The following is a 56,024-nucleotide window of genomic DNA, read 5'->3' on the forward strand; positions in this document are numbered from 1 at the left end:
CGTCCGGTTTCGATGTCACTTAATGCAGTAACGGCACTTCATCAGCGGTTCACTTGCGTTCGCCTTCCTGATCCCCACCTGACGCCTGCAAGGCGCCTTTTCCACATCGCTCACCACGATCGCGTCAATGATCGAGGCGGTGACCTGGAAGCCGTCGTCGGGTCGGCCGGTGGCGCCGTGTTCGACGGCGTTGGCGCAGGCCTCGGTGAGGGCGACGCCGAGGTCGTCCGCGATCTGCGGGTCGACGCCCGCGGTCGCCATGGCACCGAGCAGGATGCGCCGGGCCAGCGGGACGCTGGCCGGGTCGCGCTTGAGGTGCAGAGTCCACCAGATGTCCACGGGAGGTCCCTCCTGGCTGCGGCTCCACATACAACTAGGTATCTCCGGGCGAATCGGCGGCGAACCGTGCCCGGGGGCGGCTACCGCCCGTTCGGCGGATGGACTGGCGACGGGGTCTGTGCCGAAGGGCGCACTGGGTGGGGTGCACGCCGCTGCCGAACGGGGCATTCATAGGGATTTCCCACCCTGCCCGTGTCGGCGGTGTACGCGATGAGATGATGTCCCGGCCATGACTGCCCTCCCCGCCGCCCCGTTCCGGGGCACCCCTGCACCGGCTCGGCCGGTGGGTGCCGCCTGGGACCTGCGGCTTGCCCGGGCGGTCCCGTTCGCGCTGGTCTGCACGCTGATAGCGGCGGCCGGGCACGCCCTGGCCGGTGGCGGGAACGTGCCGCCGACCGCGTTGGCGACGGGTTTCGCCGCGGTACTGGTGCTCGCGGTGGCGTGCGGCGGGCGGGAGCGTTCGCTGGCGGCCATCGCCGGGGCGCTCGGCGCGGGGCAGCTCGGACTGCACTGCCTCTTCCACGGCTTCGGCGGCTCCGGCATGCACCACGGCTCGATGTCGGTGCCGCAGGCGGCCGGTCGGCTGATCTGCAACGAGGCCCGCCCGGGCACGCTGATCGGCCTGCCCGCCGGCGCCTCCCCGGAGCAGCTGGTCTCCTCGGCGGGCCTGGATCCGCACGCGTACGCCGCCGTACCGGGGTGGCAGGGCGGCGTGCTGGGGATGACGCCGTCGATGCTGGCCGGGCACCTGGCCGCCGCGCTGGTGGCGGGCTGGTGGCTGCGGCGCGGCGAGGCGGCGCTGTGGCGGCTGGTGCGGGTGGCCGCTTCCGCGGCCCGGGAGCACTGGGCGGCGCCGTTGCGGTCGGCTCTGGTGCTGGTGGCCGCGCTGCTGCGCGGTCTGTTCGGCGTGGCCGGTCCGGCCCGCCGGTTCGGTGCGGGTGGCGGCGAGGACCGGCTGCCCGCGAGCGCGGTGCTGCGGCACAGCGTGGTGCGGCGCGGTCCGCCGTGCGGGGCCTTCGCGTACTGATCCGGTGTTCCGCCGTACCCGTTGAGCGGTGGCGGTCGAGCCGGTGAGGTGCGCGGTGTCCGGGCCGTTCCCGTCCGCCCACGGCGACGACGGCGGCCCCCGGCTCTGCCCTCACACGTCCGCAACGTGCGGCGCCGCCGAGGCACGGTTCCCCGTCGCCCGGTCCGGCCGGCCGCCGAGCTCCGATCGGAGACCCCCATCATGCGTTCCCTTCCCGTCCGCCGTACCGCCGCCGTCGCCCTGACCGCCGCCGCCTCCGTGGTGGCGCTGGCAGGTCCGGCCTTCGCGCACGTCACCGTCAACCCGGGCTCGGCCGCCCAGGGCGGCTACGCGACGGTCAACTTCCAGGTGCCGGACGAGAGCGACACGGCGAGCACGGTGAAGCTGGAGGTCAGCCTGCCGCTGGACCACCCGCTGGCCTCGGTCCGCACCATGCCGATGCCGGGCTGGACCGCGACCGTCGAGAAGTCCAAGCTCGACAAGCCGATCAAGGTGCACGGGAGCGACGTCAACGAGGCCGTCTCCAAGATCACCTGGACCGCCGACGCGAACACCAAGATCGCCCCCGGTCAGTTCGGGGAGTTCAAGCTGTCGCTCGGCCCGCTGCCGGCCGACGCCGACAGCATGGTCTTCAAGGCCCTGCAGACCTACGACAACGGAGACGTCGTCCGCTGGATCGACGAGGCCCAGGCCGGTCAGCCCGAGCCGGCCCACCCGGCGCCGACCCTGAAGCTCACCAAGGCCGCCTCCGGTGACGGCCACGGCGTCACCGCCTCCGCCTCCCCGGCGGCCGGCGCCCACGCGGACAGCTCGGACCAGGCCGCCTCCAGCGGCGACGCCAAGTCCGGCGACGGCACCGCCCGCACCCTCGGCGTGGTCGGCATCGTGGTCGGCGTGATCGGCACCGCCGTCGGTGTGCTCGGCCTGCGCCGCCGGAACGGCGGCTCCGCCTCCTGACCCCCGCCCCGGCGGGGCCGTGCCCGTACCCGTTGACCGGTACGGCCCCGCCGGTGGTCCCACCGCGCCCGATCGGATCCACCATGCCCCGCACCACCCGTACCGCCCGCACCACCCGCCTGGCCGGCGCGGCCGCCCTCGCCCTGGCCGCCGCGCTCACCCTCTCCGCCTGCGGCTCCTCCGGCGGCGGCTCGACCGCCGCGAAGGTCACCCAGCAGAAGGACGACAGCCCGTACCAGGGCACCAAGCTGGCCAAGAACTTCGAGAAGCCCGACCTCCAGCTGACCGACACCTCCGGCCAGCCGTACGACCTGCGGCAGCAGACCAACGGCAAGGCCACCCTGCTGTTCTTCGGCTACACCAGCTGCCCGGACGTCTGCCCGACCACCATGGGCGACATCGGCGTCGCGATGAAGGCGCTGTCCCCGGAGGACCGCAAGAAGATCAACGTCGTCTTCGTCTCCACCGATCCGCAGCGCGACACCCCCAAGGTGCTGCGCACCTGGCTGGACTCGATGGGCACCGACTTCATAGGCCTCACCGGTGACCTGTCGAAGGTGAAGACCGCCGCCAGGTCGCTCGGCATCATGATCGAGGACCCGGTGGTCAACGCGGACGGCACCGTCACCTCGACCCACGGCGCACAGGTGCTGGCCTTCCTCCCCTCGGACGACAAGGCCCATGTGCTCTACATGAGCGGTACCGAGGAGAAGACCTACGAGCACGACCTGCCGCTGCTCGCCAAGGGCGTGGCGGCATGAGTGAGCGCAGCGGGCTCACCGACAGGAGAGGGACGGCCGACCGCCGGTTCCGCCGCTCGGCCCTGGCCGGCGCGGTGCTGGCGGCGGTCCTCGGCGGCGGGGCGATACTCGCCGCCTGCGGGACCGGTGGCCAGGACGGCACCGCGGCCGCCGACACCGCTCCGGCGAAGCTGAGCGTGGCCGACTCCTACATCCCGCTGCCGCCGGCCGGCGGGATGGGCGCCGGCTACCTGACCGTGCGCAACGACGGCGGGCCGGACCAGCTGGTCAAGGTGTCCAGCCCGGCCGCCGGGTCGGTCACCATCCACCGCTCGACCGCGTCCACCATGGAGCAGGTGAGCAGCCTGGACGTGCCCGCGCACGGCGCGCTGCAGCTCGCCCGCGGCGGCACCCACCTGATGATCATGGATTGGCAGAAGGCCCCCGCCCTGGGCGACGAGCTGGAGCTCGACCTGACCTTCGCCAAGTCCGGCACCATCTCCGTCAAGGTGCCGGTCAAGGAGCTCACCTACCGTCCAGGCCAGAGTTAGGGGACCCGCCCAGCATGGAGAAGGCCGCCCACCCCCGGACCGCCCGTCCAGGGACCGCCCACCCCCGGACCGCCCGGCGCCGCCGCGCTGCCGGGCTCATCGGCATGCTCGGTGCGCTGCTCGCACTGATGCTCGCCGGCGCGGGCCCGGCCTCCGCGCACGCCACCCTGGACTCCACCGACCCGGCGCAGAACTCGGTGGTCGCCACCGCTCCGCAGGCGGTCACCCTGACCTTCAGCGAGACGGTCTCGCTGTCCGGCGACTCCGTCCGGGTGCTCGACCCGGCCGGCAAGCCCGTGGACACCGGCAACCCGGCGCACGCCGACGGCAAGGGCGACACCGCCCGGGTCGGCCTGAACAGCGGGCTCGCCAACGGCACCTACACCGTCGCCTGGCGGGCCGTCTCGGAGGACTCGCACCCCGTCGGCGGGGCCTTCACCTTCTCCATCGGCGCGCCCTCGGACACCTCGGTTTCCACCACCGCGCTGCAGGGCGCCGAGGCGGACGGCCTGGTCGCCGCCCTGTACGGGACCGGACGCACCGTCGCCTACGCGGCCTTCGCGCTGCTCGCCGGGGTCGCCGCCTTCGTGCTGGTCTGCTGGCCGGCCGGCGCCACCCGGCGGCCGGTGCAGCGGCTGCTGATGACCGGCTGGACGGCGCTGCTGGCCTCGACCGTCGCGGTGCTGATGCTGCGCGGCCCGTACGAGCGCGGCACGGGCGTCGGGCAGGCCCTCGACCTGTCGCTGGTGCGCACCACCCTGGACGAGCGGATCGGCACCGCGCTGGCCGCCCGGCTGCTGCTGCTCGCCGCGGCCGGGATCTTCCTGTCGCTGCTGGTCGGCCAGCTGGGGCAGCCGCCGAAGCCGGCCACCCCAGCCGCCGCGGCCCCCGCGGAGGACGAGGACGCCGACGCCGAGGCCGCCGAGCTGCGGGCGCTGGAGCAGCGGGCCGCCGAGCGGCCGCAGCGCGAGGCCCGGCTCGGCCTGGGCGTGGCCTGGCTGGTGCTGGCGGTGGCGCTCTCCGCGACCTGGGTCGGCGCCGACCACGCCTCGGTGGGCATCCAGGTCTGGCTGGCCCTGCCGCTCGGCATCCTGCACCTGATCGCGATGGCGCTCTGGCTGGGCGGCCTGGCCTCGCTGCTGGTCGCGCTGCGCGAGGGCGTCGGCGCCGAAGTGGTGGACCGCTTCTCCAAGATCGCCTTCGGCTCGGTGGCCGTACTGGCCGCCACCGGGATCTACCAGTCCTGGCGGGGCCTGGGCAGCTGGGGCGCGCTGACCGGCACCGAGTACGGGAAGCTGCTGCTGGTGAAGAGCGGCTGCGTGGTCGTGATGCTGGGCGTCGCCTGGATCTCCCGCAGCTGGCTGGCCCGGCTGCGCTCGGCCCCGGCAGAGGCCGCCGAGGTCGAGCGCGCCGAGGTGCCCGAGCCGGTCGGCGCCGCGGCGCGCAGCGAGGACCCGGTGCGGCAGGCGCAGCTGGACCGTCAGCGGGCGGCCACGGCGAGCGCGGGGCGCGAGCGCGGGCTGACCCCGACCCGGGCCGGGCTGCGCCGCTCGGTGCTCGTCGAGGCGCTGGTCGCGGTGGCGGTGCTGGTGGTGACCACGATGCTCACCAACTCCCCGCCCGGACGGGTGGCGGGCGAGATCAAGGCGGCCGGGACCACGGCGGGCGCGGGGAGCACCGCCCCCGCCGCCCCGCAGACCCAGCCGGGCCGCACGGTGGAGCTCAAGCTGCCGTACGACACCAAGGGCCGGACGCCGAACGCCAAGGGCACCGCGACCGTCACCCTCGACCCGGCCGGGACCGGCCCGAACGAGGTCAAGCTCGCGCTGGACGGCACGAACGGCAAGCCGGTGGACGTCCCCGAGGTGCAGCTCGCCTTCACCCTGCCGGACCGCGACCTCGGCCCGCTGCCGGTCGCGCTCACCCCGGCGGGCACCGGCCGCTGGAGCGGCACCGCGCAGCTGCCGCTGGCCGGCACCTGGGTGGTCTCGGTGCAGATCCGCTCCTCCGACATCGACCAGACCACCCCGACCCAGCAGTTCAAGATCGGGTGAGCGCGGTGGACGACTTGGTGGACGATGCGGTTGACGACTCGGTGGACGACACGGTGCGCGACACGGAGAAGGGCCCGGCGGGCTTCACCCGCCGGGCGCTGCTCGGCACGGCCGGCGCCGGACTGCTGGTCGGCGCCGGGGCCGGGGTGGCCGGGGCGGTCGCCTACGACCGCCCGGACGGCGACACAGCGGCGAACGGCGTCGCGGCGGGCGGCGGTGCGCTGGGCACCGGCCGGGTGCCGTTCCGCGGCGAGCACCAGGCGGGGATCCTCGAACCCCAGCAGGCCGGCGTCCGGCTGGCCGCCTTCGACCTGGCCGACGGCGCCGGCCGGGACGGGCTGCGCACCCTGCTGCAGCGCTGGACCAGGGCCGTCGACCGGCTGACCGCCGGGGAGCCGACCCAGGAGTTCGACAACCAGGTCGCGCTGGACGCCGGGCCCTGCTCGCTCACCGTCACCCTCGGCTTCGGCGCCGCGCTGTTCGACCGGGCCGGGCTGGCCGACCGCCGCCCGGCGGCCCTCGAACCGCTGCCCGCCTTCCCCGGCGACGCGCTCGACCCGGCCCGCGGCGGGGGCGACCTGTTCGTCCAGATCGGCGCCGACGACGCACTGGTGGCGGTGCACGCCCTGCGGACGCTGCAGAAGCTGGCCACCGGCACGGCGGCGCTGCGCTGGCAGTCGGCCGGCTTCGCCCGGACCCCGGGCGCGACCGCACGGCCGATGACCGGGCGCAACCTGATGGGCCAGATCGACGGCACCAACAACCCCAGGCCGGGCGAGGACGGCTTCGCCGCCAAGGTGTTCTGCACCGCCGGCGGGGACCAGCCGGCCTGGCTGGCCGGGGGCTCGTACCTGGTGTTCCGGCGGATCCGGATGCTGCTGGACCACTGGGAGGAGCTGCCGGTGGAGCGCCAGGAGCGGGTGATCGGGCGGCGCAAGTCCGACGGTTCGCCGCTGAGCGCACCGGCCGGGTCGGGCGAGGGCACCGCGGTGGACCTCTCCGCCCAGGGCCCGGACGGCGGACCGGCGATCCCCTCCGACGCCCACATCCGGGTCGCGGCCCCGGCGGGCAACGGCGGGGCGGCAATGCTGCGGCGCGGCTTCTCGTACCACGACGGGGCGCTGCCGGACGGCTCTCCGGACGCCGGGCTGCTCTTCCTCGCCTTCCAGGCCGACCCGCGCAAGGGCTTCACCCCGGTGCAGCGCAAGCTTTCGCGGGGGGACGGGCTGTCCCGCTTCCTGCGGCACGAGGCGAGCGGGCTGTACGCCGTCCCGCCGGGGGTGCCGGCCGGAGGCTACCTCGGCCAGCAGCTGCTGGAGGGGTGATCGGCAACCGCGGTCCCGGCCATCGGAACGCTTTCCTGCCGGGAGCGCGGAATCGTTATGGTGACTGCTTCGGCACCACCCCGCCCATGCACCACACCATCCGCAACGGAGGCGTCATGTCGGCCACCCGCTACACCTATCTCGGCCCGGCCGGCACCTTCACCGAGGCGGCGCTGCACACGCTGCCCGAGGCGGCGACCCGGGAGCTGGTGCCGCTGTCCTCGGTGGCGCTGGCGTTGGACGCGGTGCGCGGCGGGGAGGCCGCCGGGGCGTTCGTGCCGATCGAGAACTCGGTCGAGGGCGCGGTCACCGCGACCAACGACGAACTGGCCGCCGGCGCGCCGCTGATGATCTACCGCGAGGTGCTGCTGCCGATCACCTTCGCGCTGCTGGTGCGGCCGGGCACCGAGCTGTCCGGGGTGAAGACGGTGACCAGCCACCCGGTGGCCCAGCCGCAGGTGCGCAAGTGGCTGGCGGCCAACCTGCCGGACGCCACCTGGGAGTCGGCCGCCTCGAACGCGGACGGCGCCCGGCTGGTCGCCGAGGGCCGGTACGACGGGGCTTTCGCGGGCGAGTTCGCGGCGCCGATCTACGGGCTGGACCCGCTGGTCAAGGAGATCGCGGACTCCCACGGCGCGACCACCCGCTTCGTGCTGGTCGGCCGGCCGGGGCGGGTCTCCTCGCCGACCGGGGCGGACAAGACCTCGATGGTGGTCTGGCTGCCGGACGACCACCCGGGTGCGCTGCTGGAGCTGCTGCAGGAGTTCGCGGTGCGCGGGGTGAACCTGATGCGGATCGAGTCCCGGCCGACCGGGGAGGGGCTGGGCAACTACTGCTTCCTGATCGACTGCGAGGGGCACCTGTCGGAGCGGCGGGTGGCCGAGGCGATGATGGGCCTCAGGCGGATCTGCCCGCAGGTGCGGTTCCTCGGCTCCTATCCGCGCGCCGACCGGCAGGGGTCCAAGCACCGGCGGCCGGGGACCTCGGACGAGGATTTCGCGGCAGCGGCGGACTGGCTCTCCCGGGCGCTCGACGGACGCGCGGACATCTGAGCGTCGCCTCCCGTCTTTCCGGCCTTTTCCGACCGTTTTCGACTGTTACCGACCGGGCTGATCAAGTGCGGCGGGTGACCGCACCGTCATCCACAGGAACGTCCGGCTCCGGGGGCCGCTGTCCACAGGCCTCCCCGCTGTCCACACGCTGTCCACAGCCTGAAGTTATCCACAGGGCTGGGGACGAGTCGACAAACCGGTATAGCCATTGCGCAGAACAGGTCGGATCATCGGTTTGCGTCGCAGAGATGACTAATCGGACCAGAGTCACCCGCTTGCCTGCAAATCACCCGTGCGAGTGGTCCAATTCCCTCACCCGAGAAGGTTGATTGAGGTTTGAAACCTCAATTCCCTGCTTCCGTCGAGCGGAGGCCGATCCTCCCCCGCCATCCACAGCCCCGCCCCCGCGCCTGTGGATAACCCGCCCCGGACCCGGGCCCGATCCGGGCCCGGTGGATTCCCCACCGGAGTTATCCACAGGATCCGGTGAGTTATCCCCAGGGGAAAACCGGTACCGGTGGAGGAACGCCCGCCCGGTACGCTTGGCCCTGTGATTGACCTTCGCCTGCTCCGTGAGGACCCTGACCGAGTGCGCGCCTCGCAGCGCGTCCGTGGCGAGGACGTCGACGTGGTCGACGCCCTCCTCTCCGCCGACGAGCGGCGCCGGTCCTCGGGCAGCCGCTTCGACGAACTGCGCAACGAGCAGCGGGTGCTCGGCAAGCAGGTCGCCCAGGCCAAGGGCGAGGAGAAGACCGCCCTGCTGCAGCGCACCAAGGAACTGGCCGCCGAGGTCAAGGCCGCGGACGCCGAGCAGAGCGCGGCCAAGGAGGAGGCGGACCGCCTGCTCCGCTCCCTGGCGAACCTCATCGACCCGGCCGCCCCGGTCGGCGGCGAGGAGGACTTCGTCACCCTGGAGGAGATCGGCACCCCGCGCGACTTCGCCGCCGAGGGCTTCGAGCCCCGCGACCACGTCGAGCTCGGCCAGCTGCTGGGCGCGATCGACACCGAGCGCGGCGCCAAGGTCGCCGGTGCCCGCTCCTACTACCTGACCGGTCCCGGCGCGCTGCTGGAGCTCGCCCTGGTCAACATGGCGATCGCCCAGGCCACCGCGGCCGGCTTCATCCCGATGATCACCCCGGCCCTGGTCCGCCCGGCCGCCATGGACGGCACCGGCTTCCTCGGCCAGGCCGCCGAGAACGTGTACCACCTCCCCGAGGAGGACAAGTACCTCGTCGGCACCAGCGAGGTCCCGCTCGCGGCGTACCACATGGACGAGATCATCGAGGCCGACAAGCTGCCGCTGCGCTACGCCGGCTACTCGTCCTGCTTCCGCCGCGAGGCCGGCACCTACGGCAAGGACACCCGCGGCATCATCCGCGTCCACCAGTTCGAGAAGGTGGAGATGTTCGTCTTCACCACGCCCGAGGACGCCGAGAACGAGCACCGCCGCCTGCTCCAGTGGGAGAAGGACTTCCTCAACGCCCTGGAGCTGCCCTACCGGGTGATCGACGTCGCCTCCGGTGACCTCGGCTCCTCGGCCGCGCGCAAGTTCGACATCGAGGCCTGGATCCCCACCCAGGGCAAGTACCGCGAGGTCACCTCGACCTCCAACACCACCGAGTACCAGGCCCGCCGCCTGTCGATCCGGATGCGCGAGGAGGGCAAGACCCGCCCGCTCGCCACCCTGAACGGCACCCTGGTCGCCGTCCCGCGCACCATCGTGGCGATCCTCGAGAACCACCAGCAGGCCGACGGCTCGGTCGTCGTGCCCGAGGCGCTGCGGCCCTACCTCGGCGGGCGGACCGTCCTAGAGCCGGTCAAGTGACGTCGACCGCACACCCGATCGGTGGCGACCTGCCCTACCGGCTGGTCGCCACCGACCTCGACGGAACGCTGCTGACCAGCGCGGAGACCGTCTCCGAGCGCACCCGTGCCGCCCTGGCCGCGGCCACCGGCGCGGGCGCGCTGCACATCATCGTGACCGGGCGCTCGGCCGTCTGGGCCCGCCCGGTCTTCGACGAGATCGGCTACACCGGGATAGCGGTCTGCGGCCAGGGCGCCCAGGTCTACGACGCGGGCGCGCACAGGCTGCTCACCTCGCTCACCCTGGACCGCCGGCTCGCCGCCCTCGCGATCGAGAAGATCGAGGCCGAGACCGGCCCGCTGGCCGTCGCCTCCAACCAGGACGGCCTGGACGGGCAGGTGCTGGCCGGCCCCGGCTACGAGCTGCTGATCGGCTCCGACCTCCCGGTCGTCCGGGTCGGGCGCGGCGAACTGCTCGCCTCCCCGGTCGCCAAGCTCTACATCCAGCACCCCGGTCTGACCGACGACTCCCTCGCCGAGGCCGCCCGGCGCGCCGCGGGCGACCTGGTCGGCGTGGTGATGGCCGGGGCCGGCGTGGTCGAGCTGCTGCCGCTGGGCCTGTCCAAGGCCACCGGCCTGGCCGTCGCCGCCCGCCGCCTGGGCGTGCGCTCCGCCGACACCATCGCCTTCGGTGACATGCCCAACGACGTGCCGATGTTCGGCTGGGCGGCGCACGGCGTGGCCATGGCCGGCGCCCACGAGGAGCTGCTCGCCGTCGCGGACGAGGTGACCGCCGGCAACGACGAGGACGGCGTCGCCCTGGTCCTGGAGCGCCTCTTCCCCCGGGCCTGATCCCGGCCGACGACCGACGACGCACGGCCCCGGGGCAGTTGTAGGATGACCGGGCAAACCGGTTGTAGGATGACCGATGACCGACGAGTGGTGCACGAAGGGAGGCCCGGCATGAACGGCGACGGCAACGGCCTGCAGGCGGCCGGGCGGCGATCCCTGGTGGACACCACCATCGACCAGCTGCGCGAGCAACTCGCCGGCGGAGCCTGGCCGGTGGGATCGCAGATCCCCACCGAGCACGAACTCGCCGAGCGCCTGCAGGTCGGGCGGAACACCGTGCGGGAGGCGATCCGGGTGCTGGTGCACGCCGGAATGCTGGTCTCCCGGCAGGGCGAGGGCACCTTCGTACGGTCCACCAGCGACCCGGCGGCGGTGCTGCGCGGCGTCCAGCGCTCCGGCATCCGGGACGTCCTGGAGGTCCGCGCCGCACTGGAGACCGAGGGCGCCCGGCTGGCCGCCCTGCGGCACACCCCCGAGGACATCCGGCGGATGCGGGCCGCGCTGGCCCGCGAGGCCGAGATCTTCGCGACCCACCCCGAGCGGGCGGGCCGCGAGGCCACCGTCGAGCACGACCTGGAGTTCCACACCGCCGTCGTCGAGGCCGCGCACAACCCGGCGCTGGCCGAGGTGTACCGCTACTTCGGCGCCTCCGTGCGCGAGGCGATGACCGCCGCCTTCGGCGACCACGAAATGCCCGAGGCCGTCGTGGCCACCCACGAGGCGCTGGTCGACGCGATCGAGAGCGGCGACCCGGACCGTGCCGAGACGGCGTGTCGCGCGCTGCTCGCCGAGCCCACCGCGGCCGTCGAGCAGCTGCTCGCGGAAATCGCGGCCCGGAAGTAGGACGGCGCGAGCCCCGCCTCCGTCCGTTCCGCGACCGGCGTCCGTCCTCGTCGTCCGCGTCTCCCCTGATTCACGAAAGAACAGCACCCCCATGGCCGTCACCCGTGCCCCGCAGCCGGTTGCCACCACCCCTGCCCCGCTCCCCGTCCGCACCCGGCTCGCCCACCCGGCCCTGCTGCTGGCCGGCATCCTGCTGGTCGCGCTGAACATGCGCGCCTGCCTGGCCGCGGTCTCGCCGATGGTCGCCGAGATCCAGCGGACCTTCGGCCTGTCCTCCACCGCGAGCGGGCTGATCACCACCGTCCCGGTGCTGTTCCAGGGCGTCGGCGCGCCGCTCACCCCCCGGCTGACCCGCCGGTTCGGCGCCGAGCGCGTCGTCCTGGGCGCGGTGCTGGTGCTGGGCGCGGGCGTGCTGCTGCGGGTGCTGCCCTCCGTGTTCGCGCTGTACGCGGGCTGCGTGGTGATCGGCGTGGCCATCGCGGTGCTGAACGTGTCGATGCCGGGCCTGGTCAAGCGGGAGTTCCCGGACCGCGCGGCGACCATGACCGGCGTCTACTCGACCACCATGCTGGTCGGCGCGACCCTCGCCGCCGGCACCTCCGTCCCGCTGGAGCACGCGCTCGGCGGCGGCTGGCGGGCCTCGCTCGGCGCCTGGTCGCTGCTCGCGCTGGTCGCCGCGGTGGCCTGGCTGCCGCAGGTGCTGCGCTCCCGGCAGGAGAAGGCCGCGGTCGCCGCGGCCGCCCAGCCCGGCAAGCCGATCGAGAACCTGTGGAAGTCCCCGCTGGCCTGGCAGATCAGCCTGTTCATGGGCATCTCGTCGCTGCTGGTCTACACCCTGGTCGCCTGGATGCCCACCATCCTGGCCGACCACGGCATGGACCGCGGCCAGGCCGGCCTGGTCTTCGCCTTCTCCAACCTGGTGCAGGTGGCCGGCGCCTTCCTGGTGCCGCTGCTGGCCGGCCGGATGACCAGCCAGCGCGCGCTGGCCGTCACGATGGCCGCCCTGAACGGGCTCGGCATCGCCCTGCTGCTGGTAGCCCCGGTCTCCGGCGCCTGGGTGTCGGCGGCCATCCTCGGGGTGGCCCAGGGCGGTTCGCTGGGCCTAGGCCTGGCGTTCATCGTGCTGCGCACCGGCACCGCGGCCGGTGCCGCCCAGCTGGGCGGGATGTCCCAGGCGATCGGCTACCTGGTCGCCGCGGCCGGCCCGGTCGGCGCCGGTGCGCTGCACCAGCTGACCGGCGGCTGGGAGGCCACCCTGGTGCTGATGCTGGTGCTGGTCGCGGTGGTCGGCGCGGCGGGCCTCGGCGCGGGGCGCAACCGAACCCTCTGAGGCCGTTGCTCCTCGGCCGCGAGGGTCAGCGCGGTTACTCCTCGGCCGCGAGGGTCAGCCCGGCGAGCTTCACCGAGGCCAGCACGCTCGCCCCGACGGTGACCACCAGCAGCAGCGGGACGGCCGCCCCGAGCGAGACGTCGGCGCCGACCGCCGCGTCCCCGGCCACCGCCTCGGCGACCGCCCGGCCCCACTGCTGGACGCTCAGCGTCCGGGCGCCCTGGACGAAGTTGCCGATCAGCGATTCCCAGACCAGCGCGTACGCCAGCCCGGCCACCACCGCGTGCCGGGTGACCACGCCGAGCAGCAGGAACAGCGCGCTGTACGCGGCCCCGGCGACCAGCACGGCCACGGTGTATCCGAGGGCCACGCCGTCCCGGGTGCCGTACAGCAGCAGTCCGGCGAGCAGGGTCGGAACGGCGGCGAACACCCAGGTGGTGCCGATCGCGACGGCCAGCTTGGTGGTGACGATCTTCCAGCGCGGCAGCGGCTTGGCGAGCAGGTAGACGATCGACCCGTCGTCGATCTCGGTGGCGATCACACCGGTGCCGATCACCAGCCCGAGGATCGGGGTGAGGGTGCCGAGGTCCAGCTGACCGAGGATCTTGACGGTCAGGCCGTGTGCGTCGCCGTTCGACCGGCCGGCGATCGCCGAGACGATCAGCAGCAGGGCGGGCGCCACCAGCAGCAGGGCGCCGCGGCGGCGGCCGAGCAGGCCGCGCAGGGTCAGCCTGGCGACGGTCGGGTTCATGGTCGGTCGGCCCCTTCCTGGGTCCGGGTTTCGGTGGGGGTCGGGCCGGTCGTCACGCGGAGACCAGGTACGAGAAGACGCTCTCCAGCGACTCGTCCGCCGGGGACACGGTGTACAGCCGGATGCCGGCCTCCCGGGCGACCCGGGGCAGCAGGGTGGTGAAGCCCTGGAAGTTCACTGCCTCGATCCGCAGCGCCCGCTCCCGCTCGTCCACCTCGATGCCGGTGGTCGATCCGTCGGCGATCAGCGCGGCGGCGAGCCGTCGGTCGTCGCTGGAGCGGACCAGGTAGCGGTGCGGGCGGTCGGTCATCAGCCGCCGGATCCGCCGGAAGTCGCCCGAGGCGGCGTGCCGTCCGGCGACCACCACCTCGATGTGCCGGGCCAGTTGCTCGACCTCCTCCAGGATGTGGGAGGAGAACAGCACCGTCCGGCCGTCCGCTCCGAAGCGGCGCAGCAGTTCCATCAGCTGCAGCCGCTGGCGGGGGTCCATGCCGTTGAAGGGCTCGTCCAGCAGCAGCACGGCCGGGTCGTGGACGAGCGCCGAGGCCATCTTGACCCGCTGCTTCATGCCCTTGGAGTACGTCCCGGTGCGGCGGTCCTTCGCGTACGCCATCTCGACCAGGTCCAGGGCGCGCCGGGCGGCGGCGCCCGGCTGGGGCAGGCCGTGCAGTTCGGCGTTGGCGAGGACGAACTCCCAGCCGGTCAGGTGGTCGTACACGGACTCCCGTTCCGGGACCAGGCCGATCTGCCGGTACACCTGCTGGTTGCGCCAGATCGGCGCGCCGTCCAGGGTGACCGCCCCGCTGGAGGGGGCGAGGAAGCCGCTCATCATGTGGATGAGAGTGGACTTGCCCGCGCCGTTGGGGCCGAGCAGGCCGGTGACGCCGGGGCCGATCGACATCGTGATGTCGTTGACCGCGACCACGTTCCCGAACCAGCGGGAGACCTTGTCGATGGTGATGGTGGCCATGCCGCCCTCTCAGACGTCTCGCGGAAAACTGCGGTGGATCAGACGCGGCTGTAGCGGCGCAGCAGGAGCCGGTACGAGCCCGCCACCATCGCCACCGCGACCAGGGCGAACACCGCCGCGCCGAACGCGCCCGGGGCGTGCCGGCGGTCGAAGCCGGAACCGAGGTCGAACACCTCGTTGACCAGCGACTCCACCAGGCCGTTCGGTGAGATCAGGGCCGTCCACTGGGCGGCGTCCGAGCCGCCCGGGCTCGGGCCGCGCATGTCCACGACGACCGCCGCGACGGTCGAACTCACCACCAGGTAGCCCATGATGGCGGCCACCCCGAAGCCCCGGCGCGGGGTGGCCGCGGCGATCACCAGGGCCACCGAGGTCGGCACCAGGGCGTACAGCACGGCCGCCGCCAGGCCGTCGAGGAACTGGCCGGTGTTGTGCCCGAAGTCCATCCCGGCGAGCAGCGCCCCGGTGTACAGGACCAGCAGGGGCACTGCCATCAGCAGGAGTTGGGCGCAGGCCATGGCCGCGAACTTCGCCCGGACGTAGTCGGCGCGGGTGATCGGGCGGGAGAAGTAGAGCGGGACGGTGTGGTGGCGGAGGTCCCGGGAGAGCAGCACCGGCGCCTGGGAGGCGAGGAAGATCGACACCACCAGGCCGAGGTCGGAGAGGTAGCCGGCGTACTCGACCGGCAGCTCGTCCCGCTTCATGTACACCGCGACCGCGACGTAGATCACCGCCGGGACGGTGACCACGCCCAGCAGCAGCATCGGCAGCACCTTGGACCTGCCGGAGCGGCCGAGGCCGTACGCGGCGCGCAGGCTCTGGACGAAGAGCGAGCGGGTGGCGTGGGCGCGGCCCAGCCGGGGCCCGGTGTAGCCGCGGTAGCCGATGTCGTGGATGACGCCGGTGTCGGCGGCCCTGGCGTCAGGAGGCTGCGTCATCGTCCGTACCTCCCCTGGTGCTCGCGTCGTCGTGGGCGGTGAAGAGTTCGGCGACCCGGTGCCGGCGCTGCTCCAACCGGACCAGGCCGAGGCCGAGTTCGGCGACCGTGTCGCGGATGGTGTCGTAGGTGTCCTCGTCGGCCAACCGGACCAGCAGCAGGTGCGAGCCCTCCGGCTGGACGTCCAGCCCGGCCGCGGCGAGCCGGTCCCGCACCTCGGCGCCCGGTTCGGCGATCAGGTCCTCCGGGTGATCGGTGACCTCGACCGCGAGGACGGCCGTCGCCTCGGTGAAGGAGGCGGTGGAGGAGGAGCGCAGCAGCTTGCCGCCGTCGATCACCACCAGGTGGTCGCAGGTGCGTTCCAGCTCGCCGAGCAGGTGGGTGGTGACCAGCACCGAGATCCCGAAGTCGGAGTGGACCCGGCGGATCAGCCCCAGCATCTCGTCCCGGCCGGCCGGGTCGAGGCCGTTGGTCGGCTCGTCCAGCAGCACCAGTTTCGGGTCGTGCACCAATGCCTGGGCGAGCTTGACCCGCTGCTTCATGCCGGTCGAGTAGCCGCCCATCGGGCGGTACCGCTCCTCGTACAGGCCGACGTGCCGCAGGGTGTCCGCGGTGCGCTCGCGGGCGGCGGTGGCGGGCAGCCCCGCCATCCGGGCCATGTGCACCACGAACTCGGTCGCCGAGACGTCCGGCGGCAGGCAGTCGTGCTCCGGCATGTAGCCGACCCACTCACGGATCTCCGAGCCCCGGGTGGCGATGTCCAGGCCGAGCACCTCGCCGCGGCCGGAGGTCGCCGGGGCGAGCCCGAGCAGGATCTTGATCAGGGTGGACTTGCCCGCCCCGTTGGCCCCGACCAGTCCGACGACCCCGGGCTGCACCTCGACGGTCAGCTGGTCGAGCGCGGTGACCCGGGCGAACCTCTTGGTGAGGCCCTCGGTCTTGATGACAGCAGTGGACACGCCCTCAACGTAACGGCCGTGCGCCGCAAGGGGCATGAGCTGGAATGAGGAGGTCCTCTAGTGCCCCGGTATGACGCCGGGCCCGCTCCCCCTTAGGGGCTGCCGGGCCCGGCGTCACGTCACGTCCCGGGTCAGGAGCTCGGACGCTCCCACATCTCGGTGACCTTGCCGGAGGCGTCGACGGCGATCTTGTAGTCGCCGTTCGAGCAGGGGTAGAAGCCCTTCTGGTTCCCCGGCGTGGCGATGCACTCGTTGATGTGCTTCGCCAGGTCGGCCGCGTTGACGTCCTTCGGCGCGGCGACGACCGACCTGAGGTGGCCCTTGACGGTGGGCGAGAACTGCGCGGTCTTGTCGGCGCCCGTCGGCTCGTGGGCGACGTCGTCGACACCGCAGGCGTCCTTGGACTCCTTGTAGACCAGGGCCGTCGCGCTGGTGCCCTTCTGCACGATGACCCACTTCTGCCCGGCGGGCAGCGGGTCGCTGGTGCAGAAGCCCTCCGGGGCGCCGTCGGTGGGCTTGCCGCTCGGCGCGGGCTTGGCGGTGCCGGAGGCCGGGGCCCCGCTGGCGGGAGCCCCGGTGGCCGGCGCGGTGGCCGGGGCGGCGGTCGCACCGGCGGTGCCGGCGCCCTGGCCGGAGGAGTCGTCCGGGCCGCAGGCGGCGAGGCCGAAGGCGGCGGTGGCGACCAGGGCGGTGGCGAGCAGCCTCCTGGAAACAGACATGACGAAAGAACCCCCGTTTAACGCATGATCAGATAAAGGTGCGGCGGACAGATTAGCGCCTCCCGCCGACGTCCCCGCCCCGGACGGCACCCGGCCCGCCCCTCGCCGAAGGCCCGCTGAACCGGTCCGTCCGGTTATGGTCGGGGGCATGCGACTGAGCACCGTGATCCTTCCCATCCACCGGTGGGGCGAGGGGCAGAAGATCTGGCGGCGGGCCGAGGACCTCGGCTTCCACGCCGCGTACACGTACGACCACCTGTCCTGGCGCAGCTTCCGGGACGAGCCGTGGTTCGGGTCCGTGCCGACCCTCACCGCCGCCGCCTGCGCCACCGAGCGGATCAGGCTGGGGACGCTGGTGACCTCGCCGAACTTCCGGCACCCGGTGACGCTGGCGAAGGAGCTGATCACGCTGGACGACGTGTCCGGCGGGCGGGTCACGCTGGGCATCGGGGCCGGCGGGACGGGCTTCGACGCGACGGCGACGGGGCAGCAGGCGTGGTCGCCGAAGGAGCGGGCGGACCGGTTCGGGGAGTTCCTGCCGCTGCTGGACGAGCTGCTGCGCAGTGACGCGACCACGCGCGAGGGCACGTACTACTCGGCGGTCGAGGCGCGGAACGTCCCCGGCTGCGTGCAGACCCCGCGGGTGCCGTTCTACGTGGCCGCGACCGGGCCGCGCGGGCTGAGGCTGGCGGCGGAGTACGGGCAGGGCTGGGTGACGTACGGGGACCCGAAGGGGCCCGCGGACGTGCCGGTGGAGCAGGCGCCCGCGGTGATCGCCCAGCAGATCGCGAAGCTGACGGCGGCCTGCGAGGCGAAGGGCCGGGACGTGGCGACGCTGGAGAAGGTGCTGCTCCAGGGCTCGACGGCGGAGAAGCCGCTGCAGTCGGTGGACGCCTTCGTGGACTGGGCCGGGACGTACCGGGAGCTGGGGATCACCGAGCTGGTGATCCACTGGCCGGTGCCGGACTCGATCTTCGAGAACGACCTCGCCGTCTTCGAGCAGATCGCCACCGAGGGTCTCGCCCAGCTGGGCTGAGCCCGGCCGGGCCGGGCGTCACGGGTGCGGGCGGGTGCGCTGGGCAGGGAGGGCGGGGACCGGGTCCGGGGTGCGGCGGGCGAGCTCGGCGAGGGTGTGGAAGAGGACCTCGCCGAGCAGGACCGGCTCCCGGGAGACGGTCGGTGAGATCGGGGCGTCCATGGCCCGGGGATCCGGGACCCGGGGATCCGGGGACGGGAGGGTCGGGGGCGGCTCGTCACGGCACTGGCGAGTGGGCATGGCTCTTCCTGCCGACGGGGTGACCGGGAGGAGTCCTGCCCGCCGGGCCCGCAGCGACACCCCGGACGGGGACGGATCGGCCGGAAACGGCGCGCGAAGGGCCGGAACCCGTCCGTACGGTCATCACTGCTGCCCCGACCGGGGCGCCGCACGGGTGTTCAGCCGCGCGGCGGCGATGGGCGAAGATGGACCGGTGACCGAAGCCCGCACCGCCCCCCGCCTCATCGCCACCGACCTGGACGGCACCCTGCTGTGCTCCGGCGGTACCGTCAGCGACCGCACCGCCGCGGCCCTGGCGGCGGCCCAGGCGGCCGGGGTGCAGGTGGTGTTCGTGACCGGGCGGCCGCCGCGCTGGATGCAGCAGCTGAGCCCGCACATCGGCGGCCACGGGGTGGCGATCTGCTCCAACGGCGGCGCGATCGTGGACGTGCGGCGCGGCGGCGAGCTGATCGAGTGCTTCCCGATGCCGGCCGAGACCTCGCTGGCCGTGGTGGAGGCGCTGCGGGCCGAGCTGCCCGGCACCACGTTCGCCTTCGAGTACGCGGACGGCTGGGCCCGCGAGCCCGAGTACGAGGTGCTGATGTGGGGCGACGCGGAGGTCCGGGCGGTCGGCCCGGCCGAGCGGCTGCTGGCGGACGGCGGACCGGTGCGCGGCCTGTTCAAGCTGCTCGCCAAGCACCCGGACCTCGACCCGGACACCTTCCTCACCGAGGCCAGGACGGCGGCCGGGCACCTGGCCGAGATCACCCGCTCCTCGCCGATCTCGCTGCTGGAGATCAGCGCGCCCGGCGTCACCAAGGCCAGCACGCTGGCCCGTTGGTGCGCCGAGCACGGGATCGACCGCAGCGAGGTGGTGGCCTTCGGTGACATGCCGAACGACCTGGAGATGCTGGCCTGGGCGGGCACCTCGTACGCCGTCGCCAACGCCCACCCCCAGGTGCTGGCGTCGGTGGCGCAGCACACGGTGAGCAACGAGGACGACGGCGTCGCGGCGGTGGTGGAGGAGCTCCTCCGGCTGCTCTAGGGGGACGTCCTCCCTCGTTCGGCTTTCACCCGTCGGTGCGGGACCGCCTGCGGCCGGGCCCGCTCACAGCCGCGCGGTCCAGCGCACCACGGTCCCCTTCCGGTACGGACCACTCTCGTGCCAGGCTGCCCCGCCGAGCGCCTCCGCCCGCCGGGTCAGGTTGAGCAGTCCGCTGCGCCGGCCGCCCTGCGGGATGCCGACCCCGTCGTCGGTGACGCTGAGCAGCACGCCGGGCCTTCCGCCCCGGTCCAGGGACTCCGGGTCGCCGCCGACGGGCCGGCCCTTGTCGCCCAGGTGGACGGTGGCGTCGATCTCCACGCCGACCCGGGAGGCCCTGGCGTGCCGGGCCGTGTTGGAGAGCATCTCCCTCAGGGCGGCGAGGAGTTGGCGCCCGGTGTTCTCGCCGACCAGGCTCTCCACCGGCCCGACGAAGCTCACCGAGGGCTTGAAGCCGAGCGCCGCCGCGGCCTGGCTGGCCTCGCGCAGGACCCGGGTGCGCAGGGTGTCGGGGGCGTCGCCGTGGTTGTCGTGCTGGAGGGCGTAGATGGTGGTGCGGACCTCCTGGATGGTGGCGTCCAGTTCGTCCACCGCGTTGCCGATGCCGGCCTTCACCTCGGGGACGACGGCCCGGCGGGCCGCGCTCTCCAGCATCATCCCGGTGGCGAACAGCCGTTGGATCACCAGGTCGTGGAGGTCGCGGGCGATCCGGTCGCGGTCCTGGAAGACGGCCAGGCGCTGCTGGTCGCGCTGGCCCTCGGCGAGCCGCAGGGCGAGGGCGGCCTGCGAGGCGAAGGTCCCGGCGAGCTGCTTTTCGGAGTCGGTGAACGGCAGCGCGCCGCGCGGGCGCCAGACGCAGAGGCCGCCGAGCACCCGCCCGCGGGCGACCATCGGCACGGCCATGGACGGGCCGAAGCTGCGGGCGAGCCGCATCACCACGGTGGGGTCGCCGGACATGTCGTCCAGGTAGACGCTGTCCCCCTCCAGCAGCCGGGCGGCGAAGCTGTCCTTGGGCAGCAGCTCGCCGCGGACGAACTCGGCGGCCTCCCCGGAGGCGTGGGCGACCCGCATCTGGCAGTCCCCCTCGCCGACCGGGGCGGTGGGCAGCAGGATCATCCCGAGCGCGGCGTCCGCCAACTCCCGTACCTGCTCCGCCGCGACGGTCAGCGCGCCCTCGGCCTGCTCGGCGGCGAGCAGGGCGGTGGTGACGGCGGCGGCGCCGGCGATCCAGCGTTCTCGGCGGCGCCCCTCCTCGTACAGCCGGGAGTTCTCGATGGCCACACCGGCGGCCGCGGCGAGCGCGTGCACCACCTGCTCGTCCTCGGGGGTGAAGGCGCCGCCGCCCTTCTTCTCGGTGAGGTAGAGGTTGCCGAAGACCTCCTCGCGGACCCGGATCGGCACGCCCAGGAAGGTCCTCATCTGCGGGTGGTGCGACGGGAATCCGGAGGAGCGCGGGTCGGCGCCGAGTTCGGTCAGCCGCAGCGGTTCGGGGCGGTCGATGAGCGCGCCGAGGATGCCGCGGCCGGCGGGCAGTTCGCCGATCTCGGCGGCGGTCGCGTCGTCGATGCCGACGTGGATGAAGTCGGCCAGGCCGTCCCCGCCGGGGGCGATCACGCCGAGGGCCGCGTACCGGGCGTCGACGAGTTCGGCCGCGCCGGTGGCGATGCGGTGCAGGGTGGCGTGCAGGTCGAGCCCGGCGCCGATGGACACCACCGCCTCCAGCAGCCGCTGCATCCGGTCGGTGACCGCCGCGGCGGACTGCAGGCGTTCCGCGACCTCGGTGACGAGGGTGTCCAGCCCGAGCGAGGCGATCTCGGGCACCCGGTGGGGTGTCGGCTCGGGGGCGGCCTCGGGGAGGTCCGGCATGGGGTCCATGCAGAAAGCCTAGTTTGTACGGTTTTCAGCAGAAGGGCGGCGCAGCGTCACGCGCCCACCGGTTCCAGCAGGCCGTCCGCCTCCCGCTCCCGCCGCCACATCGCGTGCAGCCGGCCGTCCGGTTCGGCCACCAGCTCCGACCAGCGGCCGCGCTCGGCGACCCGCCCGCCGTCCAGCACCAGCACCTCGTCCACGGTGCCGTCGTCCAGCCCGGCCAGCCGGTGGGTGATCAGCACGGTGGTACGGCCCGCGGTCGCGGTCAGCAGGTCGGCGGTGAGCGCGTCGGCGGTGGGCAGGTCGAGGTGCTCGGCGGGCTCGTCCAGGACCAGGACGGGGAAGTCGGCGAGCAGCGCCCGGGCGAGGGCGAGGCGCTGGCGCTGGCCGCCGGAGAGGCGGGCGCCGTGCTCGCCGACCATGGTGTCCAGGCCCTCCGGCAGGGTGTCCGTCCAGTCCAGCAGCCGGGCGGCGGCGAGCGCGGCGCGCAGCTCGTCCTCGTCGGCGCCCGGTCGGGCGAGCCGCAGGTTCTCCCGCAGCGAGCTGTCGAAGACGTGGGCGTCCTGGGCGCAGAGGCCGATCACCCGGCGGACGTCCTCGCCCGCGAGCGCGCGGCTGTCCACAGCCTGTGGACGACCGGCGGCGAAGGTGACCGATCCGGCAACGGGCTCCAGGAAGCGCAGCAGCGCCTGGGCGAGCGTGGTCTTGCCGGAGCCGGAGGGGCCGACCACGGCGATCCGGCGGCCGGGCGCGAGGTCGAGGTCGAGGCCGGCCAGCGCGTCCTCGCTCTGCCCGGGGTGCCGTACGGTCAGCCCGCGCACCGCGACGGGCAGCGGCTGCTCGGGCAGCGCGAGCGGCTCGGCGGTGTCCGTGACGGGCTCCGGGGCCCGGAGCACCTCGTCCAGCCGGGCCCGGGCGGCGCGACTGCGCTGGCGGGCCCGGACGGCGAGCGGCATCCCGGTGACGGCCTCGAAGGCGGCCAGCGGGGTCAGCACCACGACGGCCAGGCAGACCGGCGCGAGCGAACCGCCGCGCACCCCCTGGATGCCGACGGCCGCCGCGCCCACCACCGTCAGCCCGGTGAGCAGCGCGATCAGGCCGGTGCCGAGCGCGGTGGTGGCGGCCGAGCGGGCGGCGAGCCCGGTCAGCGCGGCGTCGGCGGTGCGGACGGCGGCCAGCCGGCGGGGCAGCGCCCCGGCCACGGTGAGCTCGGCGGTGCCGGTGAAGGCGTCCACCACCGAGGTGGCCAGCTGCCCGCGGGCGGGGGCCTGGCGGCGCTCGGCGCCGGCCGACCAGCGGGCGGCCAGTGCGGGTACCAGCGCCCCGGCCAGCAGCAGTCCGAGGCCGAGCACCAGTCCGGCGGCGGGCAGGAAGGCGCCCATCGCGACCGTCGAGGCCAGCGAGACCACCGCGGCGACGGCGGCGGGCAGCCGCCAGCGCAGGTGGTGGTCCTGGATCGCGTCGACGTCGGCGACCAGCCGGGAGAGCAGGTCACCGCGCCGGAAGGCGGGCAGTCCGGCCGGGGCGAGCGCGGTCAGCCGGCGGTGGACGGCGGCCCGCAGGGTGCCGAGGGTGCGCAGCACGGCGTCGTGGGAGACCAGCCGTTCGGCGTAGCGGAACACGCTGCGGCCGATGCCGAAGGCCCGTACGGAGGTGACGGCCATCATCAGGTAGAGCACCGGAGGCATCTGGGAGGCCCGGGAGATGAGGTAGCCGGAGGTGGCCGTCAGGGCGACGGCACTGCCGAGGGCGAGCGCGCCGAGCAGGACGGACAGGGCCATCCGGGGGGCGGCGGGCTCGGCCTCGGGCTCCTCGGGCGCGGCCGGGGCGGGGGTCGGCCTCCCGCTGTGGGCCAGGGGGGAGACGGCAGTGACTCGCCCGCTCGCCGGGGCCTCGACGGCGGCGGGCCCGGCCAGGTGGACCCGCTGGTCCGCGACGGCCAGCAGGGCGGGCCGGTGGGCGACCACCAGCACCGTGCGCGCCGGGTCCTCGGCGAGGGTGCGGACGGCGTCCACGACGGCGGCCTCGGAGGCGCCGTCCAGGTTGGCGGTGGGTTCGTCGAGCAGCACCAGCGGCCGGTCGTCGGCGAGCAGGGCCCGGGCGAGCGCGAGGCGCTGGCGCTGTCCGGCGGAGAGTCCGGCGCCGTCCTCCCCCAGCTCGGCGTCCAGGTCTGTGACGAAGTCGAGCGCGTGGGCGGCCCGCAGCGCCGTCCACAGCTGCTCGTCCGGGGCCCCGGGCCGGTAGAGCCGCAGGTTGTCGGCGACCGTTCCGGCGAACAGGTGCGGGTGCTGGGGCACCCAGGCGATCTGGCGCCGCCAGCTGCCGGGTTCCAGCTCGGCCAGGTCGTGGGTGCGCCCGTCGGCGGCGGTGATCCGGACGGTGCCGGACTCGGGGGCGGTGAGGCCGAGCAGGACGGCCAGCAGGGTGGACTTGCCGGCGCCGCTGGGGCCGGTGAGGGCGGTGCTGGAGCCCGGGTGCAGGGTCAGCGCGGCGCCGTCCAGCGCGGGCAGGGCGCGGCCGGGGTGCCGTACGGTCAGGCCCTCGGCGGTGATCACGGCGCCGGTGAGGTCTGGGGCCGGCACCGTTCCGGCGGCCGGCAGGGGCGTCTCCAGTACCCGGAAGATCTCGTCGGCGGCCGTGAGCCCCTCGACGCTGGAGTGGTAGAGCGCGCCGACCTGGCGGATCGGGAAGTACACCTCGGGGGCGAGGATCAGGATCAGCAGCCCGGTCTCCAGGTCGAGCGAGCCGTCCACCAGCCGGAAGCCGATGGTGACCGCGACCAGCGCGACGGACACGGTGGAGAGCAGCTCCAGCGCGAAGGAGGAGATGAAGGCGATCCGCAGGGTGCGCAGGGTGGCCCGGCGGTAGTCGGCGGTGATCCGGGCGATGGTGGCGGCCTGGCTGCGGGCCCGGTTGAAGACCTTGAGGGTGGGCAGGCCCGCGACCACGTCGAGGAAGTGGTGGGAGAGCCGGGCCAGGGTGTTCCACTGCCGGTCCATCCGGGACCGGGTGGCCATCCCGATCAGCACCATGAACAGCGGGATCAGCGGCAGCGTCCCGGCGATGACCGCGGCCGAGGTGAGGTCGGCGCCGACGATCCGCAGCAGCACGATCACCGGGACGACCACGGCCAGGGCGAGCTGCGGCAGGTAGCGGGCGAAGTAGTCGTCCAGGGCGTCGATGCCCCGGGTGGCGAGGGTGGTGAGTTCGCCGGTGCGCCGGCCCGCCAGGTAGGACGGGCCGAGCGCGGTAGCGTGGTCGAGCAGCCGGCGGCGCAGGGTGGACTTCACCCGGGCGACGGACCGGTGCGCGGTGAGTTCGGTGAGCCAGCCGACCATCCCGCGGCCGACGGCGGTAAGGGCCAGCAGCGCCAGTGGGGTGGTCAGTTCGCCGAGGCCGGCGCCGCGCTGGAAGGCGCGGACCACGATCTCGGCGATCAGGCTCGCCTGGGCGACGACCAGGGCCGCGCCCGCCCCGCCGAGGATCACGGATCCGGCGAGGAAGGGACGGGTGGTGCGGGCGTACCCGAGGAGTCGGGGGTCGACCGGCTTCACGGCGTCAGGCCCGGTCGGCGGAGGCGGTCGGCGTGGCCGGAGTCGCCGGCGCCGCCGGAGCGGCCGGCCGGTGGGCGGCGGGGATGTGCTGCACCCCGATCCGCTTGCGGAACACCCAGTACGTCCAGCCCTGGTAGAGCAGCACCAGCGGGGTGAACACGGCGGCCACGACGGTCATCAGCTTCAGCGTGTACGGCGAGGAGGCCGCGTTGCCGACGGTCAGGCTCCACGCCGGGTTCAGCGTGGACGGCATGACGTTCGGGAACAGCGCCAGGAAGAGCATCGCGACCGCGGCCACGACGGTCGCCCCGGAGAGGACGAACGCCCAGCCCTCGCGGCCGAGTTGGTTGGCCACCAGGGCGCCGGCCAGGGCCAGCACGGCGACCACCAGGGCGACCAGGCTGCGGCCGTTGCCGCTGTCCGCCTGGGTCCAGAGCAGGAAGGCGAGGGCGAGCACGGCGGCCGCCAGGCCGGCCCGGAGGGCCGCTGCACGGGCCCGCTCGCGGATCTCGCCGACGGTCTTGAGGGCCGCGAAGACCGCGCCGTGGAAGGTGAACAGGGTGAGCGTCACCAGGCCGCCGAGCAGCGCGTACGGGTTGAGCAGGTCGGCGAGGCCGCCGACGTAGTTCTTCTGCGCGTCGATGTCCACGCCGCGGACGATGTTGGCGAAGGCCACGCCCCACAGGAAGGCGGGGACGAGGGAGGTCCAGAAGATGGCCTCCTCCCAGTTGCGCTGCCAGCGGGCGCCGTCCCGCTTGGCCCGGTACTCGAAGGCCACGCCGCGGACGATCAGGCAGACCAGGATGGCCAGCAGCGGGATGTAGAAGCCGCTGAAGAGGGTCGCGTACCAGTCCGGGAAGGCGGCGAAGGTGGCTCCCCCGGCGGTCAGCAGCCAGACCTCGTTGCCGTCCCAGACCGGGCCGATGGTGTTGATCAGCACCCGCCGCTCGGCGGTGTTCCGGGCGAGCGGCTTGGTGAGGATGCCGATCCCGAAGTCGAAGCCCTCCAGGAAGAAGTAGCCGATCCACAGCACCGCGATCAGCACGAACCAGACGTCGTGGAGTTGCATGACCCTGGGTCTCCTATCTGTGGGTCAGTTCCGCGGATCAGTACGCGAAGGCGAGCGGCTTGTCGGCGTCCTCGTCCGCGGACGGGCCGCGCAGCGACGGGTCCTGCGCCGGGGGCTGCTCGGTCACCACCGGACCGGCCTTGGCGTACTTGACCAGCAGCCGGACCTCGACGACGGCGAGGATCGCGTACAGCGTGGTGAAGGTGGCCAGGGCGCCGATCTGGGTGCCGACACCGACGTTGGGCGACACCGCGCCGGCGGTGGTCATCAGGCCGAAGACGGCCCAGGGCTGGCGACCCATCTCGGTGAAGATCCAGCCGAAGCTGTTGGCGATCAGCGGGAAGCCCATGGTCAGGATGCCGATCCGCCAGCTCCACTTGGTGAGCAGCGGGCTCAGCTCCCGCTTCGGGGTGAGCATCAGCCGGGGCACCTCGGTGTCACCGGTGCGGAACTCGGGGCGCAGCAGGAACTTCCTGCGGGTGGTCCAGAGGCCGATCAGGCCGGCCACGAAGGAGGTCATCCCGAAGCCGATCATGAACCGGAAGCCCCAGTAGGTCACGAAGACGTTCGGGATGTAGTCCTTGGGGTTGCCGCCGTGGGCGGCGGCCTCGGCGGCGGCGGTGTCGTTGATGCCGGGAACGGACGAGCTGAAGTCGCTGTGGGCGAGGAAGGACAGCACCCCGGGGACCTCCAGCGCGACCGAGTTGTGGCCCTTGCCGACGTCGCCGACCGCGAAGACCGAGAACGGCGCGGGCGACTGGGTGTCCCACAGCGCTTCGGCGGCGGCCATCTTCATCGGCTGCTGCTCGAACATGACCTTGCCGAGGGTGTCGCCGCTGAGCGCGGTGCCGGCGCCGAAGACGACGGCGAGCACCAGGCCGAGCCGCAGCGAGGTGCGCATCACGGCGGTCCTCTTCGGGTCGGCGTCCTCCGGGCGGCGCTTGGCCTTCCAGAGGTGGAAGGAGGCGATACCGACCATGAAGGCGGCGCCGGTGAGGAAGGCGGCGGTCAGGGTGTGGAAGACCACGGTGAGCGTGGTGTCCTGGAACAGCACCTTGGTGATGTCGGTGAGCCGCGCCTTCTCGGTGGCCTTGTCGATCGCGTAGCCGGCCGGGTGCTGCATCCAGGAGTTGGCGGCCAGGATGAAGTAGGAGGAGAGCACGGTGCCCAGCGAGACCATCCAGATGCAGGCGCAGTGGATCTTCTTCGGCAGCTTGTCCCAGCCGAAGATCCACAGGCCGATGAAGGTGGACTCGAAGAAGAAGGCGATCAGCGCCTCCATCGCGAGCGGGGCGCCGAAGACGTCACCGACGAAGCGGGAGTAGTCGGACCAGTTCATGCCGAACTGGAACTCCTGCACGATGCCGGTGACGACGCCCATCGCGATGTTGATGAGGAAGAGCTTTCCCCAGAACTTGGTCGCGTGGAAGTACTTCTCCTTGTTCGTGCGCACCCAGGCGGTCTCCAGCCCGGCCACGATCGCGGCCAGGCTGATGGTGAGCGGTACGAAGAGGAAGTGGTACACGGTGGTGATGCCGAATTGCCATCGCGCGATCGTCTCGTGAGCGATTGCCAGTTCCACGTCGCCCTCTCTCCGCCGGCCCTGCTCCCAGGGGTGTTTCGGACAAACTCCATCTCGGGTCGAGCACCGTCGCCGAACCATGCGGGCTTGTCCGCTTGTGAACGTGAACACGTTCACAAGCACAGTATCCACCATCCTTACGGGGGAACCACAGGTGGGGTGGCATTGACAGCGGGTGGCAGGGCGTGACGGTGCGCACAGTTTGCGGACCGGCCGCGGGGCGTGGCAACGAACGACCCCGCCGCACGGGGCCCCGCTCTTGTCCGAACCGGCGCTTGACAGCCGCACGCCCCGCTCGCTTCGGCGAGCGGGGCGTGGTAGCGCCCGTGGTTACGGGCGGCCGAGCAGCTGCGCCCCCGAGGTGGAGTCGGCGCGGGCGGTGAAGAACTCGGTGAAGCCGCGCAGGAACTCCTCCACCGTGATCCGCCCGTCCCCGTCCACGTCCAACTGGCGGAAACCGTGCGACAGCTCGGCCGGGTGGACGCGCGGGCCGCCGAACACCGCGCGGTACTCGTCGAACTCCAGGAAGCCGCTGCCGTCGGTGTCGGCCGCCACGAACACCGCCCGCAGCGCGGGCAGCAGGCCCTGCTCCAGGTACGCCTCGTCCCGGTCGAGGCCCGCCAGGGTGGCCGCCGTGAACTCCTCCCGGCTCACCTTCCCGTCCCCGTTGGCGTCCATCGCCGTGCGCAGCTGCTCCCACCAGCCGTCGAAGGCCCGGTACACCCGGGCCTCGGCCGCCTCGTCCAACTCCAGCTGCCAGCACACGTTGTGGGCCATCGCCCGCAGGTCGTGCACGGTGATGAAACCGTCCCCGGTCTGGTCCAGCACCTCCCGGAAGAACCGGTCCACCCGGGAGCCGCGGGCGTCCCCCCGCCCCGGGTGCAGCCGGCGCGGCGGCCGCTGCCGCTCGTCCGGAGAGCGGTAGCGCACCCGCTCCGGGAGGAGCGGGACGACGGCCCCGGCACCCCGGTGCAGCACCGCCGACAGCAGCGCCCCGCGCCGGGTCCGGACCAGCCCGAACCGCTCCCGCACCACCGGCGGCAGGTCCGCCACCGTCAGCTCCCGGATCACCCGGGCCACGGCCACCCGGACGACCCGCCAGCCGGCGTCCCCGAGGAACCGGAGCCGTCGGGGGCGGGGCGCCTCGCGCAGGATGTCGTCGAGCAGGTAGCGGGCCGACTCGGTGAACTCCAGCTTCTCCCGGGCGTACCGGCCGAAGTAGCCGGGCAACTCGGCGGCCGTCTTCGGGAGTTCCTCCTCCGGCAGCTCGAAGGAGGTGATCACCTCCCTGAACTCCTGGTACGAAAGCTCCAGTTGAGCGCTGTCGTACGGCTCGCCGCCGAGCCGCCGCATCGCCTCCACGCACTCGAACAGCGTCAGCAGCACCCACACCCTGGTCGCCGCGTCCCGCGCGTCGTACGGACGGCCGTCCGGCATCGTCCCGCGGATCCGCTTGTGCGCCCGGTTCAGCCGCTCGACCTCCCGGCGCAGGGCGTCCGCGTCCTGGTAGAACAGCCGTCGCCCGCTCCCCAGGGTGTGCTCGATCCGCCGCCAGGGGTGCGCCCGGTAGGTGGAGTGCTCCTGCATCCCGGCCGCCACCACCGGGTCCGCGGCCTGCAGCACCAGGAGCCGCCAGGCGACGAGGGCGACCCGCCACTCGGACAGGTCGCGCTTGAAGGAGACGGCCCGGTCAGGCACGGGGCTCCCCGGTGATCTCCGGGCCGATCACGAAGCCCTTGGCGGGACCCTCCGGGATCACGGCCTCCTTGCCGTACGGGATCCGCGTCGAGGAGGCGTAGACCCCGCGCTCGGGGTCAGGGCTGGTGAGGACGGTCACGGTGCCGCCGTCGTCGTAGTCGTCGATGATCACGTACACCGGGACGCCGGCGCGGGCGTACGCCCGGCGCTTGAGAACGTGGTCTCGTTTGCGCGCTTCGGCGCCCGGCGAGACGGTCTCGACCACCATCGGGACACCTGAGGCGAGCACCCCGACGCCCTCGGGGTGCTCGATTTCTTCGACGTCGTCCGGCGCCACGAAGACGTCCGGGATGAACACCTTGAGGTCGGCGATCACGTTGCCGTCCTGCGCAGGCCCGTAGCCGGAGCCCCTCAGATGGTCGTACAAGGCCCGGCCCAGCCGCCTGTTCACGCTGAAATGGCGGGTGCCGCCAGTGGGTGACAACGTGATCGTCCCCTCGATGATCTCCGCCCGGAAGCCCTCGGGTACATCCATGGACTTCCATGCCTGCCATAGTTGCTGGTCCAGGTTCACGACGGTCTCCTCGACAACGAGCGCGCTCACGAGACACCTCTTTCCCGTCCAGTGTGGTCAGCCCGCGCGATCCCGCACAAGCAACGGCAGCACGGTCGCACACGACCGGGGGCCGAGCGGGTGAACGGCTTCCGGTTCACCCGATCGAGGAGTTTCGGGCGGTATCCGTCAGCGCTGGCGGGGGAGTTCGACGCGGAAGGTGGCGCCGGCGCCCGGGGCGGTGTCCAGGGTGAGGGTGCCGCCGTGGGCCCGGGTGAGGGCGGTGGCGATGGCGAGGCCGAGTCCGCCGCCGCCACCGTTGTCGCGGCTGCGGGAGGCGTCGACCCGGTAGAAGCGGTCGAAGACGCGCTGGGCCTGCTCCTCGGTGAGGCCGGGTCCGGAGTCGGCGACCTCCAGCAGGCAGACCCCGTCGGCGCCGCCGCCGACGCCGATCCGGACGGGGGTGCCGGGCGGGGTGTGCTTGACGGCGTTGCCGACCAGGTTGGTGACCACCTGCCGCAGCCGGGCCTCGTCGCCGAGGACGGGCGCCGCGCCGGGTGCGCCGGTGCCCGCCGGGCCGGTGAGCGCGACGGGGCGGCTCGGGTCGAGGGCGGTGAGGTCGTGCAGGGCGTCGGCGGCGAGGGTGCGCAGGTCCATCGGGGCGAGGTCGAGCGGGCGTTCCTCGTCGAGCCGGGCGAGGACCAGCAGGTCCTCGACCAGGGCGCCCATCCGGACGGCCTCGCTCTCGATCCGGCTCATGGTGCGGGTGACGTCCGTCTCGGTGGGCAGCGCGCCCATCCGGTACAGCTCGGCGAAGCCGCGGATGCCGGCCAGCGGGGTGCGCAGCTCGTGCGAGGCGTCGGCGACGAAGCGCCGCATCCGGGCCTCGGACTCGGCGCGGGCGGCGAAGGCCGCCTCGATCTGGGTGAGCATGCCGTTGAGCGCGACCGAAAGCCGGCCGACCTCGGTGCCCGGGGAGAGCTCCGGCATGCGGTGGGAGAGTTCGCCGGCGGCGATCCGCTCGGCGCCGGCCTCGATCCGCCGCAGTGGCCGTAGTCCGGCCCGGACGGCGAAGAAGCCGAGCGCGGTGATCAGCAGCAGGACGCCGCCGCCGATGGCCAGGAAGGAGGTGCTCAGCCGGCCGGTGGTGGCGTCGATGTCCTCGCGGGAGACCGCGACCATGACGTAGGTCGGGCTGGAGGCCGGCGAGACGTACGCGCCTGCCCCGGGGGCCGGGGTGCGCGGGGCCTGGAGTGGCAGCACCAGCACCCGCCAGCTGTGGTGGCCGCGCTGGTCGGGCAGGTCGAAGGGGGTGTCCGGGGCGGTCTGGGTCGGGTCCAGCCCGGCCAGTTGCGGCGCCGGGTCGGTGTCGGAGACGGGCTGGCGCAGGACGGCCTGGACCTTGCCGTCCGAGGACAGCCACTGCACCAGGTACTGACTGGGCAGGCTGATCCGCCGCCCGGAGACGACCGGCTTCGCCGCGCCCGGCGCGGCCACCTGGACCGGGGCCTTGCGGGACAGCGGCTGCCCGTAGCGCTGGAGCTGCTCGTCCAACTGCTCCACCAGCTGGGCCCGTACGGTGCCGAGCACGAAGGTGTCGCTGACCGCGAGCCCGGTGGTGACCAGCGCGAGCGCGAGGACCAGCAGCCGGGCGCGCAGCGACAGCCGGGAGGTGAAGCGGTTGAACACGAGCGGTGCCGGTCAGCCCTGCGGGGGGCGGCGCAGCGCGTAGCCGATGCCCCGCACGGTGTGGATCAGCTTGGGGCCGTGCGCCGGGCCGGAGTCGAGCTTGCGGCGCAGGTAGGAGATGTAGGACTCGACGATGGAGAGGTCGCCGCCGAAGTCGTAGGCCCAGACGTGGTCGAGGATCTGCGCCTTGGACACCACCCGGCCGACGTTGGCCATCAGGTAGTGCAGCAGCTTGAACTCGGTCGGGGAGAGCGCCACGGGGGTGCCGGCCCGGGTGACCTCGTGCGCGACCGGGTCGAGGCTGAGGTCGGCGACGACCAGTCGGCCGTCCTCGGCGGGGCCGCCGGCCCGGCGCAGGATGGCGCGGATCCGGGCGATCAGCTCCTCCAGGCTGAAGGGCTTGGTGACGTAGTCGTCCGCGCCCGCGGCCAGGCCCTGGACCTTGTCGCCGACGCCGTCCTTGGCGGTGAGGAACAGCACCGGCAGGTGGTCGCCGGGGTGTCCGTGCGCGGGCCCGGCGATCTGGCCCCGGCTGGTGCGCTCGCGCAGCTTCTCGACGACGGTGAAGCCGTCGAGGTCGGGCAGCATCACGTCGAGGACCACCAGGTCCGGTCGCTCGGCGGCGATCAGTTCCAGGGCCTCGGTCCCGCTCGCGGCGGAGGCCACCCGGAAGCCGGAGAACCGCAGCGAGGCGGCGAGCAGTTCGCGGATGTTCGGCTCGTCGTCCACGACGAGGAGGAAAGCCTCGCCCTGGCCCCCGGCCATGGTGGAGCCGCCCGGTGTGGTGACAGTGCCTTGCACGGGGGTTTCGCCTCCCGGTCGGACGATGACGTTCAGCATGAGGCTAGCCCCCGGAGGCTATGCGGCATGGATGAATGTTGGATTAACACCTTATCGGTCGGTTTTTGGGCGACAAGCCCCCAGGGGTGGGGCTCGGTGGTGTGCGCACGGGTGTGCGCACGGGTGTACGGGCGTGCGGGAACGCCGAACGGCCGGGGAGCCGGCTCCCCGGCCGCAGGCGTCACGCCGCTCCGACGATCAGTGCTGGGCGAACTGGCCCGGCCGGTAGTCGCCGGCGGGCTGGCGGATCATGACGTTGCCGCGGTTGAAGGCGTTGATCAGCGCGATGACGCAGACCAGCGCCGCGAGCTGCTCCTCGTCGTAGTACTTCGCCGCGTTCTCCCACGCCTCGTCCGTCACGCCGCCGCCGTCGGCCAGCCGGCTGCCCTGCTCGGCCAGCTCCAGGGCGGCCCGCTCGGCCTCGGTGAAGACGGTGGCCTCGCGCCACGCCGCGACCAGGTTCAGCCGGGTCGCCTCCTCGCCCGCGTGCACGGCGTCCTTGAAGTGCATGTCGACGCAGTAGCCGCAGCCGTTGATCTGGCTGGCCCGCAGCCGCACCAGCTCCTGGGTCGCGTACGGGAGGGTCGAGTCCGCGATCTGCTGGCTCGCGGTGATGAGGTGCTTGAAGACCTTGCCCATGACCGGGCTGGCGAAGGCGTTCAGACGGGCTTCCATGGCGTGCTCCTCGTGTCTCGTACTTCTTCGGTGTTCGTCGGTCTTCGTCGGTGTTCTCGGTTGCGTCCTCTTGGACAAGGTGGCCGGGCGTCCTGTGACAGCCCCGGACGTGACCCGCGTCACCCCTGCCACGGGCGGAGCTTCTCCGGGTTGCGCACCGCCCAGATGTGGGTGATCCGTTCCCCGGCGATCCGGAAGGCGATCACGGTGTCGGTGACGCCGTCCTGCTGGACGACCAGACCGGGCAGGCCGCTGACCGTGCACTCCCGCAGCGTCCGGCCGGCGATGAGCCGGGCGGAGTCCGCGTACGCCCGGGCGATCCACTCGCTGCCCGTGAGCGGCTCCAGCAGGGCCCCGACCAGGCCGCCGCCGTCGGCGATCACGGTGGCCTCCGGGTCGAGGAGGTCCATCAACGACCTGACGTCCTTCGCCTCCCAGGCCCGCTTGAACTCCCGGACGATCCCGGCCTGCACGCCCGTCGGCGGCACCGGGGCCTGCGCCGCCCGGATCCGGCGGCGGGCCGAGGTGGCCAGCTGGCGGCAGGCCGCCGCCGAACGGCCGACGACCGCGGCCACCTCGGCGAACGGGTACTGGAAGACGTCGTGGAGGATGAACGCCACGCGCTCGGCCGGGGTCATCGACTCCAGGACGACGAGGAAGGCCATGTTGACCGACTCGTCCAGGGTGATCCGGTCCGCCGGGTCCGCGGCCGCGCCCTCGGGCCCCTCCCGGTGTTCGGGCAGCGGCTCGGGGAGCCACTCGCCCACGTAGCGCTCCCGCCGGGCCCGGGCCGAGCCGAGCTGGTTGAGGCAGATCCGGCTGGCGACCGTGGTCAGCCAGCCGCCGGGCGAGACGACGGCCTCCCGCTGCTCCGCGGGCATCGCGTACCAGCGGGCGTAGGTCTCCTGCACGACGTCCTCGGCATCGGCGAGGGAGCCGAGCAGCCGGTACGCCACGTTGATCAACTGGCGCCGCTCGCCCGTGATCACGCTCAGGTCCTGGTCCATGGTCCCCCTCCGGTCGGTCTCCTCTCCCTACGACAGGACAGCGGGCCGGAATGTGACGTCCGCCCCGCGCCTCACATTCCGGCGCACCGTCCTGTCGTAAGGAGCAGACGGAACCGAAAGACCGGGAGGAACCAACCGTGAACGACTTCCAGGCGATCGCCGATCTCGTCGAGATCCAGGCGCTGCAGGCCGAGTTCACCGACGCGGTGATGATGCGCGACGGCGACCGGCTCGCGAACCTGTTCACACCGGACGGCGCGCTGCGGATGCCCAACGTCCCGATCGAGCTGGTCGGCAGGGAGCAGATCACCGCCGGGCGCGAGGAGCTCCAGGCCCGGTGGGACTTCTTCGTGCAGAACACCCACCCGGGCTCGATCCGGATCGACGGCGACACCGCGACCGGACGCGCCCTCATGCACGAGATCGTCCGCCTGAAGGACGGCCTCGAGGGCCTCAACTACGCCATCTACCACGACCGCTACCGGCGGACGGTGGACGGCTGGCGGTTCGCCGAGCGGGTCTACGAGGTCCGGTACGTCGACACCAGCCCGCTGGGCGGCTCGGCGCCGCGCGATGCGCAGGACCGCACCGCCTTCACCGCCCCGGCGGACGCGGAGCGCCTGGCGCGGACGGCCGCGGCACTGGCGGCGCGGGGCTTCGCCGTCGAGGTCCTCGACGACGCCGCCGCCGCGCGCGTCCGCATCCGGGAGCTGATCCCGGTGGGCGCCGCGGTGTTCACCGCCGCCAGCGAGACGCTCCGGCTGTCCGGCATCGACGAGGACCTCAACACCGACGACCGCTACCGCTCCGTCAGGTCCCGGGTGCTGACGATGGACCGGACCACCGAGGCCGACGACATCCGGCGCCTGCTCGCCGCTCCCGACGTCGCCGTGGGCAGCGTCGCCGCGGTCACCGAGACCGGCTCGTTGGTGATCGCCTCGGCCAGCGGCAGCCAGCTCCCCGGCAACGCCGGTGGCGCCGGCCAGGCGATCTGGGTCGTCGGCGCCCAGAAGGTGGTGCCCGACCTGGCCTGCGCCCAGCGGCGGCTGGAGGATCACGTCCTCCCCCTGGAGGACACCCGTGCCCTGGCCGCCTACGGGCAGCCCAGCGCCGTCAACCAGGTCCTGGTCCTCAACGCGCCGACCCGCTTCTCGCGGGGCACCGTACTGCTGCTGCGCGAGGCCATCGGGTACTGACGCGTCTCAGGCGTCGGCGTCCGAGGGCTTCCCGGGCTTCGTGCGGAGCACCTGGCGCCCCTGCTCGGCGGCACGCGCGATGGTCTCGGAAATGAAGTCCAGGAAGCGGGCCGTGTTCTCCAGCCGGGTACCAGCCGGGGTGCCGGCGCCGAGGACGCCGACGCCCTGACGGGTGGTGTCGACGAGTTGCGCCGTGGTCTGGGCGCTGACCATCATCGACCGGTACCAGATGTCGTCGTCCAGGAAGTAGCGCTCGCGGCGGCGCTCGTCGCGCTCCCGGCGCACCATGCCCTGGCCGTCCAGGAACGCGATCGACTTGGAGACGGTCGCCGGGCTGACCTGGAGGTGTTCCACGAGTTCGGCGGCGGTGAGGCTGCCGTCGTCGGTGATGTAGAGGCAGGCCAGCACCCGCGCCGTCATCCTGGGCATGCCGGACTGCATCATGACGGTGGTGAGCACCTCCTCGAAGGCGCGCACCGCCTCGGCGTCGCGCCCGTAAGGCTGCGGGGTGGCGTCCGGCTCCTGGGCGGCGGGCTGTCGGCGGCGCTGGGCCCGGTGCCCGGTGGCGCGGTGGGCGAGGTCGGCGCGGTAGGCGGTGGGGCCGCCGTTGCGCATCACCTCCCGGGTGACGGTCGAGGTCGGCCGGTCGAGGCGCCTGGCGATCTCCGCGTAGGCGAGGCCGTCGGCCAGTCCCCGCGCGATCTGCTGGCGTTCCTGCTGGGTGAGTCTGCCGCCCGGCATCGCGGTCCCCTTCGTGCTCCGTGCTCGGTCCTCCGTAGCTTTCCATCATAGGAAAGCAGCACGGCGAACCGGGGGTTGACCTTGACCCAAGGTCAACGCTCACGCTGAAGGCATGAAGACGAACGCGAACGCGCGACAGCACACCGCCCGCCCCGCCCGCACCCGCATGCTGCCGGTCGAGGACACCGCCCTGGCGGTCACCGACACCGGGGGCGACGGCCGCCCGGTGCTCTACCTCAACGGCTCCTACTGCACCCGGAAGGACTGGCGCCGGGTCATCGCCGAACTCGGCGACGGCTACCGGCACATCACCTTCGACGAACGGGCCCGCGGCAAGTCCCGGAAGTCCGCCGACTACTCCTTCGAGGCCTGCCTGCGCGACATCGACGCCGTCCTCGCCGCCACCGGCGCCCGCAACCCGATCGTCGTCGGCTGGTCCTACGGCGCGGCCCTCGCCCTGCACTGGTCCACCCGCAACCCCGACCGCCTGGCCGGCGCCGTCATGGTCGACGGCGGCTACCCCTGGGACTACCTCGCCACCGTCGAAGGCGGCCGAGAGGCGGGCAAGGAGCAGATCCGCACGCTGTTCAAGCGGTTCGGCCCGCTGATGCCGCTGGTCCGCCCGCTCGGCATGGCCGCCCGGATGTCCGCCGCCCAGCACGCCGAGATCAACATCGAGCTCAACGAGATCGTCGCCGAGAGCGGCCCGGTCTTCGACCTCGTCACCTTCCCGATGCGCTTCCTCGTCGCCACCGGCGCCAGCCTCGGCGGCACCGACGAGGGCCTCACCGCGATGCGCGCCACCCTCGATCCGATCCTGGCCCGCAACCCCGACGTCCAGGTCAGTGCGACCGTCCCGAGCAAGCACACCACCATCGTCCGCAAGGACTTCCGCGCCATCGCCGACGCCGTCCGCGAGGTTGCCGCCCTCCGGCCCGGGCTGGTCAACTGACGCCATGACGGACGGAGTAACGATCAGCCAGGCTGCCGCCTTCGCCGGTGTCACGGTGAAGACCATCCGGCACTACCACAAGAACGGCCTGGTCGAGGAGCCCGCGCGCGACCGCTCCGGCTACCGCCGCTACGGCAGCGCCGAGTTGCTGCGGCTGGTCCAGGTACGGACCCTGGCCGGGGCGGGCGTGCCGCTCGCCGGGATCGGCCCCATCCTCGACGCCGGCCCCGAGGAGTTCGCCGCCGCGCTCGTCGACGTCGAGGAGAACCTCACCGCCAAGATCGACGAGCTGATCGCCCGGCGCGAGACCCTGCGCCAACTCGCCACCGGGGACCGCGTCCTGCTGCCCGCCCGGGCCTGCGCCCTGCTCGACCGGATGCCCGGGCTCGGCTTCGACGCGGACGACGTGAGGACCGCCCACGAGGGTCTGGTCCTGGTCCGGGCGCTGATGCCGGAGGGCTTCGACGAGTACCTCACCCAGATCGAGCACGGCCTGGAGGACCCCCGGCACGTCGCCGTCGTCAAGCTCACCTGGAGCGCCGGGAAGTGGGCCCCGGACGATCCCAGGATCGAACGCCTCGCGGAGGAGGTCGCCGCCCACTTCATCGCCGACCCCTCCCTGCTGCCCACCCTGGGCGGCCTCCAGTCCCGCCAGGACGGCGACACCCGCCACGAACTCCTCACCCACCACGGCGAGGACGAGCGGCCCGGCTGGATCCGGCTGACGGCACTGATCGAGCAGAAGCTGCGCGCCGCGGGCGTCGACGTCCCGTAGACCCGGCTGCTCCACCACCCGGGCCACCGGCGGCACCGAGTCCGTCCGCTGGCCGAAGCGGCTGAGCGCGTCCGCAAGTTGCCCACCGCCGACGCGCGGACCGTGACGCGGTACGGGATGCCGATCAGTTCGACGTCGCGGAACCTCACCCCGGGCCGTTCACTTCAGCGCTGCTCGGGGGAGGCGGAGTTCAGCGGGGCCCGGCGGCCGAGGGCGGAGAGGCCGAAGAGCAGCCCGCCGGTCATGAAGAAGGGCTCGTAGAGCAGGGTGGCGAAGCGGCCCATGGCGTCGAAGTCGGCCGTCGTCCGGGCGCCGGTGGCCAGGGCCAGCCAGTCCGGGACGGACGGCACGGAGTGCACCAGCAGGACGGCGGCGATGCCCCGGAGCGCGAAGTCGAGGAGCCTGCCCGGCAGCCGTCCGCCCCATGGCCGGACGCCCGCCAGAGCGAGCACGGCGGCGACCGCGCAGCCGGGGACGGCGAGGACGTCGATCACCAGCAGCGGGGTGTTGCCGGTGACGGAGAGGCCGTCCGGCAGGCCGGTCCGGCCGCCCAGCAGCCAGTACAGGTGGACGAGGGAGAAAGCGGCGGACCAGGTGGCGGCGGCGTAGGCGGCGGCCCGGAGGACGGTGGTCTTCATGCCTCCACGTTCGCCGCCGGGGGCGGCTCCGCGGATCGTCCCGGCGGGCCGACCCCCTCCCCTCGGAAGGGGAGTTCTGACTCATCCGCGAGGCCTGACCGAAGGTCCGGGGTCGCCGGGGGCGGGGCTTGCTCGCCGGGTGCCGGTTCGCCAGGTCGGCGGACCGGCACCCGGCAGGGCACCGGACGGGCGTCAGACGACGGCGAGCCGGTCCACCAGCAGTTCCACCCTCTGCCCGGCGTACTCCGGGGGGAGCCGTCCGGCCCGGGTCAGGGTGGCCAGTCCGTGCAGGGCCGCCCAGAACGTCTCGGTGAAGACTCCCGGGTGAACGCCGTCGCCGGCGACCTCGCCGAGGCTCTCCAGCAGCGCGGCGAAGGCGTCCTTGAGGGGTTCCGGGGTGTCCTCGTGCGCGAAGGCCAGGCCGCCGTCGAGCTGGAACAGGGCGTCGTAGACCGCCGGGTTGTGCGCGGCGAAGTCGAGGTAGGTGCGCGCGAGCGCGGTGACCCGGGCGCGGGGGCCGTCCGCGGCGGCGGTGGCGGCCCGGATCGCCGCGGCCATCTCGGTGGCGCCTTCGAGGGCGACGGCGCCGATGATCTCGCGCTTGCCGCGGAAGTGGCTGTAGAGGACGGGCTGGCTGTACTCGATGCGCTCGGCGAGCCGGCGGGTGGTGACCGCGTCCCAGCCCTGCTGCTCAGCGAGTTCGCGGGCCGTCGCCACGATGAGGCGTTCGCGCTCCGCCCTTTCGCGCTGCTTGCGTTCTTGTACCGACATGAGTCGATCCTAGCATCGCTAGACAACGGAGCGGCAGCAGCTCTAGTGTTGCTTCATCAGCTAGCAGCGCTAGATGCCAGGCCTGGAGGGGTCATCATGCTCAACGCACTTGAGGTCATCACCACCGTGGTCGTCGGTGTGATGGTGGGGGTGGAGTTCTCCGTCGCCTTCGTCATGAACCGGATCTTCAACGCGCTCCCCGAGGACAGCGACCAGCTCGCCCGCGCCCACGGCGGCCGGATGCTCGGCGCCGTGATGCCGTTCTGGTACATCGGCTCGCTCGTCCTCGCGGCGATCTGGGCCTTCGCCGGATGGCACCGCCACGGAGCCGGTCTCGTCGTCACCGCAGGCGGGCTGCTGATCGTCAGCGTGGTCATGTCGGTCCTGCTGCTCGTCCCGATCAACAACCGGGGCAAGACGTGGACCCCGGAGAACCGGCCCGCCGACTGGAAGGAGCAGATGAACCGCTGGGACCGCTACCACTACGTCCGCGTCGCCGTCATCATCGCCGCCTTCACCCTGCTGGTCGCGGCCCTCGTCTGAGCCCGGGAACGGCAATCGCCCCTCTTTCCCGGGTGGGTCCTCGCGAGACCGCGAGGACCCACCCGGGAAAGAGGGGCCGGCTGCGTGCGGGTCACTGCTTCGGGAAAGCGGCGGTGACGGCCTTGGTGCGGGTGAGGACGGCGACCGGGAGGAGCGCGAGGGCGGAGAGGCCCTGGAGCACTGCGTACCAGGCCGGGCAGATGCCGGGGATGAGGTCGACGGCGATGACGGCGATCGGCATCACGGTGGAGAGGGTCCGGATGCGGTCGAAGGCCCTGTAGTCGCCCTCGGTGGCGCGGCCGGCCAGGCGGAGGAGCACGGGAGCCAGGGCCGGGAAGATGACCCCGCGGATCCACATGAACGGGGTGCTCACGTGCCCGGTGGAGGCCAGCACGGCCACGGTCGCGAGGGTGATCAGGCCGATGACGCCGAAGAGCGTGATGCACTTCTTCGCCGTGGAAAATACCTGGTGGGTACGGGAGTTACCGAGGTTCGCCGTCGCGGTGATCGCCATGATTCTGCCCTCCGTGTCGTGGTGGGAACGAATCTACGGAGGCCGCGAGCGACCCGACACCGGTCCAGCCCCACACCTGGGGTGGGGCTGGACCCACCCTGCCGGAGGCCGTCCAGGAAGCGGGCGGAGGCCCTCGCCTTCCCGGGCGAGGGCCTCACGAGCGTCCGGCGGCTGCAGGGAGTCAGCCTCCGGACGGGTTCCGGTTCCCACCTCCGAAGCCACCGCCGCCGAAGCCGCCGCCTGCGGAGCCTTCGACGAGCTGGCTGGCGTTGTACCCGCCGTTCGCGTCGGGCGTGCCGACGACGGTCACGCTCTGGCCGGGCTGGAGGTCGGCGACCTTGCCCTCCTTGTTGAGCTGGACCTTGGTCGAATCCCCCGTCGTCACCTTGACGGTGTTGCCGTTGGCGTCCGTGAGGTACACGGTCGAGCCGTCGACGGCCTTGACCGTGCCACGGGTGAAGCCACCCTGCCCCTGACCCTGACCCTGCCCCTGACCACCTCGGCGCCCACCGGCGCCCTGCCCGTAGCCGCCACCCGTCGCCGGTGCGCCGGCCGAAGCGGCCCGGGGCGAGGAGGACTTGCCGCTCGAAGTCCCCTGCCCCTGCTGGTACCAGACCCCGCCCGCGAACGCCCCCGTGGCGATCACGCCACCCGCGAGCACCAGCGACAGCCAGGGCAGCTTCCGCCTCGGCGGCGCGGCCAGTTCCGCGCTCACGTCGCGCGCGTCCGGCGGGGTCGAGAGCAGCGCGACCTGTTCGTCGTGTTCCATCGAAGAAGTGCTCCTACTCGTGCCGGAGGGCGTCGATCGGCCGCAGGGAGGCGGCCCGGTTGGCGGGGTAGCTGCCGAAGAACAGCCCGATCGCGACGGCGATGCCGAACGCACCGAGCACCGATGCGGGGATCACCACCGGTTTGATGCCGACGATGCTGAAGTGCGAGCCGACGATCCCGGCGGCCACGCCGAGCCCGGCTCCGATCACGGACAGCAGCGTGGACTCGGTCAGGAACTGCCCGAGGATGACGGCCCGGGGAGCGCCGAGCGCCTTGCGGATGCCGATCTCCCGCGTCCGCTCCGTGACCGTGACCAGCATGATGTTGGTGATCCCGATCCCGCCGACCAGCAGCGAGATCGCGGCGACCGCGCCCAGCAGCACGGTGAAGGTCTTCGTCGTGCTCTCCCTCGCCGTGAGCAGCGAGGCCTGGTTGGTGATCCGGAAGTCCGCCTTGCTCGGGTCGGCGATCGCATGGGTTCCGAGCAGGACCCGGGTGATCTCGGACTGCGCCGCCGTCGTGGTGTCGGCGGAGGAGGCCTGCACCAGGATCTGGTTGACCGTCCCGAAGCCCGTGAAGGCGTTCTGCACGGTGGGCAGCGGTGCGATCACCACGTCGTCCGGATCGGTGAACCCGCTGCCGCCCTTGGCCTGCAGCACGCCCACCACCGTGAACGGCGTGCCACCGAGCACGATCTTCTTCCCGACCGGGTCCTCGGTGTCGAACAGCTGCTTGGCCGTCGTGGCGCCGAGCACCGCGACCTTGCGCGAACCGAGCACGTCGTCGTTGGTGAAGTACTCGCCGTGCGCGACCTTCTGGTTGGAGGTCTCGAAGTACGCGGGGTACGTCCCCACCACCGAGCCCGGGGTGTACGAGACGTTCCCGTACAGCGCCGTCGCGCTGGTGGTCACCACCGGCGCCACGGACTTGATCGCCGAGGAGTCGGCGTCGGTCGCCAGCGCCTTGGCGTCGGCGACGGTCAGCTTCTTCACCGAGGACACCGACCGCGAGCCACCGGCCGCCGAACCGGCGCTGACCGTGAGCGAGTTGGTGCCGAGCGAGGTGATCGAGTCCTTCACCGCCTGCGAGGAGCCGTTGCCCACCGCGAGCAGCAGGATCACCGAGGCCACGCCGATCAGCACCCCCAGCATGGTGAGCGCCGAGCGCACCTTGTTGGCGGCGAGCCCACCCACCGCGAAGCGGAGCGTCTGCCAGAGGATCATGCCGGGACCCCCAGCCCGGCGAGCACGGGCGGAGGCCCGTCCACCGGCGCCTGCCGGACATCACTCACGATCTGCCCGTCGACCAGCCGCAGCACCCGCTTGGCGTGCCGGGCGACCTCGTCCTCGTGGGTGATCAGCACGACGGTGCGGCCGGTGGCGTTGAGCCCGTCGATCAGGCCCAGCACCTCCTCGGTGGAGCGGCTGTCCAGGTTCCCCGTCGGCTCGTCCGCGAGCAGCATGGCGGGCGCCGTGACCAGCGCCCGGGCCACCGCGACGCGCTGCTGCTGGCCGCCGGAGAGCTGGTTGGGCTTGTGCCCGGCGCGTTCGCCGAGACCGACCAGCGACAGCGCGGCCATCGCCCGCCGCCGGCGCTCGGCGGACCGGACGCCCGCGTAGGCGAGCGGCAGCTCGACCTGGGCGAGGGCGGTGGTGCGCGGGACGAGGTTGAAGGACTGGAAGACGAAGCCGATCTTGCGGTTGCGGACGAGGGCGAGCTGCTGCTCGTCCAGGTGGCCGACGTCGGTGCCGTCCAGCAGGTAGCGGCCGGAGGTGGGGACGTCGAGGCAGCCCAGGATGTTCATCAGGGTGGACTTGCCGGAGCCCGAACTGCCCATCACGGCAACGTAGTCGCCCTGCTCGATGTCCAGGTCGACGCCGGCCGGCTCGTCCGTCCCGGGCAGGGACGGGCCGCGCAGGGCGTGCACGGTGGCGTCGCCGTGCCCGTACGACTTGGTGAGCCGGCGGATCCGGATCACCGGTACGGGGTTCGCGGGGACGCGGTTGTCGATGACGTGCTGCATGCTCAGCCCTTACCGCCCCGGCCACCGCCGCCACCGCCGGCACCGCCCGGGATGCCGACCGCGCCGCCGTTGCCGCCCCGGCCGCCGGACCCGCCGCCGAAGCCGGGGAAGGAGCCGTTCGGGAAGCCGTTGTTGCCGCTGGTGGTGGGGAGTTCGACCTTGTCGCCCTCCTTGAGCCCGGAGACCACCTGCACGGTGGTGTCGCCCTCGACGCCCACGCCGACGTCGACCCGTTCGGTGGCGCCGCCCTCGTGCACCACCGTCGCGGTCCGCGAGGAGCCGGTGCCGGACAGCGCCGAGGTCGGCAGCGAGAGCGCGTTGTCCGCCTCGCCGGTGACCACCTGGACGGTCGCGCTGAGGCCGGTGCGCAGCGTGCTGGTGTCCCCGGTGAGCTGCAGGGTGGCCGCGTACTGGACGGCGGAGGAGCCGGCCGCGCCGCTGCCGCTGCTCGACGGCAGCGAACTGACCGACAGGACGGTCGCGTTGAGCTTGGTGTCGGACTGGGCGTTCAGGGTGACGGTCGCCGCCTCGCCCTTCTTCAGTTTGAGCGAGTCCAGCTCGGAGAAGTTGGCGGTGACCTGCATCCCGGTCGGGTTGGTCAGCACGATGAAGCCGCCGGGCGAGCTCGAAGCCGCGCTCGTGCCGGTGGACTTGGCGGACGTGGACGTGCCGGAGGAGGTGGCCCCCACGGTGTCGCCGACCTTCGCCGAGATCGAGGCGACCGTGCCGTCCACCGAGGCGGTGAGCGTCGTACCGGCCAGCGCGGCCTGGGCGTTGGAAAGGGCGGTCTGCGCGGTGGCGACCTGCTGCTGGGCCTGGGCGACGGCCGCATCGTCGACCTTGGTGGTGGTGACGGTGGTGGTCTGCGGGGCGGGCGTACTGCTCCCGCCCGCCCCGCGACCGCCGCCGCTGCCGCCCTGCGGGGCTGTGGTGGCCCCGGGCAGCGGCTCGGTGGTGGTCGTGGTGACGCCGGCCTGCGCCTTGGTGAGGTTGGCGTTCGCCGTGGTGAGGGCCGCCTGGGCGGCGTCCACTTGCTGCTGGGCCGCCGTGGTGTCGACGGTCGCCAGGACCTGCCCCTTCCTGACCGCGTCCCCGACCGCCACCTTGACGGCGGTGAGCCGCCCGCCGGTGGTGAAGTCCTGGGCGGCGTCGGTCGGCGAGACCAGGGTGCCGGTTCCGGACACGGTGGCCAGGACCGTCCCCTTGGCGACGGTCGCGGTACGGGCGGCCGGCTTGGCGGCCGCCGTGCCACCACTGCCGTTGACGGTGGCGTACACGAGGGCGACACCGCCCAGGAGTGCCACGCCGAGCGCGGAGTTGACGAGGACGGCACCTCGCCGCCGTGGGAGCACCTTCATGGCGGACAGCTTCGCCGGGCGCTCTTGCGCTGCCCTGGGCGGCGGCTGGGAGAAGACTGACCGGCCGGATCCGGGCATTCCTCCCCGATCGCCCACCCTGGACGGGCAGCTTGGCCGGGCCGTGGGCTGTCGTTGGCAGAACTCCCAGCGGCCTCCCAGCGATCCCCAGCCATCCGGCAGCGCATCCTCAGAGATCCCACATCTGCGAGGCGGCAGGGGTGCCCCCGAACACGCCGCAGGGGCGCACCCCTGAGGGGTGCGCCCCTGCGACCCGGGAGCCGGGACCAGAGCCCGGAGACCGGAGACCGGCCACCGGCAAGCAGTGACTGGCGGCCGGCGACCGGTCAGCCGTCGATCTCCTTGCGGAAGGCCTCCGCCACCGACAGGAAGATCGTGTTGCCCTCGGCCTCGCCGATCGACACCCGCACGCCCTCCGGGAACGGCCGGACGATCACCCCGGCCGCGGCACAGGCCGCGGCGAAGTCCGCCGAGCGCTCGCCGAGCCCGAGCCAGACGAAGTTGGCCTGCGAGTCCGGGATGTCCCAGCCCTGGGCGCGCAGCCCGGCGACGACCCGGTTGCGCTCCTGGACCAGCGCCTCGACCCGGACCAGCAGTGCCTCCTCCGAGCGCAGCGAGGCGACGGCGGCGTCCTGGGCGAGCTGGCTGACGCCGAACGGCACGGCGGTCTTGCGCAGGGCGCCCGCCACCGGCTCGTGGGCGATCGCGAAGCCGACCCGCAGCCCGGCCAGGCCGTACGCCTTGGAGAAGGTACGCAGCACGCAGACGTTCGGGCGGTCGCGGTAGAGGTCGATGCCGTTGGGCACCTCGGGGTCGCGGATGAACTCGATGTAGGCCTCGTCGACGACCACCAGGACGTCGCCGGGGACGGCGTCGAGGAAGCGCTCCAGCTCGGCGCGGTGGACCACGTTGCCGGTGGGGTTGTTGGGGTTGCAGACGAAGATCAGCCGGGTGTTCGGGGTGACGGCGGCGAGCATCGCGTCCAGGTCGTGGTCGCCGTTGGCCTTGAGCGGGACCGGGACGGGCGTGGCACCGGCGATCTGGGTGATGATCGGGTAGGCCTCGAAGGAGCGCCAGGCGAAGATCACCTCCTCGCCGGGGCCGGCCGTGGCGAGCACCAGCGACTGGGCGACGCCGACGGAGCCGGTGCCGAGGGCGATGTGCTCGGTGGGCACGCCGAAGCGCTCGGCCAGGACGGCGGTGAGCTCGCTGACGCCCATGTCGGGGTAGCGGTTGAACGAGCCGGCCGCCGCGACCGCCGCCTCCAGGACGCCGGGCAGCGGGTTGTTCGGGTTCTCGTTCGAGGACAGCTTGTAGGCGTCGGCGCCGGCCGGCTTGCCGGGCTTGTAGGTGGGGATGCCGTCCAGGCTCGGGCGCAGGCGCGGGCCCGGCGCTGAGGTACCACTGCTCACGGTCGTACTCCTTCGTGTTCTCTGCCGGTCCGCCCGCCCCGGCGCGGTCGGGATCGCCGCCGCACCCCGGGACCCGGCTTCGCCCCGTGGGTCCCGGGACGCGCCCGGACCACCCCGGTCGGGTGCCTTGCACGATACCGACCGCCCTCACCCGTAGGAGTGAGATGCCCGGACGGGTTACAGGCGCAGATCAGCCATTCTGCCCGGTTCCTTTGGCACATGTCAGAGGTAATACGCCTGGTTTCAGGAGGGGATCGAAGGGGCGCACCCCGGCTCACTCTTGGAGAAACGTATCTCCGAAGGCTCCCGATGCGCCGGTCACAGACCCTTGTCAGGAGCCATACGATCGGTCCGCCATGACAGCAGCAGCCAACCAGAGCGGTCGGCGACCCACCACCTCACGGCGTCTGGAGCGGGCCGGCATCCGGGATGTGGCAGCAGCCGCCGGAGTGTCGATCACCACCGTCTCCGATGCGCTGAACGGAAAGGGCCGCCTGCCCGACGAGACCCGCAGCCGGGTGCGCGAGGTCGCCGAGCGCCTCGGCTACCGCCCCTCCGCGGCAGCCCGCACCCTGCGCACCGGACGGTCCGGCCTGATCGGGCTGACCGTCACGACCTACGGCGAAGAGCCCTTCACCTTCACCGAGTTCGCGTACTTCGCCGAGATGGCCCGGGCCGCCACCAGTGCCGCCCTGGGCCGCGGCTACGCGCTGGTGGTGCTGCCCGCCTCCTCCCGCCACGACGTCTGGGGCAACATCGCCCTGGACGGCACCGTGGTGATCGACCCGCCCGACCAGGACCCGCTGGTCAGCGAGCTGTACCGGTCCGGCGTGCCGGTGGTCAGCGACGGCAAGCCCGGCAACTGCCCGGTCACCGCCTGGGTCGACAACGACCACGAGGCCGCCGTGCTCGGCATCCTCGACCACCTCTCCGAGGCCGGTGCCCGCCGGATCGGCCTGCTCACCGGCACCAGCACCGACACCTACACCCGGCTCTCCACGGAGGCCTACCTCGGCTGGTGCACCAAGGTCGGCCAGGAACCGGTGTACGAGGCCTACCCGGCGCACGACCCGGCGGCCGGCGCGGTCGCCGCCGACCGGCTGCTCGCCCGCCCCGACCGGCCGGACGCCGTGTACGGCCTGTTCGACCCCAACGGCACCGATCTGCTGGCCGCCGCCCGCCGCTACGGCCTGCGGGTGCCGGACGACCTGTTGCTGGTCTGCTGCAGCGAGAGCGACGTCTACGCGGCCACCGAGCCGCCGATCACCACGCTGTCGCTCAAGCCGCGCAAGATCGGCACCACCGTGGTGAACCTGCTCATCGACGCCATCGAGGGCGTCGACTCCGGTACGGGCGTGGACATCGCCCGGCTCTTCCCGCCGCGCTTCCGCACCGCCGGGAACGGCCCACCGCCGGGCACCCTGATGCCGACCGAGCTGATCGTCCGCGCCTCCTCCCAGCGGCGCAGCCCGCGCACCACCGTCAGCGCGCCCCGCCCGCCGGGCGAGGTGTAGACCTCACGCGCACCGGCCGTCGACCGCCGGGACGACGCCGAGACCCTACCGAGCCGGGACAAAACGGACCTTGCGGCACCGCCCGGCTGACGCTCCGGAGGATTGGATACCCACCAGGTGACGACGCCGGGAGAGTGGTCTTCCTATGATGGGCGAATGACACCCGAGGACCGCTTCCCCGGACCTGAGCACCCCCACTCAGGCCCCCGCCACCAGCCGGACCTCGACGTGCTGCCGTACGGCACCTACTACGAACCCGAGCCCGCCACGGGCTACCAGGGCGCGCCGTACGACGCGGAGACCTACAGCGGCTACGGCGGGGCACGCTACCTGGAACAGCACTGGCCGGTCGACGGCCAGGGCCACGGGCACACCGTGCACGCCCAGGGGACCGGCACCGACCACGGGCCGGTCGACCAGTCGGCGGTCTTCTCACACCAGGGCCAGGGCCCGGGCGACTACGAGGACGCCTACGAGACGGCCGGGTACGAGGGCGGCTACGACGCCCAGGACCACCCCGGCTACGAGCCCACCCTGCCCGACCAGCCCTCCCCGGCCCTCCAGCTCGCCGACCGCGACGACCCGCCGACCATCGAGCTCGGCCCGCCGCTGCCCGACCCCGCCGCCCCGACCTACCCGTACCCGGCCCCCGGCCCCGGCGAGCCGCCCGGCCCGGTGTACGTGGTCGGCGACGTGCACGGCTACCTCGACGAGCTGCGCGCCGAACTGCACCACCAGGGCCTGATCGACGCCGACGGCCACTGGTCGGCCGGCCGCGCCCGGATCTGGTTCCTCGGCGACTTCACCGACCGCGGACCGGACGGCATCGGCGTCATCGACCTGGTCATGCAGCTCGCCGCCGAGGCGGCCGCGGCCGGCGGCTACTGCCGCGCTCTGATGGGCAATCACGAACTGCTCTTCCTCGGCGCCCACAAGTACGGTGACGAGCCCGTCCAGTCCACCGCCGGGACCGCCTCCTTCCTCGCCGCCTGGCGGCTCAACGGCGGCCAGCAGAACGACCTGGACCGGCTGGAGGCCCACCACATCAGCTGGCTGTCCCGGCTGCCCGCGATCGGGCTGGAGGACGGGCACCTGCTGCTGCACTCCGACACCACCGCGTACCTGGAGTACGGCGAGTCCATCCCCGACGTCAACGACGCGGTGCACGGCGTGCTCGCCGACGGCGGCGTGGACGAGTGGTGGGACTGCTTCCGCCGCTTCACCAAGCGCTTCGCCTTCCGCGGCGACGCCGGCCCGACGGCCGTCCACGAGCTGCTCGACACCTACGGCGGCTCCCGGATCGTGCACGGGCACAGCCCCATCCCGTACCTCACCGGCGCGGTGCACGCGGACGACGGGCAGCCGCCGCACATCCCGGGGCCGTACGTGTACGCGGACGACCTGGCGGTGGCCATGGACGGCGGGGTCACCATGGAGGGCCGGCTGCTGGTCGCCAGGCTGCCGATCTGACGGCATGACGTTCAGTCAATAACCGCTCGCCGCCGGAACAGTTGTTCCCGGCGCTCGGGCCCCCGCACGCGCGCCGCCCGGGGCGCGAAATTCCGGAAACCGACTGTCAGCACGGCCACACCCGCCCCTACCATGAGGCACACCACACCCGGCCGCCCGTCCGGCGGCCCGCCTCCGCGCCCGCCCCGGCGTCCCGAGGGTGTCCCGCGTCCCCGATGCGGCCCCACGTCCTCGCTGCCGGCCGGGGTCCGCATGAACGGGGTCCCCATGTCCAACCCCCCGCCGCTGCACGCCGAGGACCGCCCGGAGTACGAGCGCCTCCTCGGGGAAGCCCTGCGCGACCGCACCGTCCTCACCGCCCTGCGCGCCCCCGGCGCGCTCACCGCCGACCAGTTGCGCGTCCTCGCCCTGCGCGACGCCGACACCGTCAACACCGCGGCCGGCACCGAGTACGCCCATTACACCGCGCTGCGCGAGAGCCTGCGCGCCACACCCCCGCCGCCGGCCGACGTCGAACCGTACGCCCCCGGCCTGCTCAGCCAGCTGCGCTCCACCAACGGCGGCGCCGGGCTGTTCCCCGTCCTCACCGTGCTCACCCCCATCCTGGCCTGGTCCGCCGGACTGGTCCTGCTGCTGGTCGGCTACCTGCTGCGCGCCGTCGACTCCGGCCTCCTCCTCGGCCGCTCGATGGTCACCGCCGGCTGGGTCGCGCTCGCCGCCGGGGTCGCCGCGATGGCCGTCGGCGTCGTCGGGCTGCTGCTCACCGCCATACGCGACGGCGCCGCCGCCGTCCCGGCCGGCACCGATCCGGAGCTCGCCGCCGAACTCGCCGCCGCCCGCGCCGAATGGCGCACCGCCCTGCGCGAGCGCGGCCTGCTGCCCTACCTCCACACCCGCCTGCCGGCCGTCCCCGGCCGCCCGGCCCCCGGCTTCACCGGCCCCGGCTACAGCCCGCCCGCCTTCACCAGCCCCGGCCCCGACGGCCTCACCGGCGCCGACGGCCGCACCCCCCGGCCCGCGGCCTTCACCACACCGGACTTCACCGGGCCCGGCTACACCCCGCCCGACTTCACCGGACCGGACGACGTCGGCTGACGCCGTGGGCACTGTCCTGGGGACTGCCGCCGTAGCCCACCCGGGAGCCCCGGCCTCCGCCCTGCCCCACCCCGGCCCCACCCCGGGCCCGGCCCCGGTTGCCGGCCCGCTCAGAAGCCGGTCGGCAGCCGGGGGGTGTACGGCGCCTCCAGGGCCGCGCGCTCCGCCCCGGTCAGGTGGACGTCGAACGCGGCCGCCGCGTCGTCCAGGTGCCCCGGTCGGGTGGCGCCGACGATCGGCGCGGTGACCAGCGCGTTGCCCAGCACCCAGGCCAGCGCGACCCGCGCCATCGGCACACCCCGGGCCCCGGCGACCGCCTCCACCGCGTCCACGATCGGCCGGTCGACGTCCGCGAAGAACCGACCGGCCACCGCGTCCCCCGCGGAGCGCGCCGTCGACTCCCCGTACGGACGGGCCAGCCGGCCCGAGGCGAGCGGGCACCACACCAGGCTCCCCACCCCCTGGTCGGCGAGCAGCGGGAACATCTCCCGCTCCTCCTCCCGCTGCACCAGGCTGTACTGGTGCTGCATCGACACGAAGGCCGGGCCGCCGTCCCGGACCGCCGCGTGCCGCAGCTTCGCGAACCGCCAGGCCCACATCGAGGAGGCGCCGACGTACCGGACCTTCCCCGCCGCGACCACCTCGGCCAGCGCCGCCACGGTCTCCTCGACCGGGGTCACCGGATCGAAGCGGTGCAGTTGGAACAGGTCGATGTGATCGGTGCCGAGGCGGGTGAGCGAACCGTCGACCTGCTCCAGGATCGCCCGCCGGGACAGCCCCGAACCGCCCGGGCCGTCGTGCATCGGCAGGCCCGCCTTGGTCGCCAGCACCACGTCCTCGCGCTGGGTGTAGCGCCGCACCGCGCGGCCGACCAGCTCCTCCGAGGCGCCGCCGCCGTACACGTTGGCGGTGTCCCAGAGGGTGATGCCGAGCTCCACCGCCCGCCGGAACACCGGCGCGGCCGCCTCCTCGTCCAGCGCCCAGGGGTTGTGGCCGCGGCCGCTGCCGCCGAAGCCCATGCAGCCGAGCGCGATCCGGCTGACCACCAGGTCGGTGCCGCCGAGCTTGCCGTACTCCATCGCGTTCCCCTTCCTTCCCTTCTCCTCTTCTCCCCGCCTCCCTTCTCAGGCCGGGTACGGCGCGGCGGCCCGGGCGTTCTTCAACGCACCCGCCCACCAAACCAGTTGGTCGAGCATGGCCTTGGCGTAACCGGCGGCCTGCGGGTCGTCGGGTCGGCCGTCCGTCCACGCGGTGAAGTAGTTCGGGAAAGAGAGGCCGTCCCGGATGGTCACCGCGTGCAGTTCGGTCAGGACGTTCTCCAGGTGCAGCACCGCGTGCCGGCCGCCGGCGGCGCCGCCGTAGCTCACGAAGGCGACCGGCTTGGCCGTCCACTGGGTGAAGTGCCAGTCGATCGCGGCCTTCAGCGATGCCGGGTAGCTGTGGTTGTACTCGGGTGTGACGATCAGGACGGCGTCCGCGCCGTCCAGGGCCCGGGTCAGCCCCGCCATCCCGGCCGGGCGGGGATAGTCGGCGCCGGCGAACTTCGGCGGGGCGGCGGGCAGCGCCAACGGCAGCTCAAACTCCGCCAGATCGACCACCTCCACCTCGAATCCGCCGTGGGCTAAGGCCTGTTCGGCCACCCACGAGGACACCACCGGGCCGAACCGGCCCTCCCTGACACTGCCGACCAGGACCACCAGCTTGTACGTGTTCTTCTCCATGCCCACCACCATCCGCCCGCCCGCCGGTGCCAGCCAGACCCTGCCCAGGCTGGCCCCCGCAGGGCCACCCTCCGCGCCCGCCCCACCCGTACGCTCGTCATATGGGCACACCCCTGGGGGACTTCATCCGCGCCAAGCGCGACAGCATCCAACCCGAGACCTTCGGCCTGCCGGACCACGGCCGCCGCCGCTCACCCGGACTGCGCCGCTCCGACCTCGCCATCCGCGCGGGCATCAGCGTCGAGTACCTCACCCGGATGGAACAGGGCCGCGACCGCAACCCCTCCACCGCCGTGGTCAACGCCCTCGCCGACGCCCTCAGCCTCGACCCCGCCGAACGCACCCACCTGCGCTACCTCGCCAAGATCACCGGCGGCGCCTGCCCCCACCACGTCCGCCCGACCCCGCCCTCCCGCGAGGTCCGCCCCGCCGTCCGCGAGACCCTCCGCCTCCTCGAACCCGGCATCGCCGCCGTCACCAACCGCCTCGGCGACGTCCTCGCCCACACCCCCGGCTACGCCGCCGTCATCGGCGCCGCCGGCCTGCTCGACCACCCCGCCCCCAACCTCACCCGCTACGTCTTCACCGACCCCCGCGCCCGCACCCTCTTCCCCGACTGGGACGACATCGCCGACGAACAGGCCTTCGACCTCTGGCTCGGCCCCTCCGTCGAGAACTCCGAATGGCTCAGCACCGAGCTCGCCCCCGTCGCCGGCCCCGAGTTCACCCGCCGCCTCGCCAACCAACTCGTCCCCCGCCGGGGCCCCCTCCGTCTCCACCACCCCACCGGCCCCGAACTCCGCCTCCACCGCGAAACCCTGGAGTTCCCCGCCGACGCCCAACAGCTCCTCGTCCTCCTCCCCGCCGACCCCGAAACCGCCACCCACCTCACCCGACTGACCCGCCCGGCCGGCCCCCACCTCCGCGCCATCTCCTGACCCCGGCCCCCTACCACCCCGCTCCGCGAGCCGAGCACTGCACAGCCGCGCCCCCACCGGCCACATCCGCCGTGGCCCGGATGAACTCCCGCACCCGCCCAGTGGTGTTGGACGGAAGCCAGATCGGCCCGCGCTCGATCAGCGGGGCGTCGTGGATGGGGACGTAGGCGAGGTCGGGCCGGGGGTAGTACTGGCGGCAGTGTTCGCCGACGGGAAGGACGCCGCGGCCCATGGCGACCAGGCTGAGCATCTCGGAGAAGGTGGCGCCGGAGGGCCCCTTGGGGACGGGACGGCCGGAGGGGGTCCGGTCGGGGGTGCGGTCGCGCTTGAAGCCGATCGAGGTGACCGCCGGGTACTGCACCACCGGGTGGTCCGCGAGCACCTCCAGCGACACCGACGCCTCGGCCGCCAGTGGATGCCCGGCCGGGACGGCCAGTGCGCGTCGCTCGGCGAGCAGGACCGGGCCGAGCGCCATGCCGTCGAACGGGTACGAGGCGACCAGGACGTCGATCGACCCGTCCTCGAGGCTGGAGCGGGAGTTGGAGAGCTGTGCCTCCCGGACGTCCACCCGGCAGTCCGGGTGCCGCTCGCCGAACAGCGCGACCGCCCTGAGCAGCACCGGTGCCGTCCACTCGCCGAGGAACGCGACCCGCAGCTCGCCGGTCACCCCCTTGCCGGCGTCGACCGCCCGCCGCAGCGCCTGCTCCATCGCGGCCACCACCGGGGCGAGGTCCTCGGCCAGCTGCCGCCCGACCGGGGTGAGCCGTACGGACCGGCTGGTGCGGTCGAACAGCGCTGCGCCGACCTGGCGTTCCAGCTTTCTGACGATCTGGCTGACCCGACCGGTGGTGAGGCCCAGCCGCTCGGCGGTCCGGCCGAAGTGCAGTTCCTCGGCGAGTGCGAGGAAGACCTCGGTCTCCAGCCGCTCCAGCATGCCGCCCCCGTTCCTGCCGTCATGCGACCGGCATCGTTCAATCCAGCTCAATGATCCTTCGGCGATCCGGGATTGATGATCGCTCCCGTTCGGAGGATCGTGGAACCCGTCCCCACCGATCCCACACCACCGGAGCCGATCACATGCGCGTCGTCGCCCTCGACCACCTGGTCCTCAACGTCGCCGACATCGAGCGGTCGCTGGCCTTCTACACCGGTCTCCTCGGCCTGGAGCCGGTCCGGGTCGAGGAGTGGCGGGCGGGCAAGGTCTCCTTCCCGTCCGTCCGGGTCTCCCCCGGCACGATCATCGACCTGTTCGACCGCCCCCGGCACGAGTCCAACGTCGACCACATCTGCCTCACCGTGGAGCCTCTCGACTGGCAGGAGGTCGTCGACTCCGGCGTCTTCACCGTCCTCGACGGCCCGGGCCCCCGCTACGGCGCACGCGGCACCGGCACCTCCCTCTACGTCCAGGACCCGGACGGCAACACCGTCGAGCTCCGCTGGTACCCCCAGGACGCCGGCGAGGACACGGAATGACCACCGGCGGAGCACACGGTGACCGACACCCGTCGCCCGGCTCGTCGAGGAAGGTTCACCGGCGCGCCCGGTGACCGGTCTGCCGGTCCAGCCGCTGGCGCGCCCGCCTGGCCGCGGTGAGCTGGCGCACGAGTTGGTGGAGCGAGATGACACCGGTGAGCGGCGGCAGGCCGGAGACGACGACGGCGGACAGCGTCCAGGGGACGTCGGCGACGCACAGTCCGGCGGCGAGGCCGGAGAAGAGCACGACCACCACCCAGGAGTGGAACGGCTGACGCCCGTGCTGGACGGCGCGCAGGACCGACAGACAACCCGCGAGCCACGGTCCGTAGACGACCACCGGCCACACCTGTGACAGTCCGCGCGGCACCCGCGAGAAAGCCAGTTCCTGGAGGGGCCCGTAGGAGAACACCAGGCCCAGCGCGCAGGCCGCGGTCACCGCCAGCGCCGTCAGCGCACCGCAGGCGGAGCTGACCAGGCGGGGCCAGGCCGGGCCGGGGAAGGGAGGGCGTCGGCGGTGCCGGGAAGTCGACGGGCCCACCGGGCCCACCGGGCCGACCGGTCCGCCCGTCCCACGAGTCCCGGACGGCTCGACCGGGGATCGCGGAGGCGGCACGAACGCCGTCTCGTTCTCCCAGCCGGCGGCCGACGCGACGACGGGGCTGAACGCCTGCACGTCACCGGGCACGGCGCCGAGGCCGTAGGTGGAGCCGTCGTCGTACCAGTCCGCGGAGCAGGGCTCCTCGCGGCCCCGGTCCCCGGGAGCGGCCCAACCCCCGTGGTTCGCCTCGCCGTAGCCGCGGGCCCCGTACGCGCCGAGGAGTTCGGTCATCCGGTCGTACACGGCAGGCTCCCCACATGGTCGTCCGGCTGCGGATCGGCCCGGCGGCCCGCCCGGCCCGGCACGGAACAGCTCGATGGCACCGGTGGCGTCACGATTCCTCCGGGAAGAGCAGGGCGCCGATCCGCGCCGCGAAGTCGCTCTCCAGCTGGCCGATCTTCCGCACGAGGTCGGCCAGCGGACGCGAGGTGTGCGACAGGACGACACGCTCGCCGTTGCGCGACAGGTAGCCGGTGGACACGTCGCCCACGGCGTTGCGGCGGTCGGGGACGAACAGCCATGTCCCGAGCGGGGCGATCGGCTCCCGCATCGGAGGCGACGGGGCGTAGGGCAGGCATGGTGAAGTCACGCGTACATCAACGAGAAGCGGCGGGCACGGTTTTACGACGTACGGGCGTCCTTCCATATTCGATATCGGAGATGCTCTGCAAAATTACCCAGGCCGAAGAGCCGGGGGGTGAATATTTTCCCGCCGCCCGCGGAGTTCGCATGAGGGGTCGACCCGAAGCGCCGGAACACGGGTAATCCTATACTCACCGGCGGTGCTGCTCGCCAAAAATCCCCAAGTAAAACAATGACAAGAGAAACGTTTCTTCTTTTCGCGCGATGCTATGTTTCCGACTTGCCCTTGGCATATCCCTCGGCTCGCGCCGGGTCGAACGGCCCCTGGGAGGCTTCTTGCTGTCCTGGAAGGAATACCTGGAAGCGGTAATGCTGCATCGCCAAGGATGGTCGATAATCAGAATCTCCCGACACCTCGGGCGTGATCGGAAAACCGTGAGGTCCTACCTCCGGGGAGAGCGGACCCCTGGCATCAGAATTCCCCCTCGGGACGGATTCCTCCAGTTCCTGCCGTACTGTCGCCATCGTCTGGCGGAGGACCCGCACCTGGCTGCCACCGTCCTCTTCGACGAGGTCGTCGAGCTCGGTTACGGGGGCGGCTACTCGACCTTCACCGGGGCCCTGCGCAAACACCAGGCCAGGCCGCGCTGCCGGCAGTGCCACGACCTGGCCGTGGCCGCGAGCGGGCGGTCCGATCCCGTGCCGGCCGAAGGGACCGTCGAGTTCGACTGGCTTCGGCTCCCCGATCCGCCGCCGTCCTGGGGCTACGGCCACCGGGCGGGGCTGCTGGTGGGTTCGCTCCCCGGCCCCGGCCCCGCCGCAGGCGCGGGCTGCCGCATCGGCCGCTGGGCGGTGGCGCTGGCGGAGGACCAGGAG

The 56,024-nt window shown here is 73.0% G+C and carries 53 protein-coding genes and 1 pseudogene (1 of these 54 running past the window's edge); 23 read left to right on the forward strand and 31 right to left on the reverse strand.

Going from position 1 to position 56,024, the window contains the following annotated elements; genetic code table 11:
* Positions 1–135: 135 nt before the first annotated feature.
* A pseudogene (locus HS99_RS46890) lies at positions 136–339 on the reverse strand (ATP-binding protein); the annotation flags it as partial.
* Between the two features lie 229 nt (positions 340–568).
* On the opposite strand from HS99_RS46890, the gene HS99_RS22820 reads away from it, so the two are divergent.
* The 11 genes from HS99_RS22820 to HS99_RS22870 all read left to right on the forward strand — a co-directional run bounded on the left by HS99_RS22820 (position 569) and on the right by HS99_RS22870 (position 12,873).
* Complete coding sequence (locus tag HS99_RS22820; RefSeq protein WP_030552790.1) at positions 569–1,366, forward strand: hypothetical protein; 798 nt, start codon at positions 569–571, stop codon at positions 1,364–1,366.
* Positions 1,367–1,567: 201 nt separating this feature from the next.
* The gene (locus HS99_RS22825) at positions 1,568–2,323 is read left to right on the forward strand and encodes a YcnI family copper-binding membrane protein (protein ID WP_030278143.1); all 756 of its coding nucleotides are present in this window, start codon (positions 1,568–1,570) and stop codon (positions 2,321–2,323) included.
* A gap of 83 nt (positions 2,324–2,406) precedes the next feature.
* The gene (locus tag HS99_RS22830) at positions 2,407–3,084 is read left to right on the forward strand and encodes an SCO family protein (protein WP_030278144.1); all 678 of its coding nucleotides are present in this window, start codon (positions 2,407–2,409) and stop codon (positions 3,082–3,084) included.
* Positions 3,081–3,614 (forward strand): copper chaperone PCu(A)C, encoded by a 534-nt coding sequence (locus HS99_RS22835; RefSeq protein WP_030278145.1) that lies wholly within the window; start codon positions 3,081–3,083, stop codon positions 3,612–3,614. Before HS99_RS22830 ends, HS99_RS22835 begins: the two co-directional genes overlap by 4 nt.
* 14 nt (positions 3,615–3,628) lie before the next feature.
* On the forward strand, positions 3,629–5,668 hold the full coding sequence (locus HS99_RS22840) for a FixH family protein (RefSeq protein WP_050366663.1): 2,040 nt from the start codon (positions 3,629–3,631) through the stop codon (positions 5,666–5,668).
* Between the two features lie 17 nt (positions 5,669–5,685).
* Positions 5,686–6,993 carry an iron uptake transporter deferrochelatase/peroxidase subunit gene (gene efeB, locus HS99_RS22845; RefSeq protein WP_370863288.1) on the forward strand — a complete coding sequence of 436 codons (1,308 nt, stop codon included), beginning with the start codon at positions 5,686–5,688 and terminating at the stop codon, positions 6,991–6,993.
* 116 nt (positions 6,994–7,109) lie between these two features.
* A complete protein-coding gene (gene pheA, locus HS99_RS22850) occupies positions 7,110–8,045 on the forward strand; it encodes a prephenate dehydratase (protein WP_030278148.1) in 936 nt (311 codons plus the stop codon).
* A gap of 550 nt (positions 8,046–8,595) precedes the next feature.
* A complete protein-coding gene (gene serS / locus HS99_RS22855; protein ID WP_072654882.1) occupies positions 8,596–9,870 on the forward strand; it encodes a serine--tRNA ligase in 1,275 nt (424 codons plus the stop codon).
* The gene (locus HS99_RS22860; protein WP_046387236.1) at positions 9,867–10,700 is read left to right on the forward strand and encodes an HAD family hydrolase; all 834 of its coding nucleotides are present in this window, start codon (positions 9,867–9,869) and stop codon (positions 10,698–10,700) included. The genes serS and HS99_RS22860 overlap by 4 nt, the downstream gene beginning before the upstream one ends.
* Positions 10,701–10,811: 111 nt before the next feature.
* Positions 10,812–11,543, forward strand: coding sequence for a FadR/GntR family transcriptional regulator (locus HS99_RS22865; RefSeq protein ID WP_030552783.1), 732 nt, complete (start codon positions 10,812–10,814; stop codon positions 11,541–11,543).
* A gap of 91 nt (positions 11,544–11,634) precedes the next feature.
* Positions 11,635–12,873: a CynX/NimT family MFS transporter gene (locus tag HS99_RS22870; RefSeq protein WP_030278152.1), complete on the forward strand. Its 1,239-nt coding sequence runs from the start codon at positions 11,635–11,637 to the stop codon at positions 12,871–12,873.
* 34 nt (positions 12,874–12,907) lie between these two features.
* Here HS99_RS22870 and HS99_RS22875 read toward each other — a convergent pair whose 3' ends face one another.
* The 5 genes from HS99_RS22875 to HS99_RS22895 all read right to left on the reverse strand — a co-directional run bounded on the left by HS99_RS22875 (position 12,908) and on the right by HS99_RS22895 (position 17,209).
* Entirely contained in the window at positions 12,908–13,624 is a 717-nt protein-coding gene (locus HS99_RS22875) for an ABC transporter permease (protein WP_030278153.1), read from the reverse strand.
* A 52-nt stretch (positions 13,625–13,676) separates the two neighbouring features.
* Complete coding sequence (locus HS99_RS22880) at positions 13,677–14,594, reverse strand: ABC transporter ATP-binding protein (RefSeq protein WP_030278154.1); 918 nt, start codon at positions 14,592–14,594, stop codon at positions 13,677–13,679.
* A gap of 38 nt (positions 14,595–14,632) precedes the next feature.
* Positions 14,633–15,532, reverse strand: coding sequence for an ABC transporter permease (locus HS99_RS22885; protein ID WP_030278155.1), 900 nt, complete (start codon positions 15,530–15,532; stop codon positions 14,633–14,635).
* Entirely contained in the window at positions 15,516–16,526 is a 1,011-nt protein-coding gene (locus HS99_RS22890) for an ABC transporter ATP-binding protein (RefSeq protein WP_046385392.1), read from the reverse strand. Before HS99_RS22890 ends, HS99_RS22885 begins: the two co-directional genes overlap by 17 nt.
* Before the next feature lie 95 nt (positions 16,527–16,621).
* Entirely contained in the window at positions 16,622–17,209 is a 588-nt protein-coding gene (locus HS99_RS22895) for a hypothetical protein (RefSeq protein ID WP_030552781.1), read from the reverse strand.
* A 148-nt stretch (positions 17,210–17,357) separates the two neighbouring features.
* Between HS99_RS22895 and HS99_RS22900 the strand changes: the two genes are divergently transcribed.
* Positions 17,358–18,245 (forward strand): LLM class flavin-dependent oxidoreductase, encoded by an 888-nt coding sequence (locus tag HS99_RS22900; RefSeq protein WP_030552779.1) that lies wholly within the window; start codon positions 17,358–17,360, stop codon positions 18,243–18,245.
* An 18-nt stretch (positions 18,246–18,263) separates the two neighbouring features.
* Here the strand turns inward: HS99_RS22900 and HS99_RS45135 are convergent, their stop codons facing one another.
* Positions 18,264–18,407, reverse strand: coding sequence for a hypothetical protein (locus HS99_RS45135; protein ID WP_157846566.1), 144 nt, complete (start codon positions 18,405–18,407; stop codon positions 18,264–18,266).
* A gap of 253 nt (positions 18,408–18,660) precedes the next feature.
* Between HS99_RS45135 and HS99_RS22905 the strand changes: the two genes are divergently transcribed.
* Complete coding sequence (locus HS99_RS22905; RefSeq protein WP_030552777.1) at positions 18,661–19,509, forward strand: HAD family hydrolase; 849 nt, start codon at positions 18,661–18,663, stop codon at positions 19,507–19,509.
* A 63-nt stretch (positions 19,510–19,572) separates the two neighbouring features.
* Here HS99_RS22905 and HS99_RS22910 read toward each other — a convergent pair whose 3' ends face one another.
* The 10 genes from HS99_RS22910 to sigJ form a co-directional block, all read right to left on the reverse strand.
* On the reverse strand, positions 19,573–21,381 hold the full coding sequence (locus HS99_RS22910; RefSeq protein WP_223886021.1) for a sensor histidine kinase: 1,809 nt from the start codon (positions 21,379–21,381) through the stop codon (positions 19,573–19,575).
* A 47-nt stretch (positions 21,382–21,428) separates the two neighbouring features.
* The gene (gene cydD / locus HS99_RS22915) at positions 21,429–24,929 is read right to left on the reverse strand and encodes a thiol reductant ABC exporter subunit CydD (protein ID WP_030552773.1); all 3,501 of its coding nucleotides are present in this window, start codon (positions 24,927–24,929) and stop codon (positions 21,429–21,431) included.
* A gap of 4 nt (positions 24,930–24,933) precedes the next feature.
* A complete protein-coding gene (gene cydB, locus HS99_RS22920; protein WP_046386267.1) occupies positions 24,934–25,998 on the reverse strand; it encodes a cytochrome d ubiquinol oxidase subunit II in 1,065 nt (354 codons plus the stop codon).
* A 37-nt stretch (positions 25,999–26,035) separates the two neighbouring features.
* Entirely contained in the window at positions 26,036–27,580 is a 1,545-nt protein-coding gene (locus HS99_RS22925) for a cytochrome ubiquinol oxidase subunit I (protein WP_030552771.1), read from the reverse strand.
* Between the two features lie 330 nt (positions 27,581–27,910).
* Positions 27,911–29,278: an EF-hand domain-containing protein gene (locus tag HS99_RS22930; protein ID WP_030552769.1), complete on the reverse strand. Its 1,368-nt coding sequence runs from the start codon at positions 29,276–29,278 to the stop codon at positions 27,911–27,913.
* Positions 29,271–29,882: a Uma2 family endonuclease gene (locus HS99_RS22935; RefSeq protein WP_046386266.1), complete on the reverse strand. Its 612-nt coding sequence runs from the start codon at positions 29,880–29,882 to the stop codon at positions 29,271–29,273. The genes HS99_RS22930 and HS99_RS22935 overlap by 8 nt, the downstream gene beginning before the upstream one ends.
* 138 nt (positions 29,883–30,020) lie before the next feature.
* Positions 30,021–31,520: a sensor histidine kinase gene (locus tag HS99_RS22940; protein ID WP_030278166.1), complete on the reverse strand. Its 1,500-nt coding sequence runs from the start codon at positions 31,518–31,520 to the stop codon at positions 30,021–30,023.
* A gap of 12 nt (positions 31,521–31,532) precedes the next feature.
* The gene (locus tag HS99_RS22945) at positions 31,533–32,285 is read right to left on the reverse strand and encodes a response regulator transcription factor (protein WP_030278167.1); all 753 of its coding nucleotides are present in this window, start codon (positions 32,283–32,285) and stop codon (positions 31,533–31,535) included.
* Positions 32,286–32,558: 273 nt separating this feature from the next.
* Positions 32,559–33,035, reverse strand: coding sequence for a carboxymuconolactone decarboxylase family protein (locus tag HS99_RS22950; protein ID WP_030278168.1), 477 nt, complete (start codon positions 33,033–33,035; stop codon positions 32,559–32,561).
* Positions 33,036–33,154: 119 nt separating this feature from the next.
* Positions 33,155–34,042 (reverse strand): RNA polymerase sigma factor SigJ, encoded by an 888-nt coding sequence (sigJ, locus tag HS99_RS22955; RefSeq protein ID WP_030278169.1) that lies wholly within the window; start codon positions 34,040–34,042, stop codon positions 33,155–33,157.
* Between the two features lie 137 nt (positions 34,043–34,179).
* Here sigJ and HS99_RS41465 point away from each other — a divergent pair, with 137 nt between their 5' ends.
* Positions 34,180–35,238, forward strand: coding sequence for a nuclear transport factor 2 family protein (locus tag HS99_RS41465; protein ID WP_030552764.1), 1,059 nt, complete (start codon positions 34,180–34,182; stop codon positions 35,236–35,238).
* Between the two features lie 6 nt (positions 35,239–35,244).
* Here HS99_RS41465 and HS99_RS22970 read toward each other — a convergent pair whose 3' ends face one another.
* Positions 35,245–35,979: a GbsR/MarR family transcriptional regulator gene (locus tag HS99_RS22970; RefSeq protein WP_030278171.1), complete on the reverse strand. Its 735-nt coding sequence runs from the start codon at positions 35,977–35,979 to the stop codon at positions 35,245–35,247.
* 112 nt (positions 35,980–36,091) lie between these two features.
* On the opposite strand from HS99_RS22970, the gene HS99_RS22975 reads away from it, so the two are divergent.
* Positions 36,092–36,931 (forward strand): alpha/beta fold hydrolase, encoded by an 840-nt coding sequence (locus HS99_RS22975; protein WP_030552762.1) that lies wholly within the window; start codon positions 36,092–36,094, stop codon positions 36,929–36,931.
* 4 nt (positions 36,932–36,935) lie between these two features.
* Positions 36,936–37,706, forward strand: coding sequence for a MerR family transcriptional regulator (locus HS99_RS22980; RefSeq protein ID WP_030278173.1), 771 nt, complete (start codon positions 36,936–36,938; stop codon positions 37,704–37,706).
* A gap of 164 nt (positions 37,707–37,870) precedes the next feature.
* Here HS99_RS22980 and HS99_RS22985 read toward each other — a convergent pair whose 3' ends face one another.
* Positions 37,871–38,344, reverse strand: a complete 474-nt coding sequence (locus HS99_RS22985) for a DUF3995 domain-containing protein (protein WP_046386265.1) — start codon at positions 38,342–38,344, stop codon at positions 37,871–37,873.
* Positions 38,345–38,536: 192 nt separating this feature from the next.
* Positions 38,537–39,115 (reverse strand): TetR/AcrR family transcriptional regulator, encoded by a 579-nt coding sequence (locus tag HS99_RS22990; RefSeq protein WP_030278175.1) that lies wholly within the window; start codon positions 39,113–39,115, stop codon positions 38,537–38,539.
* A 96-nt stretch (positions 39,116–39,211) separates the two neighbouring features.
* Between HS99_RS22990 and HS99_RS22995 the strand changes: the two genes are divergently transcribed.
* Entirely contained in the window at positions 39,212–39,658 is a 447-nt protein-coding gene (locus HS99_RS22995) for an anthrone oxygenase family protein (protein WP_030552758.1), read from the forward strand.
* Positions 39,659–39,749: 91 nt separating this feature from the next.
* Here HS99_RS22995 and HS99_RS23000 read toward each other — a convergent pair whose 3' ends face one another.
* The 6 genes from HS99_RS23000 to hisC all read right to left on the reverse strand — a co-directional run bounded on the left by HS99_RS23000 (position 39,750) and on the right by hisC (position 45,754).
* Complete coding sequence (locus tag HS99_RS23000; RefSeq protein WP_030278177.1) at positions 39,750–40,172, reverse strand: hypothetical protein; 423 nt, start codon at positions 40,170–40,172, stop codon at positions 39,750–39,752.
* A 181-nt stretch (positions 40,173–40,353) separates the two neighbouring features.
* A complete protein-coding gene (locus HS99_RS23005) occupies positions 40,354–40,941 on the reverse strand; it encodes a DUF5666 domain-containing protein (RefSeq protein WP_050366664.1) in 588 nt (195 codons plus the stop codon).
* 13 nt (positions 40,942–40,954) lie between these two features.
* Positions 40,955–42,166: an ABC transporter permease gene (locus tag HS99_RS23010; RefSeq protein ID WP_030278179.1), complete on the reverse strand. Its 1,212-nt coding sequence runs from the start codon at positions 42,164–42,166 to the stop codon at positions 40,955–40,957.
* Entirely contained in the window at positions 42,163–42,966 is an 804-nt protein-coding gene (locus HS99_RS23015) for an ABC transporter ATP-binding protein (RefSeq protein WP_046386264.1), read from the reverse strand. The genes HS99_RS23010 and HS99_RS23015 overlap by 4 nt, the downstream gene beginning before the upstream one ends.
* A gap of 2 nt (positions 42,967–42,968) precedes the next feature.
* The gene (locus HS99_RS47875) at positions 42,969–44,324 is read right to left on the reverse strand and encodes an efflux RND transporter periplasmic adaptor subunit (RefSeq protein ID WP_030552754.1); all 1,356 of its coding nucleotides are present in this window, start codon (positions 44,322–44,324) and stop codon (positions 42,969–42,971) included.
* A gap of 344 nt (positions 44,325–44,668) precedes the next feature.
* Positions 44,669–45,754 (reverse strand): histidinol-phosphate transaminase, encoded by a 1,086-nt coding sequence (hisC, locus tag HS99_RS23025; protein WP_030278182.1) that lies wholly within the window; start codon positions 45,752–45,754, stop codon positions 44,669–44,671.
* Positions 45,755–46,110: 356 nt separating this feature from the next.
* Here hisC and HS99_RS23030 point away from each other — a divergent pair, with 356 nt between their 5' ends.
* The 3 genes from HS99_RS23030 to HS99_RS23040 all read left to right on the forward strand — a co-directional run bounded on the left by HS99_RS23030 (position 46,111) and on the right by HS99_RS23040 (position 49,833).
* Positions 46,111–47,268, forward strand: a complete 1,158-nt coding sequence (locus HS99_RS23030; RefSeq protein ID WP_072654887.1) for a LacI family DNA-binding transcriptional regulator — start codon at positions 46,111–46,113, stop codon at positions 47,266–47,268.
* Between the two features lie 156 nt (positions 47,269–47,424).
* Entirely contained in the window at positions 47,425–48,738 is a 1,314-nt protein-coding gene (locus HS99_RS23035; protein ID WP_305953122.1) for a metallophosphoesterase, read from the forward strand.
* Between the two features lie 267 nt (positions 48,739–49,005).
* Complete coding sequence (locus HS99_RS23040) at positions 49,006–49,833, forward strand: hypothetical protein (protein WP_050366665.1); 828 nt, start codon at positions 49,006–49,008, stop codon at positions 49,831–49,833.
* Between the two features lie 110 nt (positions 49,834–49,943).
* On the opposite strand, the gene HS99_RS23045 is transcribed toward HS99_RS23040, so the two are convergent.
* Together HS99_RS23045 and HS99_RS23050 are read right to left on the reverse strand one after the other, a co-directional pair.
* Positions 49,944–50,912: an aldo/keto reductase gene (locus HS99_RS23045; RefSeq protein ID WP_030552750.1), complete on the reverse strand. Its 969-nt coding sequence runs from the start codon at positions 50,910–50,912 to the stop codon at positions 49,944–49,946.
* Between the two features lie 45 nt (positions 50,913–50,957).
* Complete coding sequence (locus HS99_RS23050) at positions 50,958–51,554, reverse strand: NADPH-dependent FMN reductase (RefSeq protein ID WP_030552748.1); 597 nt, start codon at positions 51,552–51,554, stop codon at positions 50,958–50,960.
* 101 nt (positions 51,555–51,655) lie between these two features.
* On the opposite strand from HS99_RS23050, the gene HS99_RS23055 reads away from it, so the two are divergent.
* Positions 51,656–52,492, forward strand: coding sequence for a helix-turn-helix domain-containing protein (locus HS99_RS23055; protein ID WP_030278188.1), 837 nt, complete (start codon positions 51,656–51,658; stop codon positions 52,490–52,492).
* 10 nt (positions 52,493–52,502) lie between these two features.
* On the opposite strand, the gene HS99_RS23060 is transcribed toward HS99_RS23055, so the two are convergent.
* A complete protein-coding gene (locus HS99_RS23060) occupies positions 52,503–53,426 on the reverse strand; it encodes a LysR family transcriptional regulator (RefSeq protein WP_046385954.1) in 924 nt (307 codons plus the stop codon).
* A gap of 143 nt (positions 53,427–53,569) precedes the next feature.
* Between HS99_RS23060 and HS99_RS23065 the strand changes: the two genes are divergently transcribed.
* On the forward strand, positions 53,570–53,965 hold the full coding sequence (locus HS99_RS23065; protein ID WP_030278190.1) for a VOC family protein: 396 nt from the start codon (positions 53,570–53,572) through the stop codon (positions 53,963–53,965).
* A 55-nt stretch (positions 53,966–54,020) separates the two neighbouring features.
* Here the strand turns inward: HS99_RS23065 and HS99_RS23070 are convergent, their stop codons facing one another.
* The gene (locus tag HS99_RS23070; RefSeq protein ID WP_050366666.1) at positions 54,021–54,809 is read right to left on the reverse strand and encodes a DUF2637 domain-containing protein; all 789 of its coding nucleotides are present in this window, start codon (positions 54,807–54,809) and stop codon (positions 54,021–54,023) included.
* A gap of 88 nt (positions 54,810–54,897) precedes the next feature.
* Positions 54,898–55,155, reverse strand: coding sequence for a hypothetical protein (locus HS99_RS23075; protein WP_141763788.1), 258 nt, complete (start codon positions 55,153–55,155; stop codon positions 54,898–54,900).
* A 362-nt stretch (positions 55,156–55,517) separates the two neighbouring features.
* On the opposite strand from HS99_RS23075, the gene HS99_RS23080 reads away from it, so the two are divergent.
* Positions 55,518–56,024: the beginning of a Mu transposase domain-containing protein gene (locus HS99_RS23080; protein ID WP_157846565.1), read on the forward strand. The gene runs 804 nt beyond the window's last position; only the first 507 of its 1,311 coding nucleotides appear in the window; the start codon lies at positions 55,518–55,520; its stop codon lies off the right edge, out of view.

Source organism: Kitasatospora aureofaciens, assembly GCF_001188955.3.
In the GTDB taxonomy this organism is placed as follows: domain Bacteria; phylum Actinomycetota; class Actinomycetes; order Streptomycetales; family Streptomycetaceae; genus Kitasatospora; species Kitasatospora aureofaciens.

Bases quoted from the DNA above. Each gene is read 5' to 3' on its own strand.
- HS99_RS22995 (WP_030552758.1), top strand. From the start codon at position 39,212: ATGCTCAACGCACTTGAGGTCATCACCACCGTGGTCGTCGGTGTGATG.
- HS99_RS22890 (WP_046385392.1), bottom strand. From the start codon at position 16,526: ATGCCCCTTGCGGCGCACGGCCGTTACGTTGAGGGCGTGTCCACTGCT.
- pheA (WP_030278148.1), top strand. From the start codon at position 7,110: ATGTCGGCCACCCGCTACACCTATCTCGGCCCGGCCGGCACCTTCACC.
- HS99_RS22895 (WP_030552781.1), bottom strand. From the start codon at position 17,209: ATGTCTGTTTCCAGGAGGCTGCTCGCCACCGCCCTGGTCGCCACCGCC.
- HS99_RS22950 (WP_030278168.1), bottom strand. From the start codon at position 33,035: ATGGAAGCCCGTCTGAACGCCTTCGCCAGCCCGGTCATGGGCAAGGTC.
- HS99_RS22830 (WP_030278144.1), top strand. From the start codon at position 2,407: ATGCCCCGCACCACCCGTACCGCCCGCACCACCCGCCTGGCCGGCGCG.
- HS99_RS22865 (WP_030552783.1), top strand. From the start codon at position 10,812: ATGAACGGCGACGGCAACGGCCTGCAGGCGGCCGGGCGGCGATCCCTG.
- HS99_RS23035 (WP_305953122.1), top strand. From the start codon at position 47,425: ATGACACCCGAGGACCGCTTCCCCGGACCTGAGCACCCCCACTCAGGC.
- HS99_RS22820 (WP_030552790.1), top strand. From the start codon at position 569: ATGACTGCCCTCCCCGCCGCCCCGTTCCGGGGCACCCCTGCACCGGCT.
- HS99_RS22880 (WP_030278154.1), bottom strand. From the start codon at position 14,594: ATGGCCACCATCACCATCGACAAGGTCTCCCGCTGGTTCGGGAACGTG.
- HS99_RS23015 (WP_046386264.1), bottom strand. From the start codon at position 42,966: ATGCAGCACGTCATCGACAACCGCGTCCCCGCGAACCCCGTACCGGTG.
- HS99_RS23065 (WP_030278190.1), top strand. From the start codon at position 53,570: ATGCGCGTCGTCGCCCTCGACCACCTGGTCCTCAACGTCGCCGACATC.
- HS99_RS22875 (WP_030278153.1), bottom strand. From the start codon at position 13,624: ATGAACCCGACCGTCGCCAGGCTGACCCTGCGCGGCCTGCTCGGCCGC.
- HS99_RS22825 (WP_030278143.1), top strand. From the start codon at position 1,568: ATGCGTTCCCTTCCCGTCCGCCGTACCGCCGCCGTCGCCCTGACCGCC.
- cydB (WP_046386267.1), bottom strand. From the start codon at position 25,998: ATGCAACTCCACGACGTCTGGTTCGTGCTGATCGCGGTGCTGTGGATC.
- HS99_RS23005 (WP_050366664.1), bottom strand. From the start codon at position 40,941: ATGGAACACGACGAACAGGTCGCGCTGCTCTCGACCCCGCCGGACGCG.
- HS99_RS23045 (WP_030552750.1), bottom strand. From the start codon at position 50,912: ATGGAGTACGGCAAGCTCGGCGGCACCGACCTGGTGGTCAGCCGGATC.
- HS99_RS22980 (WP_030278173.1), top strand. From the start codon at position 36,936: ATGACGGACGGAGTAACGATCAGCCAGGCTGCCGCCTTCGCCGGTGTC.
- HS99_RS22945 (WP_030278167.1), bottom strand. From the start codon at position 32,285: ATGGCCGGGGGCCAGGGCGAGGCTTTCCTCCTCGTCGTGGACGACGAG.
- HS99_RS23000 (WP_030278177.1), bottom strand. From the start codon at position 40,172: ATGGCGATCACCGCGACGGCGAACCTCGGTAACTCCCGTACCCACCAG.
- HS99_RS22900 (WP_030552779.1), top strand. From the start codon at position 17,358: ATGCGACTGAGCACCGTGATCCTTCCCATCCACCGGTGGGGCGAGGGG.
- HS99_RS22870 (WP_030278152.1), top strand. From the start codon at position 11,635: ATGGCCGTCACCCGTGCCCCGCAGCCGGTTGCCACCACCCCTGCCCCG.
- HS99_RS23055 (WP_030278188.1), top strand. From the start codon at position 51,656: ATGGGCACACCCCTGGGGGACTTCATCCGCGCCAAGCGCGACAGCATC.
- HS99_RS22990 (WP_030278175.1), bottom strand. From the start codon at position 39,115: ATGTCGGTACAAGAACGCAAGCAGCGCGAAAGGGCGGAGCGCGAACGC.
- HS99_RS23060 (WP_046385954.1), bottom strand. From the start codon at position 53,426: ATGCTGGAGCGGCTGGAGACCGAGGTCTTCCTCGCACTCGCCGAGGAA.
- HS99_RS22840 (WP_050366663.1), top strand. From the start codon at position 3,629: ATGGAGAAGGCCGCCCACCCCCGGACCGCCCGTCCAGGGACCGCCCAC.
- HS99_RS47875 (WP_030552754.1), bottom strand. From the start codon at position 44,324: ATGAAGGTGCTCCCACGGCGGCGAGGTGCCGTCCTCGTCAACTCCGCG.
- HS99_RS22985 (WP_046386265.1), bottom strand. From the start codon at position 38,344: ATGAAGACCACCGTCCTCCGGGCCGCCGCCTACGCCGCCGCCACCTGG.
- HS99_RS23030 (WP_072654887.1), top strand. From the start codon at position 46,111: ATGACAGCAGCAGCCAACCAGAGCGGTCGGCGACCCACCACCTCACGG.
- HS99_RS22970 (WP_030278171.1), bottom strand. From the start codon at position 35,979: ATGCCGGGCGGCAGACTCACCCAGCAGGAACGCCAGCAGATCGCGCGG.
- HS99_RS23010 (WP_030278179.1), bottom strand. From the start codon at position 42,166: ATGATCCTCTGGCAGACGCTCCGCTTCGCGGTGGGTGGGCTCGCCGCC.
- HS99_RS45135 (WP_157846566.1), bottom strand. From the start codon at position 18,407: ATGGACGCCCCGATCTCACCGACCGTCTCCCGGGAGCCGGTCCTGCTC.
- HS99_RS23040 (WP_050366665.1), top strand. From the start codon at position 49,006: ATGTCCAACCCCCCGCCGCTGCACGCCGAGGACCGCCCGGAGTACGAG.
- HS99_RS22975 (WP_030552762.1), top strand. From the start codon at position 36,092: ATGAAGACGAACGCGAACGCGCGACAGCACACCGCCCGCCCCGCCCGC.
- HS99_RS23050 (WP_030552748.1), bottom strand. From the start codon at position 51,554: ATGGAGAAGAACACGTACAAGCTGGTGGTCCTGGTCGGCAGTGTCAGG.
- HS99_RS22885 (WP_030278155.1), bottom strand. From the start codon at position 15,532: ATGACGCAGCCTCCTGACGCCAGGGCCGCCGACACCGGCGTCATCCAC.
- sigJ (WP_030278169.1), bottom strand. From the start codon at position 34,042: ATGGACCAGGACCTGAGCGTGATCACGGGCGAGCGGCGCCAGTTGATC.
- HS99_RS22910 (WP_223886021.1), bottom strand. From the start codon at position 21,381: ATGGACCCCATGCCGGACCTCCCCGAGGCCGCCCCCGAGCCGACACCC.
- HS99_RS22835 (WP_030278145.1), top strand. From the start codon at position 3,081: ATGAGTGAGCGCAGCGGGCTCACCGACAGGAGAGGGACGGCCGACCGC.
- HS99_RS22905 (WP_030552777.1), top strand. From the start codon at position 18,661: ATGGGCGAAGATGGACCGGTGACCGAAGCCCGCACCGCCCCCCGCCTC.